The organism is Kineosporia sp. NBRC 101731 (assembly GCF_030269305.1).
Lineage (GTDB): Bacteria > Actinomycetota > Actinomycetes > Actinomycetales > Kineosporiaceae > Kineosporia.
In genome coordinates, this window is sequence record NZ_BSTC01000001.1 from 1,409,007 (window position 1) to 1,464,942 (window position 55,936).

The following is a 55,936-nucleotide window of genomic DNA, read 5'->3' on the forward strand; positions in this document are numbered from 1 at the left end:
CTGGGCCCTGGCGAACTGGGCCGGGGAAGCGCCGGGCCGGGCCAGCTCGTCCACGGCGTATCCGGCGCGGGCCAGGGCGTCGAGCAGGGCGATCCAGGCGTCCTGCACGTGCGCGTCGGGAGGGGCGATGTCGGTCACGGCTTCTCTCTCGGGTTGGCTTCTTCCGGGTTCTCGGTCTTCTGATGGAGCGCTATGGCCACGGCGACACCGCTGAGCAGTACCTGGAGCGACAGCAGTTCCGGATGGGTGGAACCGAGGATGAGCGCCACCACGATCGGCACACTGCCGATCAGTGCGACGTCCGGGCCCTTCACGACCGACGAGGCCAGGCCCGGTGGCAGGGCTCCCATCGGCGAGGTGATCGTCGGGCCGCCGAACGTCGCGTTGGGCCGGTACGCGCCCCGGACCGCGGCGGCGGCCCAGGCCGGGGCCGACAGCACGCCGAGCAGCACCCACCAGGCCGGATCGCCGAAGCGCCAGCCCAGGACCGCGGTGATGACGATGAACCAGAACTCCATTACCACGATCGGCAGTGCCATCCGGGTCAGGCGCACGTCGCGCTGGCCGATCGGGAACGCCGCGTCCAGCCCGGGACTGATCTGGGCCCGGCGGGCGCCCTCGACGGTGGCCAGCGAAGCCAGGTAGGCGCCGATCAGCAGGAGCACGATCGTGCTGGCCGGACCGGGGTCGGGCACCAGCAGCCCGAGGACGGGCAGACCCAGGGCCACGAGCACCTGCACGGGCTGGCGCGGGGTGCGCAGGAAGAGCAGCACGTCCGAGGTGATCAGGGCGGCCTGAGGCCTCCACGACCGGGGCACGCGGGTCAGCCATTTCATCGTCGAGGAGCGAGCCCGGCGGGGCGATTGCGTGCGGACCGCCAGCGCGCGCCCCAGGGCTCTGGTGTCCAGCGAGAGCACGGCGACCAGAGCCTCGTCCGTCACCGCTCCGCTGTGCCGCAGGCTCACGGCGTGCACGTCGCCGAGCCGCCGGTCCCAGCTGACGGCCAGCCCGATCGCGACGACGAGCAGCACCACGGCGACCGGCAGGGCGACCCAGGTGGTGCCCGGCGGGGCCGTGCGCGAAAGGGCCATGAGAATGCCGAACAAGGGGACGCCCGCGGTCACCAGATCCGCGGCCACCCGGATCGCGCGGTGCGCGGTGGGGCGGCTCTGCAGCTGCCCGGCCGTGATCACCAGCGTCACCGTGAGGGCGGCGAACAGTGCGGTCGTGCCGGCCATGGCGGCCGGTCCGGCCGGCAGGGCGAACGAGACGGCGGCCCCGCACACCGCGCCGACCACCAGGCCGATCCCCGGCCACCGGTAGGCGGCGGGCCGCAGCAGCGAGCGTCGGTCGACGGGAAGCGGGAGCCACCAGGTGCTCTCGGCCCCGGACAAGGACAGCGGCCCGAGCCGCGTGACCAGCCCGATGAAGGCCGCGACGGCGGCGATCGCGGGCAGCACCGCGATCCAGCCGACCGCCAGACCCGGTCCGTCCTGGGCGGCCTGGCGGAACGGGCCCTCGCCGGGGGCGAGCCGGGTGCTCAGGGAGAAGACCATCGTCGAGGCCATCGCAACGGCGAAGACTCCGATGTAGACGTCGCCCAGCAGGTCGGTGAGTTTGGCCTCGGAGTGGTAGTTGCTGGCGTCGCGGGTGACCCGGCGGACCTGGCCGCCGGTGGGAAGAGCGGGGCTCACAGTTCGTTCCGGATGATCGCGGCCCCGCGCTCGGGATCGACCACCCGGACCTCGGTGTCGGAGATCGCCACCACCTTCGTCGCCGCAACCGAGACCAGCTGGGGGTCGTGCGTGGCCATCAGAACGCCGCCACCTTCCGAGCGTTCCTCGACCAGCCAGTCGGCCAGGGCGTCGCGGATGGCGGCGTCGAGGCGCTGCTCGGGCTCGTCGAGGATCATCAGGGCGCGCGGCCGGGCGAACGTGGCTGCGAGCAGCAGACGTCGTCGCTGCCCGGAGCTCAGGGCCCCCGGCATCGCCTCGGCCCGCTCGGTGAGACCGAAAGCATCCAGCTGATAGTTGGTCACGCTGACCGGGTCGTCCACCCCGTGGCCGAAGCACGTCAGCATCAGGTGCTCGCGCACGGTCAGGCTGGGGAAGAACGCCTCGTCGCCCAGTTCGGAGGCCACCGCCGCCCGGAACGCGCTGCTGCGCTCGTCCAGACCGGACCCCAGCAGATTCATCGTCCCGCCCAGCGGCGCCAGCAGCCCGACCACCGTGCGCAGCAGGGTGGACTTGCCCGAGCCGTTGGCGCCGACCACGGCCACCACGTCGCCCGGCGACAGGGTCAGCGTGATCGGTGGGCAGACCGGAAGCCCGTACCCCACCTCGAGGTCTTTCACTTCCAGCAGAGCTGCGACCGCCCCTGACATCGTGCCTCCACGTGTGCGCCCAGCCCAAGTTCCTGCCGCATCATGCCCGTTCTGCCCGTGGCCGCGGCGCGCACCCCCGAATATGCCCTTCGTGTCCCTTCGCCGGGCGCTCCTTATGCTGGCCGGGTGAGAGCGTCGCAGCGTGCCCAGGCCGTCCAGCCCTTCTACGCGATGGAGTTCGCCAAGCGGGCTCAGGCTCTCGAGACCCAGGGCCATCACGTGGTGAAGCTGAACCTGGGGGAGCCCGACTTCGGTGCGCCCCCGGCCGTGCTGAGCGCGCTGCAGAAGGTCGCCGACGGCCGCCCCCTGCCCTACACCGGGGCCACCGGTCTTCTGGAACTGCGCGAGGCCATCGCCGGCTTCTACCGCCAGGAGCACGATGTCGAGGTCGACCCCCGCCGCATCATCGTCACCGCCGGCGCCTCGGCCGCCCTGTTGTTGGTGAGCGCCGCTCTCGTCGACGCCGGCGACAAGGTACTGATCAGCGACCCGTCCTACCCGTGCAATCGCCAGTTCGCCGAAAGCTTCGGTGCCGAGGTCATTCTGGTGCCCACCACCCCCGAGTCCCGGTTCCAGCTGGATCTGCCCGCCGTGAAGGCGCACTGGGCCGACGACACCCGCGGCATCATGATCGCCACCCCTTCGAACCCGACCGGCACCTCCATCGATACCGCCGAACTGCGAAACATCTGCGACTTCGCCCGCTCGCGCGACGCCTGGCGCATCGTCGACGAGATCTACCTGAACCTCGGCACCCGGGACGCGGCGGGACGGGCCCCGGCCAGCGTGCTGTCCGTCGACCCGGACGCCTTCGTCATCAACAGCTTCTCCAAGTACTTCGGCATGACCGGATGGCGGCTCGGCTGGTGCGTGGTGCCGGACGCATTCGTGCCGGTGATGGAACGTCTGGCGCAGAACTACTACATCTGCCCCTCCACCCCGGCCCAGTTCGCGGCCCTGGAATGCTTCACGCCGCAGTCGTTGCAGGTGGCCGAGGACCGGCGCGAGGAGTTCGAGCGCCGCCGGGCCGTGGTGCTGGCCGGCCTGGAAGCGGCAGGCCTCCCCGTGCCGGTACTGCCCGACGGCGCCTTCTATGTCTACTTCGACGTGAGTGGAACCGGCCTGAGCGCCTGGGACTTCTGCGAGCGGGCCCTGGCGGAGAAACATGTAGCTCTCACCCCCGGAAAGGATTTCGGCCCGGGCGGTGCTGACCGCTACGTGCGGCTCTCCTACTCGGCCTCGGTCGCCGAACTCCGGCAGGGCCTTTCCCGCCTGGCCGAGTTCACGGCCGATCTCCAGCCCTGAGGGCCTCTGCCGCAGCGACGGTCAGTGGCGCCCGAGCATCTCGGCGGTCAGCACAGTGCTGCCCAGGCCCCAGCCGCCGTCGGCCACCTCTTCGACGATGACGAGGGCGTTCTGCCGGGCCTGATCGCCGTAGACCTGGCCGTAGGCATCGGTGACGGCGTCGATGAGGATCTTCTTGGACTCGGGGGTGAGGGTTCCGGCGGGGACCTTCAGGTTCGCGAAAGGCATGACTCTCCTTGGGATTGTTTTTCGCAGTGAGGATTTAGATGATTCCGCCGTTGGCGCGGAGCACCTGACCGTTGACCCAGCGGCCGGTCGGCCCGGCCAGGAAGGCCACGACGTCGGCAATGTCTTCCGGGGTGCCCAGGCGCTCCAGCGGAGCCTGCTTGGCCAGGTGGTCGATCGTGGGCTGGTCTTTGCCCTCGAGGAACAGCTCGGTCGCCGTCGGGCCGGGGGCCACCGTGTTGACCGTGATGTCACGCCCCCGCAGTTCGCGGGCCAGGATCAGCGTGGCCGCCTCGACCGCACCCTTACTGGCCGCGTAGCCGCCGTAGGTCGGGAACTGTAGCCCGACCACCGAGGTCGACAGCGTGACCACGGCGCCACCCGCGCGCACCCGCCGCGCCGCTTCCCGCAGGACCACGAAGGTGCCACGGATGTTGGTGCGGTGCATGGCATCCAGGTCGTCGAGGTTGATCTCGGCGATCGTGGTCAGAGACATCCGCCCGGCCGAGTTCACCACCACGTCGACACTGCCGAACTCGGCCTCCGCCGTGTCGAACATCGCTGCGACCGCGTGCTCGTCGGCGACGTCGGCCTGGAAGGCCACGGCCCGTCCGCCCGCGGCGGTGATCTCCTGCACCACGGCGGCGGCGGCCTCGGCCCGCCCCGCGTACCCGACGACGACGGCCTGCCCCTGCGTGGCCAGGGTGAGGGCGATCTGCCGGCCGATACCCCGGCTGGCCCCGGTGACGACTGCTACGCGCTGCTGGCTCATGGCTCTCCTCCAGGAAATTACTGCCGCGACGTGTCCGTAGCGGCGATACGAAACAAAGGTAGCAGTGATGTGGATTCACTGCTACCTCTGGTGCGTATCGATGAATCGACCGCTAGGGGCGGTCGTGGAGGAACCAGGCGTTGGTGTGGGCCAGGTCCCAGGCCAGCGAGATCTGGGGTATCTGGAGACTGCCTCCCAGTGCCAGCTGCTGCCGCGCGAGGTTCCAGGCTTCCGGCCCGAAGCGCGGTCGCCGGGTGCTGACGAACTGGAGCATGGTTCCCCAGGACGCGACGAGTTCGGCACCCCAGGCCTGATGCCATTGCTGCAGGCAGGCGGCCAGAACCTGATGGTTGTCCTCGCCGAAATAGTCCAGCCAGGTCATCGGCGACCAGGCACTGGTCGTGGGGAGCAGAGCCAGGTAGACGTGATCGGGGATGTACCAGTTCAGTGCCCCGGAGGTCTCCTTCCCACCGGGGTGACTCAGCTGCGCGAGCCGCGCCGGGTCGTCCCAGATCTGATCGAGGAGGTGGCGGTTCAGGCCGTTCCAGGTGATCGAGGCCGGTATGCCGGGCAGGAGCTCACGCGCCAGGGCGTCGGGATTCCATTCCGGTCCGGTCCGCCAGAAGCCCAGGAGCTGCGAGACGGTCTCCAGATTGACGGTCTCCACGGGTTCGTCGCTCTCCCGGCCGTACATCCCGGGCCACGGGTCCAGAGAGAAGGCGGCCGTCTCGATCCGGGCCAGTGCGGCCGGCTCGACCTCGGGGAACCCGAGTTCGTAGTTGTCGGAGACCGCGACCGGGCGTCGTCCGGTCACGGCCATCACGTCCCGCGCCGCCCTCCAGCCGGTGAGCACGTCGCTGGGGTCCGGCCACTGAACCGCCAGCACATCGCAGTCCGGAACCGGATCGACGTCCATCCCGTCCAGGGCGGTTCCCCGGAACGCGGCCATGATCTCGTCAGGTTGATTCAGCACCGGACGATCCTCTCGTTACCGAGGCCCGTCGATCACCCGCCGACGGGGCGGGAGCCACCATCCGCCCGTGGGTACGCTCCGGTGCATTCGTCATCGGGAGGTAGTCATCACCGCGCTCACGCTGCTGGATCTGCTCACCCTGGAAGAGCTCGACACCGACCTCTACCGCACGAGCGCGCTCCACCCCGATCCGTACGGCCTCTTCGGTGGCCAGGTCGCCGCCCAGACCCTGCGGGCGGCAGGCCTCACCGTCACGGCCGACCGGGTGGTGCACTCACTGCACGGATACTTCCTGCGCCCCGGAGATCCGGGGCGCCCGGTGGTGTTCGAGGTTCATCGGGACCGGGACGGGCGCTCGTACTCCGCCCGCCGGGTGGTGGCGCGGCAGGGCGGCCAGGTGATTTTCAACCTGGCGGCGTCGTTCCACGTCCCGGAGGACGGCCCCGACGTGCAGGCCGAGAAGATGCCCGACGAGCCCCTCCCCGGTCCGGACGCGACCGAGCTGAGGGCGGGCACGATCGGCATCGACTTCTTCGAGGCGCCGGGTGGTCTTTCGGGTCGCCAGAACGCCGAACCCTGGTGGGAGCCCGCCCTTCCGGGGGAGCGGCGGCCGGATGCCCGCCCGTCCCGGGTCTGGGCCCGCCCGCAGATCCGGATCCCCGACGAGCCGCACCTGCACGCCTGTGTCCTGACCTACCTGTCGGACGTCCTCACCGGTCTGTCCACCCTGGCCGTCCCCTCACCCGACACCCTGCTGACCAGCCTCGACCACGCCATCTGGTTCCACCGCCCGGTCGACATGAACGGCTGGGTGCTCATGGACCTGACCGGCCACTCCCTCGCGGTGGGCCGGGGCATGTACTCCGGGCGCATCTTCTCCGCGGACGGCCGGCTGGTCGCCGGCCTGGCCCAGGAATCCCTCTTCCGCAAGAACCCGACCGGCGCCCGCAGGCCGCGACGGGTGACGCGGCCATGAAGGGTCCTGGTCATCGGACTCGTGGTCGGCAGTCGCGTCCTGATCGGCGCGGAAGGCGACGGCGGGGCTGTCCGTCGTTCGGCTCTTCGCCGGGCCGAATCCGTGCGGTAATCTATTTGAATGCTCAACAAAATCTTCCCTGACCCCGTCGTCGCGAAGGCCGGGCCGGACGGTGACGCCGGGCGTCCGCTGGTGGTTCTGCTGCACGGGCGGGGCTCGAACGAGGCGGACATCATCGGTCTGGCCGGGCATCTGCCGGAAGGGGCGCAGTACGTCGCCGTCCGGGCGCCGATCGCCGAGGGTGGGGGTTACGCCTGGTTCGCCAACCGGGGTATCGGGCGGCCGCGGGCGCAGTCGCTGCGCGAGACCATGGACTGGTTCACCGCCTGGCTCGACCCCTTCGCGGGGGAGCGGCCGGTGTACCTGGTCGGGTTCTCCGGTGGGGCGGCCTTCGCGGGTGGCCTGATCCTCGACCGGCCGCAGCGTTTCGCCGGTGCGGCGATTCTCTACGGCACGCTCCCGTTCGACGCCGGGGTTCCGGTGGACGCCGACCACCTCGCCGGGCTACCGGTTTTCGTCGGGCAGGGGCTCGATGACGTGGTCATCCCGCGCGAGCTGCTCGACCGCACCTGGCAGTACCTGACCGACGGCTCCGGCGCGCTCGTGCACGCCCTGCGCGCACCGGGCGGGCACGGCGTCTCGATGCCCGTGCTCGAGGATCTGTGCACCTGGCTGGGAGAGCGGTTCTCGGTCGGTCAATGAGGGACGTCGCGGCCGGCCGGGGTGGTGGCTGACGGGAGGTGCCCGGTCGGTGGGGGAGCCGGCCGCATCCGGCCCGGGAGCCGAGCGGTCCGCGTTGTGTACACCTGGTACATCCGGTACCGGATGTACCAGGTGTACACAACGGTCAGGGGCCTGTGCCGCCGGCGGATCGCTGAGGCGACGGGCCACTGACGGGTGACCGGCAGGGGCGAGGCGACCGGTCCGGCCCACTCCCCGTGGGCGTGAGTTCTCCGGTGGAACTCAGGTGAACAGGCCACCCAGACCGCCGCCGCCACCACCGGCCGACTGCGCCTGCTGCGCGGCAGCACTCCACTCGCTGGGCTGAACGATCACGAAACCCGGCCCGTGGAAGGCATACTGGAACGCCTCGCCGGTGCCTCCGCGGAGCATCGAGCGCATGTTCATGCTCGAGACGATGTTCGGCACCAGGTTCGCCGACCAGGCCACGGCGGCCTGTACGTCGACGTAGGTGGGCTGCTGGGAGCAGTCCAGCACGACGGGCTGGCCGACGGAGACGAGGGCGACGGTGCCCTGACCGGAGAGCACCGTGTTGAACAGGCCCCCGGCCATCATGCCGGCGCCCTGCACCCGTTTGATGTCCCAGCCCAGGCTGGCGTCGAAGGCGATGAGGTTCTGCCCGTTGACGCTGAGGGCGTCGCCGGTCAGCTCGACGAGATGCACGTAACCGGCCTCGTTGGCGAAGAAGACCTCACCCTGGCCGCTGACCCGCATGAGCGGCAGGTCTTCGTTGGTGAGCACCTTCTTGAGGAACTTACCGACGCTGCCGGACCCCTCGTGGTTGAAGGTGACCTGCCCCTGGAACGCGACCATCGCCCCCTTGGTCGCGAGCACGTCGGGACCGAGCGCGACCCGCAGCATCTGCGAGTTCTGCAGCGCGAAACGGTTCTGGCCGTTGATCTCGAGATTCGACTCGTGGAACAAGCTGCTTTGCATCAGCCCAGGGTAGAGGGGTGCAGGCGATCCGGGGTGTGATCAACGAGCGTTGCGGAACCGGGAACTTTTCGGGATGGACCGGCGGCAGTTCGACATGCAGGTCGCCGGAACCGGGTTCAAGGTCATTCTGTGACGACGCAGCAGCAGACTCCGGGGGACGGACGTGTCCTGCGGAGCAATCTCCCCGCCCGGCTCGACCGGTTGCCCTGGTCGAGCTGGCACATCACGGTGCTCATCGGTCTCGGCACGGTCTGGATCCTCGACGGACTCGAGGTCACCATCGTGGGAGCGCTCGGCGACCGGCTGACCGAGGCGGGCAGCGGTCTGGAACTCTCGGCCGGGCAGATCGGCCAGGCCGCGGCGATCTACGTGGCGGGCGCCTGTCTGGGCGCGCTCTTCTTCGGCCAGCTCACCGAGAGATGGGGCCGGCGCAAGCTGTTCATGATCACTCTCGGCCTGTACCTGGTCGCCACGGTGCTCACCGCGTTCTCGATGAACCCGCTGTTCTTCTTCGTCTGCCGGTTCTTCACCGGTGCCGGTATCGGCGGTGAGTACGCCGCGATCAACTCGGCGATCGACGAGCTGATGCCCGCCCGCCTGCGCGGCCGGATCGACCTGATGATCAACGGCTCGTACTGGCTGGGCGCCGCCGTCGGGGCGGCCCTCACCCTGGTGCTGCTGGACACCGACCTTCTTCCGGCTGACATCGGCTGGCGGCTCGCCTTCGGCCTGGGGGCCGTGCTGGGCCTGGTGATTCTTCTGGTTCGCCGCAACGTGCCCGAAAGTCCGCGCTGGATGACGATTCACGGCCAGCACGACGAGGCCGAGAAGGTTGTCGCCGACATCGAGCACACGGTCGAGCACCAGGACAAGCTCGAACTCGCACCGGTGGCCGACGACCAGAGCATCGAGATCCACGAGCGCGGCCCGGTGAAGGTCTTCGAGATCATCCGCACGATGTTCCGGTCCTACCCGCAGCGTTCTGCCCTGGGGCTGGGTCTTTTCGTCGGCCAGGCGTTCCTCTACAACGCGGTGTTCTTCACGCAGGGCCTGGTGCTGACCACGTTCTTCGACATCGGCTCGGGCACGGCAGGGCTCTACATCATCCCGCTGGCGCTGGGGAACTTCCTCGGGCCGATCCTGATGGGGCCGTTGTTCGACACGATCGGCCGCCGCACCATGATCACCCTGAGCTACGTGCTGAGCTCGGTGTTTCTGGTGGTCACCGCAATCCTTTTCCAGCAAGAGGTTTTCAGCGCCACCACCCTGACCGTCGCGTGGAGCGTGGTGTTCTTCTTCGCCTCGGCCGGGGCCAGTGCGGCCTATCTGACGGTGAGCGAGATCTTCCCGATGGAGACCCGCGCCATGGCCATCGCCTTCTTCTACGCCGTGGGCACCGGGCTCGGCGGCATCATCGGGCCGCTGCTCTTCGGCAAGCTCGTCGAGACCGAGAGTTTCGGCGCCGTGGCGGGCGGGTACTACCTGGGTGCCGGGCTGATGTTCGCCGCGGGCGTGCTGGAGTGGTTCATCGGTGTGGACGCGGAGAACCGCACACTCGAAGACATCGCCTCCCCGCTCTCGGCGGCGAAGGCACCGCAGAGCCAGTCGCAGCACCAGTAAGGCACCCTCACCCCCTCAGCAGGCTGGACGGCGGATGCGGCTCCCCGAGAGTCACTCCTCAGGCCGCATCCGTCGTTCAGCCGTACCGGTGACTCTTCTGGCTGTGGCCCTTGGCCCGGGTGCAGATGCGGCCGTTCATGCTGCGGTGCCCGCACGGCTCCTCTTCCTCGGCAGCGGGCTCGGCGACCTCGGCGGCCTCGACCGGGCGCAGGTCGATGACCTTGGCCTCGGCCGGAGGCTCTTCAGTAACCTCAGCGGTGTCCGTCACGACGGTCAGCTCGGGGGCGGCTGCCGCCTCGGCCTCGGCCGTCTGCGTGACACCGGTCTCAACCGCAGCCGGTTCGGTCGCAGCAGTCTCGGCCGCAGCCGGTTCGGCCGGTTCGACCGCAGCCGGATCGGTCACAGCCGGCTCAGCCGCGACAGCCTTCGCCGCCTTGCCCCGCCCCCGCTTCGCCGCGGTCTTCTTGGCGGGCTTGGCCGGCTCCTGCTCGAACAGCTCGATCGGCTCCGCGGACACGCTGGGCGCAGAAGCGGCCGGGCGCGCCGGCTTCGCGGTCTTCGCCTCTTCCTTCTTCTGCTGGGCGTATCGCGCGAACCGCGCCTCACGCATGGCCCGCAGGGCGTCTGCTTTGCTCATCGTTCCATCACATGACAGAGCCTATTGGTTGGCACCGACAAACTTGCCCCTCTCATCGTTGACCAGGCCAGCCTCACTCGAACCAGGCAACCACGGGCGTCCTCGAGCAGGGTCTGAACCACCTCTCGGCAACCCCCGGCGACGGCCGAACCGGTACCCTCACAGGCCTATCAGTTGCGCGCTCAACCAAACGAGGACGTCCGATGGAACTGGGCATCACCACCTTCGCCGACGCCTACCCGGTGAACGGCGTGCCGACCCCGCACGGGGTACGGCTGCGCCAGGTGGTCGAGGAGGCCGTGGCCGCCGAACAGGCCGGTCTGGACGTCTACGGCATCGGCGAGCACCACCGCGCCGACTTCGCCGCGAGTGCTCCCGCGATCGTGCTCGCGGCCGCCGCCGGGAAGACCGAGAAGATCAACCTGACCAGCGCCGTCACCGTGCTCTCCTCGGAAGACCCGGTGCGTGTCTGGCAGCAGTTCACCACGCTCGACCTGATCTCGCAGGGGCGTGCCGAGATCATTGCCGGCCGCGGTTCGTTCATCGAGTCGTTCCCGCTGTTCGGGTACGACCTGGAGGACTACGACGACCTCTTCAGCGAGAAGCTCGACCTGCTGGTCGAGCTCACCCGTGAGGAGCAGATCACCTGGCAGGGGCGGTTCCGGCCGGCGCTGCACGAACAGGGCGTGTTCCCGCGGCCCGAGCGCCGGCTGCCGATCTGGATCGGCGTGGGTGGCACCCCGCAGTCGATCGTGCGCGCCGCCTCGTACGGCCTTCCCGTCGCACTCGCGATCATCGGTGGGCAGCCGGCCCAGTTCGGCCCGCTCGCCCAGCTGCACCGGCACGCGATCAAGGAGTCCGGCTTCGAGCCGGACGATGCTCCGCTCGCCGTCCACATGCACGGATACGTGGCGCCGACGGCCGAGCAGGCCGTGGAGGAGTACTACCCCTCCTACGCCCAGGCGATGACGGTGCTGGGCCGTGAACGGGGCTGGGGCGCGATGAGCCGCAACCAGTTCAACAATCTGCGCGGCCGGGGTGGCTCCCTGGTGCTGGGCTCACCCGAGCAGGTGGCGGAGAAGATCGTCGAGGTGCACCGGGTGCTCGGCGTGCAGCGCTTAATGCTGCACATCAGCGTCGGCACCCTTCCGCACGAGCAGGTGCTGCGGGCGATCGAGCTGCTCGGCACCCAGGTCGCACCGCTGGTGCGGGCCGAGTTGGGTGCTTGAGGACGAGGTTGTCCTCCCGGTGCCCACCCGGGCACCGGGGGTCTCCCCGCAAGGGGCGGGTGCGCGTCCCTCATTTGCCAGCTGCCCACCCGCATTGCTAAATTGCCCAACATCATGGGCATCTTCTCGACTCGCGCGCTGACCTTCGTGTCGGCTGCCGTCGTCGTGCCCGTTCGCCCGGTGGTCGGCGCTCATGCCCATCATCGGCATGCCCATCACGGCGTCCATATCTCGCCGGTGGGTGCTGGCTCCCGCTGAACCAGGTCTGACGGCCTGAAACGGGTGAGTCCACACCGATCGGCGCCCTGCCCCGCTCCTGTCACTCCACTCTCGTGGCCCCAACGCGCCTTTCGCGTGCCTGAGACCGGTGTGCCCGGACGCGTCCACTCTCCCGGCCGTGAAAAGGCTTGTTGGTGGGCACATTGATGCCAGAACTGCGCAGAATCAGGAAGGTGCCCACGTGGGAACCCGGGAAGACGTTTACCAGCTGCTCGAAGAGAAGATGCTGAAGTACACCGACTACGCCGAGGTTCCGGTGATCGAGGTGGACGAGGTCGTCCTCTTCGAGGCGGTCCCGCAGCAGGGTGTGCTGCGGGTGGAGCACATCGACGCGGAGATGAGTGAACTCACCGGCCGGGTCATCTACGTGCGCCGTCCGGTGGTCGACATGCTCTACGCGGCCGGCCAGGAACTGAAGAGCCTCGACCGCTCGCTGACGCTCCGGGTGGTCTACGGATTCCGTGCCCTGGAGGTCCAGACCCGTCTGTTCGACGAGGCCAAAGAGTCTCTGCGGCAGCAATATCCGGACGAGAACGAACTGATCGAGGCGGCCCACCGGCACGTCGCGGTGCCGTCGGTGGCGGGCTATCCGACGGGCGGCGCGGTGGCCGTCGAACTGCTGCGTGACGGGGATCCGGTCGACATGGGCACCCCGGTGATGGAGGCCGACCGCGACGCCTTCACCTTCTCGCCGTTCGTCTCCCGCGAGGCCTGGGAGTACCGGCAGCTGTTGCGCCGGGCGATGATGGCGGCCGGCTTCGCGCCCTTCGACGGCGAGTGGTGGCACTTTTCGTACGGCGACAAGGAATGGGCGCGCTACTACCGCCGGCCCGGGGCGCTGTACGACCAGGTCTCGTTCGCGGACGCGCAGAAGGTCGACCCCGACGCCGACCTGGCTCTCTGATGTGCCCTCGGGTGGGCCCTGAAAGCTCCTACGGGTGCGTCGAAAGCGTGATCCGGACCGGCCGTGGGCCGTCTGGGAAGGCCGTGGTTCATACCCCGGCCGATGCTCTGCTAATCTACTCGGCGAGCCGGGATAGCTCAGTGGTAGAGCACCTGATTGTGGATCAGGAGGCGGGGGTTCGATACCCCCTCCCGGTACAAGTAGATCGTTCGTCGATCTCTTCGTGCGCCGGGCTACCTCCCCAGCTCATGAGGAAGAAGGCACAACGATGACCGGCCTGGTCCGTCCGCAGAATCTCCGTGGATTCCGTGACCTGCTGCCCGAGGAGATGCTTCTCCGCAACGAGGTCGTGGCCCGCATCACCCGGGTGTATCAGTCCTACGGTTTCGTACCGCTGGACACCCCGGTGCTGGAGAGCCTGCCCACGCTGCTCGGCAGCGGTGGCGAAGAGGCCGACAAGCAGATCTTCGTCGTTCGGGAGAACACGAAACCCGTTGTCGCCGAGGGCGAAGCCGCCTCCGTCGAGGTGGGTATGCGGTTCGACCTGACCGTGCCGTTCGCCCGCGTCATCGCCCAGTACGCGCCGCAGCAGATCAAGCTGCCGTTCCGCCGCTACCACGTGGGCCCGGTCTTCCGCGCCGACGACCCGCAGCCCGAGCAGGGCCGGTTCCGGCAGTTCACGCAGCTCGACGCCGACATCGCCGGCAGCTCCACGGTGGCCGCCGACGCCGAGATCGTCGCGGTGATGAGCGCGGCCTTCGACTCCCTGGGGCTGGAGGCGTCCACCGGCTACGTCGTGCGGGTGAACAACCGCAAATTGGTGGACGCGTTCCTCGCCGGTGTGGGCATCGAGGACTTCGAGACGGCCCGGCACGTGCTGCGCGTGCTCGACAAGGCCGACAAGATCACCCCCGAGGCGCTGCGCGCCGAACTGGGGGAGGGGCGCTTCGACGTCTCGGGCGACCGGATCCGTGGTGTCGGCCTGGCCGCCGAGGAGATCGACGCGCTGCTGGTCTTCGTGAGCGTCGGCAAGGACACCCGCGTCGAGACGCTCGACGCGCTCGAGGCCCTGCTGCCGTCCACGGACCAGGCGCAGGCCGCCGTGGCTGAGGTGCGCGAGTTCCTGTCCCACCTGGACGCGCTCGGGGTGAGCGAGGCGAGCGTGCAGCTCGACCCGAGCCTGGCCCGCGGTCTGGCCTACTACACCGGCACGGTCTACGAGGCCACGCTGGTCGGCGCGGGGGTCGGCTCGGTCGGCGGTGGTGGCCGCTACGACGGGCTGGTCAGCCGCTTCAGCGACGACCCGGTCGCCGCGGTGGGTGTCTCCATCGGCATCGACCGGCTGGTGACCGGCCTGGCCAACCTGGGTGTGGAGTTCGGCACGGCCCGCACCACGGCCGACGTGGTGGTGCTGGTGATGCCCAAGGTCGAACCGGCCGAGGCCACCCGGGTGGCGGCGGAACTGCGTGCGGCCGGTGTGAACACCGAGCTGTACGTCGGTGAGTCGGTGGGCAAGGTGGGCAAGCAGCTGGCCTACGCCAACGCCCAGGGCTTCAGGGCGGCCGTGATGATCGGTGGCAACGAGGTCAAGGACGGCACCGTCACCGTGAAGAACCTGCAGGCCGGGGCTGAGTCCCGGGCCGCCATCGCGGACAACAGCGAATACCGTGCGGCCAAGTCGGCCGGGCAGATGACCGTTCCGCGGGGCGAGCTGATCAGCGTCGTCCGGGACATCCTGGGCGACACCTCGGAGGAGAACTCATGAGCGACCGGCAGATCACCCTCGGCATCCCCAAGGGCAGCCTCCAGCAGAGCACCCTGGGCATCTTCGAGCGGGTCGGGCTGCAGTTCACCGGCGGCTCGCGCACGCTGTGGCTGAGCTCGAACGACCCGGAGATCGTGCCGGTCCTGCTGAAGCCGCAGGAGATCCCCATCTACGTGAAGTCCGGCCGCCTGGACGCCGGGCTCTCGGGCCGTGACTGGATCGTCGAGCAGGACGTGCTCCAGGACATCGCGGTGAAAGCGGAACTGCCCTTCTCCCGCCAGACCTCGCGCCCGATCCGCTGGGTGCTCGCGGTGCCGCAGTCGTCGTCCATCAAGACCGTGGAAGACCTGCGCGCCGAGTGCGACCGCCGCCGCCTGGCCGGCGACCCGTTCGTCATCTCCACCGAGCTCACCCGGATCTCCCGGATGTGGCTGGCCCGGCAGGGTGTCGACGCGCACGTGGAGTTCTCCTGGGGCGCCACCGAGGCCAAGGCTGAATACTTCGCCGACGCCATCATCGAGGGCGTGGAGACCGGTAATTCGCTGCGGGCCAACCACCTTCGTGAGGTCGCGGAGGTGTTCAGCTCGACCAACCAGTTCTTCGTCAGCCGGAAGATCTACCGTGACGACGAGTGGAAGCGGAACAAGCTCGACGCGATCTCGCACCTGATCCGCGGTGCGCTGCGGGCCAACGACGTGGTCGAGCTGCGCGTGGTGGCCGATAAGCCCCTGTCCCTGGAAGAGATCCTCGGACCCGACGCCAGAGTGGTCTCGGCGTCCGATGCCGTCAACGGACAGGGTTTCACCGCCACCGTCACGCTGCCCCGGGCCTCCGTGCCCTACGCCCTGCCCGCGGTGATCGCCGCCGGTGCGACCGACGCCTGGGTCTCACCGATGTCGATCTACTACAGCCACGAGGCCGACGCGACCTCGAAGGCGGCGGCGGAAGCCCGTAACGCCAGCGCCAGCCTCCCCCTGGCTCCCGTGTCCCCGGGCACCGGCCTGGCCTAGGCACACCCTTACCCCTCCGTGATCATGCAATGTGTCCCCGGAGTTCCAGAACGCTGGAGACACTTTGCATGATCACGAACAAGGGGTTGGGGAGGGTTTACAGGCGCGGGTCGACCGGCTCGGACTCCAGGGCCAGCACTGCGAAGACCGCCTCGTGCACGCGCCACAGCGGGTCGCCCGCGGCCACCCGTTCCAGGGATTCCAGGCCCAGCGCGTACTCCCGCAGGGCTGCTGACCGTTTACGGCCCACTGCACGGGACTTCAGCCGGCTCAGGTTCTCGTCCAGCAGGTAGTCGGGGCCGTAGATGATGCGCAGGTACTCCTTCCCGCGCACCTTCAGACCGGGCTGCACCAGGCCGCGTTTGGTCCGGGTCAGGTTGGCCAGGGGTTTGACCACCATGCCCTCACCGCCCTTCCCGGTCAGTTCCTCCCACCAGGTCACGGCCTCGGCCACGGCGTTCTCGTCCGAGGGGTCGAGCACCGTGCGGGCGGTGGTCAGGAACAGCGGGTCGGCGGCCACCAACCGGTCGGCCAGGGCCAGGTGCCAGAGGTGGTCGCGGTCGTGGAAGGTTTTTCCCTCGGCGGCGAGCACCTGGAACGGCGCGATCCGCACGCCCTCCAGGCCGTCGGTCGGCCAGACGTACCGCCGGTACGCCTGACGGAACGCCGTGGCCGCCTCCCGCCGCGCGGTGGTGTGGTTGCGCAGTTCCAGGAGCGACGGAACCCGTTGGGCCGCAGCGGTCAGTGCCTTCACGGCCAGGGGCAGCGAGGCTCCGGCAGCGGCGCCGACCGCGGCGTACTGCTGGCGGATCAGGTCGCCCGCCTTCAGCGACCAGGGCAGGATCTCGGTGTCGAGCAGCAGCCACCCGGTCTCCAGCTCGTTCCAGATCCCGGTGCTCTCCAGGGCCGAACGCACCCTTGCCAGCAGGGTTTCGGTGTCGGGATCGGAGAAGAACGGACGCCCGGTGCGGGTGTGGATCACACCGGTGCGGTCGTCGGGGAACCCGAAGCGGGCGGCGGCCACGCCGGCGTCGCGGCAGAGGAGCACCACGGCCCGCGAGCCCATGTGTTTCTCCTCGCAGATCACCTCCGGCACGCCCTCCTTGGCGTAGGCGGCGAAGGCCTCGGCGGGATGCTCCAGCAGCCCGGGCCGGTTGCTCGTCGGCGTCGGGGCCATGGTCGGCGGCAGGTGCAGCAGCCGGCGCGGGTCGATCGCGTAGCGGCTCATCACCTCCAGGGCGCCGGCCGCGTTCTCGGCCGTGACCGTCACCCGGCCGTGGTGCCGGGTCTCTACCGACCGCTTGCCGGAAACGTCGGCGAGGGTCAGAAGATCGGGGTCCCGGGTGGCGGCCGGGGCCGCCGGGGCGGCCAGGGGTCGCGCCGGTTCGTACCAGACCTGCTCGGCCGGCACGCTGACGATCTCCTTCTCCGGATAACGCAGCGCGGTCAGGCTTCCCCCGAACGCGCACCCGGTGTCCAGGCAGAGCGTGTTGTTGACCCACTCCGGTACGACGGTCGGTGTGTGCCCGTAGAGCACCATGGCCCGGCCGCGGTAGTCGTTCGCCCACGGGTACCGCACCGGCAGGCCGTAGCTGTCGGTCTCGCCGGTGGTGTCGCCGTACATCGCGAAACTCCGCACCCGGCCCGAGGCCCGGCCGTGATAGGCCTCTTTCAGCCCGGCGTGGGCCACCACCAGCCGGCCGCCGTCGAGCACGTAGTGCGCGACCAGGTGGTCGCAGAAGCTCGCGACCTTCGCCCGGAACTCCGGCGTCTGCGTCTCGAGCTGGGCCATGGTGCGCTCCAGCCCGTGCGTGAGTTTCACGTTGCGCCCGCTGAGCGCCCGCACCAGCTTGTGCTCGTGGTTACCGCTGACGCAGAGCGCGTGACCCGACTCGATCATGCCCATCACCAGGCGCAGCACGCCGGGGGAGTCGGGGCCGCGGTCGACCAGGTCACCGACGAACACGGCGGTGCGCCCGGCCGGCGGCACGGCGTCGACCGGATTGCCGTCCGGGTCGAGCACGACGCCGTAACCGAGCTTGCCCAGCAGGCTCTCCAGCTCGGAGCGGCAGCCGTGCACGTCGCCGATCACGTCGAACGGGCCGGTGCGGGTGCGCAGGTCGTTCAGCAGCGGCTCGCGCACGATCACCGCGGCGGCGGCCTTCTCCGGGGTGTCGAGCACGTGCACGCGCCGGAAACCCTCGCGGCGCAGGCCCTTGATCGAGCGCTGGAGCTGGTCGGCCTGGCGGTGGATCACCCGGTCGCCGAAGCTGCGGTCGGAACGCGCGGCGTTGCGCTCCAGGCAGACCTCCTGCGGCATGTCGAGCACGATCGCCACAGGCAGCACGTCGTGGTCGCGGGCCAGTTTCAGCAGGCTCGCCCGCGACTCCTTCTGCACGTTGGTCGCGTCGACCACGGTCAGCCGACCGGCGGCCAGGCGCTTGCCCGCGATGTGGTGCAGCACGTCGAACGCGTCGGCGGTGGCATCCTGGGAGTTCTCGTCGTTCGAGACCAGACCCCGGCAGAAGTCGCTGGAGAGCACCTCGTAGCGGCCGAACTTCGCGGCGGCGAAGGTGGACTTGCCCGAGCCGGAGACCCCGACGAGCACCACCAGGCAGGTGTCGGGGATGGTCAGGTGGTGGTCGGTCATCGGGACACCTCTGCGGCAGACGACAGGTCGAGGGTGAGAACGGCCATCTGCGTGGGTGGCCCGGCCTCGGTGGACTCCACCCCGACACCCTTGAAGCGCACCGTGTATCCGTACTGCTCGGCCACCGCGCCGGCCCAGGCCTGGAACGTCGCCCGGTCCCACTCGAAACGGTGGTCGGTGTGCCGGGTCTGGCCCTCAGACAGGCCGAAGTGCTGGTTGTGCTCGACGTTCGGGGTGGTCACCAGCACCACGCCGGGCCGGGCCGTGCCGAAGACGCTCGAGGCCAGGGCCGGTAGCCGGGACTCGTCGACGTGCTCGATCACCTCGGACAGCACCGCCGCGTCGAAGCCGGCCAGGCTCGGGTCGGCGTAGACCAGGGACGACTGGCGCAGCTCGATGCGCTCGGCGGCACGGTCGGGCAGATCGTCCAGCCGCAGCCGTCGAGAGGCGGTCCGCAGCGCTCGGTGTGACACGTCAACGCCGAGAATGCGCTGATAGCGGGGATTCTCCAGCAGGCGGCCGAGTAGCTTGCCCTCTCCGCAGCCGAGATCGGCCACGCTCTGCGCCCCGCAGGCCTCCAGCGTCTCGACCAGGGCGTCCAGACGGAGTGAGGCCAGGGAGACCCGGGCTTCCGGTGGGGCGTCGTCGTCTTCCAGGGGCTCTTCCAGGAGCTCGCCCTCGGGGGCCGGAGCGTCTTCCAGCCCGGCGAACCGCTCGGCGGCGTCGTCGATCAGCCACCGCTGGTGGCGCAGGTACCGCTGCGTGATCAGGGCCCGCTCGGGGTGGGCGGCCAGCCAGCCCTCCCCGGCGCGGACCAGCTTGTCGACCTCGTCGGCGGTGACCCAGTAGTGCTTGGCGTCGTCGAGCACCGGCAGCAGTACGTACAGCTGGCTCAGGGCCTCGGAGAGCAGCAGCTCACCGGTCAGCCGCAGGTCCACGTAGGGCGAGTCGCCCCAGCCGAGCTCCGGGTCCAGGGGCACCGGGGTCACCGTGCAGGTCCAGCCCAGTGGCTCGAACAGGTTACGGGCCAGATGGGCGTCTCCCCGGCAGGGCAGTGCCGGTACCTCGATCTCCAGGCGCAGCGGGGTGCCGGGCAGCTCCGGGCGCACGTCGCAGCGGCCCGAGATGGCGGTCTTGAACACTTTGCCCAAGGCGACGGCGAGCAGCGACGACGCGGCGTAGGGCCGGTCGTTCACGTACTGCGCGAGGGAGAAACCCTCTACCGGTCTGGAGCCGCGCCCCCGCACCAGCGCGATCGGGTCGACCTCCAGCAGTAGTGCTGCGGTGCAGGTCGTCGCATCGGCCCGGGGGTAGAACACATGCGCCGTACCGACGGGCAGGCCGAACTTCTGCGCGCGGTCGGGGTGCTTGTGCAACAGGTAGCCCAGGTCGGTGGCCGGGGCCTCGTCCCGGTCGCTGGTCGAGGTGATGGTCAGGAACACAGGCGCCAGTCTGTCAAGGCGGGGGCCTCAGTCCCATGCATTTTCGCCTCTACCGGCCTGTTCGTCGGTGATCAGGAGCTCTTGATGAGCTCTCGCAGCACGGTGGTCTGCTTCTGGACCGAGATCACCGAGTGGTGCACCTCCATCGCCTGGCTGGATGTGAGCTGGGCCGTTTCGGCGATCACGGAGATGGTGCCGGCGATGCTGGCGGTGGTGGCGGACTGCTCCTCGATGGCCGCCGCGATGGTCTCCTGCGATTCGCGGATCCGGTCGACGAGCGTGTCGATACCCGCAGTCGCCTCCGCGCTGGCGTCGGCGGCCTGCTGGATGTCCTTGATCTTGTTCTCGATGTCGCTGATGCTCGCCGTGGTGGTCTCGGCCAGCTGTTTCACCTCGTCGGCGACCACCGCGAAGCCCTTGCCCGCCTCACCGGCCCGGGCGGCCTCGATGGTGGCGTTCAGCGCGAGCATCTTGGTCTGCCCCGCGACCGTCTCGATGATGCGCAGGATGCCGCCGATCTCGTTGCTCATGGCCTGCAACCGGCGCAGCTGCTGCAGGTTCTGGGCCGTCGCGTCGACCGTGCGCTGCACCTGCTGGGAGGCCTCGGACGAGGCCCGGGCGATCTCCTGCACCGCGGCGTTCATCTGCTCGGTGGCCTCGGCCGCGTTGGTGGCCTGCTGCGAGGTGTCACCGGCGGTCTCGGCCAGGCTGCGCGACACCGCGTCGAGCCGGGCGGTCACCACCTCGTTCTCGGCGAAGGTGGCGTCGGCCTGCGCGTTCCGGTCGGAGACGTTGTCCCAGACCACGATGTACCCGAGCCGCCCCCCGTCGATGTCGGTGATCACGTTGATCATCGTGCGCAGGGTGACACCACCGAACGAGAACACCGCGGTGCGGGGGAGTGCGGACGGGTCGTGAAGAATCCGCTCGATCCGGGCCGGGTCCTGGTGGAACCGGTGGATCGACCCGTCGAGCAGGTCCTGCAGGGTGACCCCGAACGACGTCTGGATCGCCGGGGCCAGACCGACCAGGGTGTCGTGCGCGAGCCGGTTGGCCCAGACCAGGTTCAGGTCCGGATCGGCGATGAAGCAGTTCGTGTGCAGGCTGCTCAACGCGGCCAGCAGGGGGTTGGAGGTGTCGTTCAGCGCTGCCAGCAGCGTCGCGCCCTGAGCAGTTCGGCGGGCACGTGCCGTCAGCAAGCCCATGACGAAATCCCCGTTCTCGACGTTCTCCGATGACGGAAGGATTGTCGGAGGCGGGGTAGGCGATCTTGAGGAGCTACCGGCGGGTCGTGGGAAAGGGCCGTTCGGCGACGGGAGGCCGCCCAGAGGTCCCGAAACGGGACGGAAACCCTTGCGCGCCGTATGCATCGGGTGCCTTAATGATGGCACTGAGTGCATCGGCGCCCTCACGAGCGCCGACCCTCCCCTGTTGGGCACCAACACGGCGGTACGGCCCCTCCTCTGTCGGGCCGCACCGGCAGACGAGAGGAGTCGGGCCATGACCAGCACCTTGTCCCCCACCCTCGGCGGTACCAAACACGCCGACCCGCAGCTCTACGTGACCGCGACGCACAAGGTGCGGTCGACCTCCGGCAAGCCGCCGTTCGCCTGGGTGCCCTACGGGGTGCAGCACGCCTGGTCGGCCGGCTCCCGCAAGACGCTCTGCGGTGAATGGACCTCGGGCTGGACGGTGTTCTGGGAGCGCTCGTTCTCCGCCACCCCGCACGACGCCTGCCCCGCCTGCGTCGAGGCCAGCCTCCCGGAGGCCTCCCGCCGCCGCCTCGACCCGGCCCTGCGCCGCACAGCCTGAAAACCTTTTTGTTCGTGATCATGCAAATCCCCCAGCCTTCGGCCGGGAGGTGCCCCCACTCCCCGGCGTTCTAGAACTCTTGACTCGACAGTTCTAGAACGCCGGGGAGGATTTGCATGATCACGAAGGGTTTGGGGGGGTGCCCACCTGCGTCTCTGATGGTGGACGCCGGCCCGCACCTACCGGCGCTGGTGCGCCTTGGGTGCCCACCCGCGTCCTCCAGCAGGTGGTGGGTGAGCCTGCCCACGGTCTGCGCCACCACCTGTTCTTGTTCGGCGGGTATGGTCACGGGCATGTCACGGGTTCCGCTCGTCCCCGGAGAGCAGACCGCCCCGGGCAGTCATCCGGACACCGGGCGGCGGATCGCGGCGGCGGCGTTCGAGCTGTTCGAGGCTCGCGGGTACGACGGCACCACCGTCGACGCCATCGCGGAGCGCGCGGGTATCGCCCGGCGCACGTTCTTCCGGTACTTCCGCTCGAAGGACGACGTGATCTTCCCCGATCACGACTCCCTGCTCGCCATGGTCAATCAGCATCTGATCGCGCAGACCGCGCTCGACCCGATCGAGGCGATCTGCGGTGCGGTGAAACTGGTGCTGCTCAGTTACCTCGACGACCCGCAGGTCTCGGTGCAGCGCTACCGGCTCTCACGCAGTGTCCCCGCCCTGCGCGACCGTGAGCTGGCCAGTGTGCAACGGTACGAGCGCACCTTCAGCCGGTATCTGCGCGGTCGGCTCTCGGGCCGCCTGCCGGAGGCCCAGACGGTGCTGCGCGCCGACGTGATCGCGGCCGCGGTCGTTGCCGCCCACAATGCGGTGTTGCGAGAGTGGTTGCGCGCCGGGGGGAACTATGACCCGGTGACCGATCTGGACTCCTCGTGCGGCTGGGTGACGGCCACCTTCGGCGCCCGTACCGAGTCATCACCGGCCCCGGCGGGAGATCGGGACGACGTGGTGGTGGCCGTGTTCCGGGCCGGGCAGCCGATGGACGACGTGGTCGCCGAGATCTCCCGGACCCTGCGGCAGTCCTAGGGCACGCCTAGATGCGCGCGCGCCAGACGTCGTCGTCCGCGAGCAGGGCGGTGACCTCGGCGGGCAGCGTGCCGTTGCTGACGTCGGCGAGGGTTGCGCCCTCCAGCACGACGCGCATCTTGGCACGCAGTGCCACCCAGATGTCGCGCAGCGCCGTGGCGGCTCCCGAGTAGACCACGTCTTCCGGTCGCTCACCGGCGATGTTGGCCAGCGGGCCGTCGATCACCCGGATCACGTCGGCGATCTTGATCTCGGTCGAGGGCAGGGCCAGGCGGTATCCGCCCTCGGCCCCGCGCCGGCTCTGCACCAGACCGGCCGTACGCAGCTCGGCGAGGATGTTCAGCAGGAACGGCAGCGGGATGCTCTGCCGTTCGGCCACGGTCTCGGTCTTGATCCACACACCCTCCGGGGCGGCGGCCAGTTCGAGGGCCGCCCGGACTGCGTAGTCGGTCTTCGCGGAGATGCGCACCAGGCCATTGTGCCGGTAGCGGGGCGCTGGGCCGACCTGGCAGACCTGGCCGACCTGGTCAGCCTGCCGGTCACCGGGGCGCCTGGCTCTGCGAACCTGGTGAACATGAGTGCCCACTTCTTCGTCCGCGATCAGGCGATCCCCCAGCCCCTGGAGGGCCGGGAGGTGCTCCCACTTCCCCGGGGAATGTCTGCATGATCACGGACGAAGAAACAGGAAGGGTGCGGCGGCGGCGCGTCGATCCCGAACTTGTCCTCGTCGGGGCAGTGCTTCTCTGGATCGGCATGTTTCTGCTGGTCGACGCCGTGCCGGTCGCATCCCTGCCGGTCAGTGAGCTGACCCGCCAGCTGGTGCTGGGCGTGAGCACCTGGGCGATGCTCGGGTACCTGCTGAGCCGCGAGAGCGTGCTGGTGCGCTGGCAGACCCTGCTGGTGGTGCTCTTCGCCTCGATCGTCGAGTACACGTTCTCGCCGCTGCTCGAGGCCTACGTGTACCGGATCGGCACCGTGCCGCTGTTCGTCCCGCCCGGCCACGGCCTGGTCTACCTCGCCGCGCTCGCCCTCGGGCGCAGCCGCCTGATCAGGGCGCACCCGCGGTTCTTCGTCGGTGCGACCGGGCTCGTGGGCGGTGCCTGGGCGGTGCACGGTCTCTTCCTGGCGGAGCGTCAGGACATGCTCGGGGCCTTCTGGTACCTCTGCCTGCTCGGGTTCCTGATCTGGGGCCGGGCCCGGCTGCTCTACGTCGGGGCCTTCGTCGTGGTGACCTATCTGGAGTTGCTCGGCACCCGTCTGGACACCTGGGCCTGGGCGCCGTTCGATCCGGTGCTGGGCGTGATCAGCCAGGGCAACCCGCCCTCGGGCGCAGCCGGTGGGTACGGCTGGTTCGACCTGTGGGCCACGCTGCTGGCACCCAGACTTCAGGCCAGACTTCAGGCCGGGCTTGCGGCGTTGGTGAGCAGGCCCAGGGTGTCGGCGTGGAGGAGGCTGTTCGTGGCCACCGCGCTGCCGCCGAACGGGCCGTCCTTGCCCTCCACCGAGGTGAACGCGCCGCCGGCCTCGACCACGATGGGCACCAGCGCGGCCATGTCGTACAGCTCCAGCGACGGTTCGCAGGCGATGTCCACGGCGCCCTCGGCCAGCAGCATGTACGACCAGAAGTCGCCGTAGGCCCGGGTGCGCCACACCGTGCGCATCAGCTCGGCGAAGTTCTCGCCCAGCCCTCGCTCGTCCCAGCCGCCCAGCGAGGAGTAGGAGAGCGAGGCGTCATCCAGTTCGGCGACCCCCGACACCTGGATGCGCCGGGCCTTGGTCAGGCTCCGCCCGGTCCAGGCGCCCGTGCCCTGGCTCGCCCACCAGCGCCGCTGCAGGGCGGGGGCCGAGACCAGGCCGACCACCGGCGTCCCGTTGTCGACCAGTGCGATCAGGGTGGCCCACACGGGTACACCCCGCACGAAGTTCTTGGTGCCGTCGATCGGGTCGACGATCCACTGCCGGGGGCTGTTCCCGGTCACGCCGAACTCCTCGCCGAGCACCGAGTCGCGCGGACGCGTGCGCTTCAGTTGGGTGCGGATCATCTCCTCGGCCGAGCGGTCGGCGTCGCTCACCGGAGTGAGGTCGGGCTTCGTCTCCACCCGGAGGTCTGCCGCCTGGAACCGGGCCAGCGTCACCGAGTCCACCTGGTCCGCGAGCACGTGTGCAAGGCGGAGATCGTCTTCATAGCCCACAGCCGCCGACGGTACAGCCCTTTGATCACGCGGAGGTCACGGTGGTGAACGGTGCGATCGCTGGGAAAAGGCTTGGGAATTCCTGTGTCCGGGCCGAAGAAAAGGCAGGTACTAGAACCTTTGATACATCGCCGAGAATTGATTGAGGGTTTAAGCTTCCCGCCATGTTCGATCTCATCAACGGTTTGCCGGTCCACGCGCTTGTCGTCCACGCCGTCGTCGTGCTGCTACCGCTGATGTCGGTGGTCACGGTCGCGTTCGTGATCCGTCCCCGCTGGCGCCGCGAGCTGCCGTGGGCCGTGCTGGGAAATCTTCTCGCCGCCGCCGCAACCTACGCGGCCCTGGAATCCGGTGAGAAACTCCAGGCTCGCCTCAGTAATCCGGGATTCGAGCCGGTGGCCAAGGACCACGGCGACATTGCGCAGTACCTGATTTACTTCGCGATCGCGCAGTTCGTGGTCTCACTCGTCGTCTGGCTGCTACTGCGCACCCGGGACGAGGCGCCCCGCACCTCCGCCCCGAAGCTGGTCACCTCGATCGTGCTGACCCTGGCGGTCGGCGTCGCGTCCATCGCCTGGACCTACCGGGTGGGCGACAGCGGGGCCAAGGCGGTCTGGAAAGACTCGATCGCCTCGACGAATCAGACGAATCAGTAGTCGGGCGTTCCCACCCGCGCCCGCAGGAGCCGCCTGAACGACTCCAGCCGGGCCGGGCCGGACGCCCCGGCCTTTCCCTCGGCCACCCACGCGTCGAGCCCGCACTCCGGTTCGTCATGGGTGCAGCCACGGGGGCACTCGTCGGTGCCGGCCTCCAGTTCGGGGAAGGCCCCGACCAGGCGGTCGGGGTCGACATGGCCCAGGCCGAAGGAACGCACGCCGGGGGTGTCCACCACCCAGCCCCCGCCGGGCAGCCGCAGCGCGACGGCCGAGGTGGAGGTGTGCCGGCCCCGGCCGGTCACGTCGTTGACCCGGCCGATCGCCCGGTCAGACCCGGTCAGGGCGTTGACCAGGGTGGACTTGCCCACCCCGGAGTGGCCGACGAGCACGGTGACGCGCCCGGCCAGGCGTTCACGCACGGCGTCGAGTCCCTGGATGCCCTCGTCCGAGCGCTCGGAGACCAGCCAGGGCACGTCGAGTGCCGCGTACTGGGCGGTGAACTCCGCCGGGTCGGCCAGGTCGGCCTTGGTCAGCACCAGCAGCGGGTCGAGCGAGGCGTCGTAGGCCGCGACCAGGCAGCGGTCGACCATGCGCGGGCGCGGCACCGGGTCGGCCAGCGCGGTGACGATGGCCAGCTGGTCGGCGTTCGCCACGATCACCCGCTCCACCACATCGGTGTCGTCGGCGCTGCGCCGCAGCAGTGAGGTGCGGGGCTCGACCCGGACGATGCGGGCGAGTGAGCCGGCCGACCCGGTCACGTCGCCGACCAGGCCCACCCGGTCGCCGACCACCACCGCGGTGCGACCCAGCTCGCGGGCCTTCATCGCGGTGATCACCAGGTCGTCGCCCGCGTCACTGCCGAAACCGCCCAGCAGACAGCCGAACCGGCCCCGGTCGACGGTGACGACCTGGGCCGTCACCGCGTCGGCGTGCAGCGGGCGTTCCTTGGTGCGGGGACGGTTTCCCTTGGGGTTGGGCCGGAACCGGATCTGGGACTCGTCGTCCTGGCCCTGCCGCCGGGGACTCACGGGTGTCCGGCGCCGTCCGGACCGGTCAGCATCCGTTCCCAGAGCTGCGTGAATTCCGGCAGGGTCTTGGCGGTGGTGCCGATGTCCTCCACGCTGATGCCCGGCACCTTCAGGCCGATCACCGCACCCGCCGTGGCCATCCGGTGGTCGGCGTAGCTGTGGAACACCCCGCCGCGCAGCGGGGCCGGCTTGATGATCAGCCCGTCCTCGGTCTCGGTGACGTTGCCGCCGAGCCGGTTCAGCTCGGTGGCCAGGGCCTTGAGCCGGTCGGTCTCGTGGCCGCGCAGGTGTGCGATGCCACGTAGGTGCGACGGGGTACCGGCGAGGGCCGCGATCGCCGCGATCGTGGGGGTGAGCTCACCGGCCGCGCTCAGGTCGGCGTCGAGGCCGTAGACCTCGCCGGTGCCGCGCACGGTCAGCCCGTCGCGGTCGAGGGTGACGTCGGCGCCCATCTCGTCGAACAGGTCGCGCAGGTGGTCGCCCGCCTGGGTGGTGTACTGCGGCCAGCCCGGGATCGTCACCTGGCCGCCCGCGACCATGGCCGCGGCCAGGAACGGCGCGGCGTTGGAGAGGTCGGGCTCGACCATCACGTCGAGGCCGCCGACCCGGCCGGGCTCGACCCGCCACACGTCGGGCTCGGAGTCGTCGATCACCACGCCGACGTCGCGCAGGGCCTCGACGGTCATCGTGACGTGCGGCTCGCTGGGCACCTGACCACCGACGTGGCGCAGGGTCAGGCCGTCCTCGAACCGGGCGCCGGCCAGCAGCAGCGCGGAGACGAACTGGGACGACGCCGAGGAATCGATCTCCAGCGTGCCGCCCCGCACCGAGCCGGTGCCCTTCACGGTGAACGGCAGACGCCCGCCGCCGTTGTCGTCCACGTCGATCCCGAGGCCGCGCAGGGCCTGGATGATCGGGCCCATCGGCCGGACCCGGGCGTGCGGGTCGCCGTCGAAGAAGATGTCGCCGTCGGCCAGGGCCGCGATCGGGGGCACGAAACGCATCACCGTGCCGGCCAGGCCGACGTTGATCGAGGCCGGGCCGCGCAGACGCCCCGGGGTGATCAGCCAGTCGGCGCCGAACGCCCCGGTGGCGCCCGCGTCCTGCAGGTCCGTGCCCAGGCTGCGCACGGCCTCGGCCATGAGCAACGTGTCGCGGGACCGCAGGGGAGCGCGCAGCCGGGACGGCTCGTCGGCGATCGCGGCCAGCACCAGATACCGGTTGGTGAGCGACTTGGAGCCGGGCAGGAACACCGTCGCGGAGACCGGGCCTTCCACGGTCGGGGCCGGCCAGTTCTCTGTCGCCTCGTCGCTCACCGGGTTACTCATCGTTTCGCTCGCGCCACTTCCGTCATCGCCTTCACCATGCACACAGGTATCGAGCGACGAGACTATCCGCCGTGGGCGGGCGGAGGCAGCCCCCATGTCCCCGGGCCCGTGCAGCCCGGGGAATCCGCGGTGGTGCTATCCGTGCAGGCTGTTCCCGGCCTTGCGAGCGGCCTTCTGAGCCTTGGCGTACTGCTTGGCCGTCACCTTCTCGGCCTTCCGGCGGGCCCGGCGGCTGGTCCTGCCGGCGTCCTTCGCGGCCTGCTGGGCGGCCTTCTTGGCCTTCTTCGTGGCCTTGCGGCCGGAGTCGCGCACGTCGATCAGCGACTCGGACGCGTCCACGCGGGCCTCCCGGACCGCGACGGCGGCGGCCTTGCGGGCCTTGCGGCCGCGGTACGCCACGCTGGGCTTGCCCTGCGTGTCCACCGTCGCCAGCAGCGCGCCGCCGATCAGGCCGAGCGTCTTCACGAACGTGGCCTGCTTCTCGCGACGCAGCGTCGGGTCCTTCTCCTTCCAGAAGGGCTCGATGGGCTGCACCACCGGGGCAGTGGCCACGATCGCCAGCGCGGAGAGCCGCGGCAGGCGGCCGACGGCCAGCAGCGAACCCGCCACAGCGGTCACCGCACCGGCGGAACGCACGACCATCACCGGGTCGTTCGGCAGGCGCAGGGGCCCCGAGACCTGGTTCAGCACCGGCTTGGCGGCCTCGGCGTGGGAGGCGGGATGACGCGCGACCTCGACCCCGGACTGGATCAGGGGAGCGGCAAGCAGGGGGCGGGCAATACGGCGGACGATCGTCATGGTCCTTTGCTACTCCTGATCGCCCTCCGACGCGAACGGACAGGCCGGAAAAGCACCTAAATCAGCACCGGTTCACAGCCCGCCGCGACGTTTAGGCTGGATCACATGTGCGGACGGTACGCGTCGAGTCGCGGTCACGAGGAGCTCGTCGCCGAGTTCGAGGTCACGCAGGACCATCTCGACCATCTCGAGGAGGGCCGGGCGGTGGAGGCGAAGTACAACATCGCGCCCACCGACACCGTGCCCGTGGTGATCGAACGGCTGGAGAGAACGGCGGCCGACCAGACCGACGTCTTCGATGTGGATGCCCTGGTGACGGCTGCCCTGGCCGACGACGCGCAGCACGAGGCCCGCGCGGTGCGGCAGTTGCGCTCGCTGCGGTGGGGGCTGGTGCCGTCGTGGAGCAAGGACGCCTCCGGGGGCGCCCGCATGATCAACGCCCGGCTGGAGACACTGCTCGACAAGCCCGCCTTCAAGAAGGCCGCGCTGTCGCGGCGCTGCCTGGTGCCGGCCGACGGCTGGTACGAGTGGCAGGTCAGCCCGACCGAGAAGGACGCCAAGGGCAAGCCCCGCAAGCAGCCGTTCTTCATGCGCCCCGCCGACGGTTCGCCCGGCCTGGCCCTGGCCGGGATCTACGAGTTCTGGCGCGAGCGGGCCGCGGACCCGGACGACCCGGCCGCCTGGCTGGTCACCTTCGCCGTCATCACCACCGCCGCCGAGCCCGGTCTGGACACGATTCACGACCGGATGCCGCTGGTGCTGCCGAAAGACCGCTGGGCCGACTGGCTGGACCCGGAGGTGAAGGCCGCCGACGACGTCCGTGATCTGACGATCGGCCTTCCGGCGGGCCGGTTCTCGGCGCTGCCGATCACCACCCGGGTGAACTCCGTGCGCAACGACGGGCCGGCCCTGCTCGAGCCCGCCCCCGCCGACAGCCTGATCGGCGTGGTCGACCCGGCCACCGGGGAGTTGCTCGGCGGTCCCGTCGAGGATTCCCTGTTCTGATGACGAGCAGAGTGCTTGAGGACGAGGCGGAGCGTCCGGTGGGGGAGCTCGGGTCGGTCGTGGTCGAGATCCCGACGGAGCTGGGCCCGGCCCGCGCCCATCTCTGGACGCCGAAGGCGGTACCGGTGGGCCGGATCGTGCTCGGCCACGGAGCCGGGGGCGGAATCGGCGCGGCCGACCTGGTCGCGGTGCGCGATCGGGCCGTGGCCGCCGGCTGGCAGGCCGTGCTGGTCGAGCAGCCCTGGCGGGTGGCCGGCAAGAAGGTCGCCTCGCCGCCGCCCCGGCTCGACATCGGCTGGAACGCCGTGATGGAGGGCCTGCCCGCTCTGCCGTCCCTGACCGGGGTGCCCCTCGTGGTCGGAGGACGGAGCGCGGGGGCCCGGGTGGCCTGCCGCACCGCCGCCGCCCACGGCGCCCGGGCGGTGCTGTGCCTGGCCTTCCCCCTTCATCCGCCGGGCCGCCCGGAAAAATCGCGGGCGCACGAACTGGCCCGGCCGGCCGAGGCCGGTATCGATGTGCTGGTGGTGCAGGGGCATCGCGACGCGTTCGGCTCGGGGCCCGACATCGCGGCGCTGGAACTGCCCGGCGTCGAGGTCGCCGGGGTCGATGGTGATCACTCTCTGAAGAAGTACGGGCCCGTCGCGGACGCCGTCGCTGCCCGTCTACCCGAATGGGCCAGAGCGTTGCCAACCGCGGTCGACGGAGCGGAATGACCTCCCGGCTTCGTGCGTTGTGACCACTGCGCAAGTAATCATCGGCCCGCGTGCCCGGGCGTGTCGGAGAATCCAGGCAGGTGGGTTCGTGACCTTCGGTGACCGCTACGTACATCCCTCATGACAGCCACCGTGATCGTGATGGCGGGGTTGTTCATGGGCGTCCGCGAAGAGTGAGGAGTGCGCCGTTGCTACTCGTGACGACGGTGGAAGAACGGTCTTCCGGGACCAATCAGTCGTCCGGCCAGTCCACAGGGCGAACCTGGGCGGGAAAAGCCGCTCCGGTGCAGCTAGGCTCGTCGGTGATGGATGCCCAAGCGGGTCGCGCACCGGCGACTGAGAACCCCGAGGAGCGGTCTGCCCGCTTCGAGCGGGATGCCCTGCAGTACCTGGACCAGCTCTACTCGGCGGCCCTCCGGATGACGCGTAACCCCGCGGACGCCGAGGATCTCGTCCAGGAGACCTTCACCAAGGCGTTCGCGTCCTTCCACCAGTACCAGCCAGGTACGAACCTCAAGGCCTGGCTGTACCGGATCCTGACGAATGCGTACATCAACACGTACCGCAAGAAGCAGCGCGAACCCCAGCAGGCCCAGACCGACGAGATCGAGGACTGGCAGATCGCGCGGGCCGGGTCGCACACCTCGTCCGGGCTGCGTTCCGCCGAGGCCGAGGCACTCGACCGGCTGCCCGACTCGGACGTGAAAGAGGCCCTTCAGCGCATCCCCGAGGAGTTCCGCATCGCGGTCTACCTCGCCGATGTCGAGGGCTTCGCCTACCGGGAGATCGCCGAGATCATGGGCACCCCGATCGGCACGGTCATGTCGCGGCTGCACCGCGGCCGGCGGCAGCTGCGTGACCTGCTCGAGGAGTACGCTGCGGAACGCGGCTTCGTCGCCGCGCGGTCAGAGGATGGTGCGGCATGAGCAGCTGCAATGAACCCGACTGTTCCAAGGTGCTCGACCAGGTCTACGAATACCTGGACGGTGAGCTCGGCGAGGCGGATCTGGACCAGATCCGCCAGCACCTCGACGACTGCTCGCCCTGCCTGCAGCAGTACGACCTCGACGTAGCGCTCAAGGCCCTGGTGCGTCGTTGCTGCCGGGAGACGGCCCCCGCCGACCTGCGCGACCGCATCATGATCAAGATCACCGAGGCCCGGATCGAGCTGAACGGCTAGCACCCGGTCCACACGACAGCCCGTACGACAGGCTTACAGCAGAAGGCGTTGCTCCCGTGAGGGGGCAACGCCTTCTGTGTGTTTCGCTGATGCGCGTTGGCTCAGGCGTTGGGACGGCGACCGTGGTTGGCCGCGCTGCCCTTGCGCGAGCGGCGCTTGCGTCCGCGCTTGCTCATGGCACTTCTCCTTCACTCGACTACCCGCCATCATTTCATGCCCGGGCCGGTGCTCCGGCCAGGCCGGGATCAGGCCGTGATCGTGCCGGGATCAGGCCAGGATTCTCAAGAGTTGCTCAGGGCGGCCGATCGAAGTACCCGTGAACCGCCCTCCTGTCTCCGTGGTGCCCTTCCTGCGGGCCCTGTCCGAGTTGTACGGCTCGGACCTGCACTGCAAGGTCGGTTCGCCGCCACGCATCCGTATCGACGGCAAGCTGCGCCGCCTGGACGTGCCCGATCTCTCCCCGGCCGACACCGAGGCGATGGTGGCCGAGGTGCTGCGCGACGACCTGCGGGCGGCGTTCCAGAGCACCAACGAGGCCGACTTCGCCTACTCCCTCAGCGGCGTCGGCCGGTTCCGGGTGAATGCCTTCCGGCAGCGCGGGTCGGCCGGTCTGGTGTTCCGCCGCGTCAACGTCGGCGCGATCCCGCTCGAGAAACTCGGCGTGCCCGACGTGATCGGCCGCCTCGCCCTGGAGCCCAGGGGTCTGGTGCTGGTCACCGGCCCCACCGGTTCGGGCAAGACCACCACGCTCGCCGGCATGGTCGACAAGATCAACACCGAGAGGGAGGTCCACCTCGTCACCGTGGAGGACCCGATCGAGGTCCTGCACGAGGACAAGCTGGCGATGGTCAACCAGCGGGAGGTCCGGGTGGACACCGAGAACTTCTCGGTGGCGCTGCGCGCCGCGATGCGGCAGGACCCCGACGTCATCCTGATCGGTGAGATGCGTGATCAGGAGACGGTGCACTCGGCACTGTCCGCGGCCGAGACCGGTCACTTCGTGATGTCCACCCTGCACACGCAGGACGCGAAGGAGACCATCTCCCGCATCATCGACTTCTTCCCGCCTCATGAGCAGAAGCAGGTCCGGCTCTCACTGGCCGGGTCGCTGCGCGGGATCATCTGCCAGCGCCTGGTGCCGCGGGCCGACGGTTCGGGCCGGGCGCTCGCGATGGAAGTGTGCGTGAACACCGGGCGCATCGCCGACGCCATCTCCGACCCGGACAAGACCAGCACCATCACCGACCTGATCAAGGAGGGCGCCTTCTACGGGATGCAGTCGTTCGACATGCACCTGGTCGAGCTGATCCGCGACGGCGTGGTGAGCCTGCACGACGGGATGGAAGTGGCCAGTAACCCGCACGACCTCACCGTGGAACTTCGGCGGCTGGGCCTGGTGGCCTGAGGTCTGGCTGGGGCTGGACGGCCACGAGGGCCTCTGGCGGGCCACCAGGGCCTCTGATGGGCATCTGCCGGGCCTCGACGGGTCCGTAGGAGATGGACGGCGGGGTCCCGTTCCGCCCCCCATCTCCTACGGGCTCACCCGGTCTCGTCGTCGTGACCAGGGAGCTGGGACGTTGAGACTGCCCTCGCAACGCCCGATTGGTCCATTATCAAGTTGTTACATTTAAAGCGCGACTCGTAAACACTGTGGCGTGGGTCACTATGGCCAGAATTCATCCCACGTTTCCGAAAACGACAGCGCCCGGTGGGTCCGATCGGACCCACCGGGCGCTGTTCGTACCGGGAAAAGACTCAGGCGGCAGCCTTGGTCTCCCAGAAGATCGTGCTGATCTCGTCGATCTTGGCCAGCAGCTGGTCGGCCACGGCCTCGTCGGTGCTGCCCTTCGTGCCACCCGCACCGGCGAGCTTGGTGGCCTCGTTGAACAGGCCGTGCAGCTGCGGGTACTTCTCGAAGTGAGGGGGCTTGAAGTAGTCGGTCCACAGCACCCAGAGGTGATGCTTCACCAGGTCGCTGCGCTCCTCCTTGATCGAGATCGCGCGCTCCTTGAACACCGAGTCGTCCGAGGCGTTGAACTTCGCGATGCAGGCCTTGACCGACTGGGCCTCGATCTTGGCCTGGGCCGGGTCGTAGACGCCGCAGGGGAGGTCGCAGTGGGCGCTGACCTCGACCGCGGTGAAGGCGTTGAGGAACCGCGAGAGCATGGGTACTCCTTGTCGCGAGGCTAGAGGCTGAGGACTCGTAACCTACTCCGCACCCTGTTGATCTGCGCGTCGCGGGCCCGTGATCCTGCCCGGGTCGGGCCAGATCCGGACCAGGACCACGGCCAGCACGTCTTCCTCCGGCACCGCGCCCACCTGCCAGGAATCGACGCCCTCGGCCGGGTTGTCCCGTTCCACCCACCAGCCGCCGTCCTCGCGGAACGAGAGCCGTTTCACCGAGAGCGGCCGGTCGCCGGGCAGGCGCACCACCGCCACCCGGCCCACCTGGGGCCGACCTCCCCAGTGCACCAGGAGCCGGTCGCCGTCCCGCAGGGACGGTTCCATCGAACGGCCACGCACGATCACCTGACCGATCGGCAGCAGTGGCCGGTACACCGCAGGCGAGCTCATCCGCGTCCTCAATCCTTGATCTTTTTCTTGATCACGAAAGGTGGGGTCGGTTACACCGTACGTGCTCGTAGGAGCGCATCGCTGTGCCACCATGGGCGCCACGGGTCACCCCCGTTCACCTGGGCCGGTGGCGCCACCACGCCGCCCGCGCATCTCCCGCCCTCACCTGCGTGCGTATCGCCGCACCCGGGCGGTCTTTTCGTCGTTCCGCCAACCTGTCCCGAGGTGTTCGCGTGACCATTGACATGCCCATCGGCCCCATCGGCACTGATTCCGACCTCCCCACCGTGACCGCCCTGGCACCGGTGTTCGCCCTGCACCGGGGCGGCAAGATCGAGACGGCACTGCGGGTGCCGCTGCGGACCCGTGACGACCTGTCGCTCGCCTACACGCCGGGGGTGGCCGAGATCTGCCTGGCCATCGCCGCCGACCCGGACCTGCTCGACGTCTACACCGGCCGCGGTAATACGGTCGCCGTGGTCTCCGACGGCACGGCCGTGCTCGGTCTCGGGAACATCGGCCCCGGCGCCGCGATGCCGGTGATGGAGGGTAAGGCGATGCTGTTCAAGCACTTCGCCGGCATCAACGCCGTGCCGATCTGCCTGGACACCACCGATCCGGACGAGATCGTCGACACCGTCGCCCGGCTGGCCCCGACCTTCGGCGGTATCAATCTGGAGGACATCGCCGCGCCGCGCTGCTTCGAGATCGAGGCCCGGTTGCGTGAGCGGCTCGACCTGCCGGTGTTCCACGACGACCAGCACGGCACCGCGGTGGTCGTGCTCGCGGCCCTGACCAACGCCGCCCGGGTGACCGGGCGGGACCTGGAGGCGCTGCGGGTCGTCGTGGCCGGGGCGGGGGCCGCCGGTGTGGCCATCGCCGGCATCCTGGCGGGTGCCGGGATCGAGGACATCGTGGTGTGCGACAGCCGGGGGGTGCTGGTGCGGGGCCGGGCGCATCTGGCCGGGTACAAGGAAGGTCTCGCGGAACGCTCCAACCCGCGCCGGCTGAGCGGTGACCTGGCCGTGGCGATGGCCGGGGCCGACGTCTACATCGGGGTCAGCGGAGGCCAGGTGCCCGAGCCGGTGGTGGCCTCGATGGCCCCCGGGTCGATCGTGTTCGCACTGGCCAATCCCACCCCCGAGGTGCATCCGGACCTGGCCCACCGCTACGCCGCGGTGGTCGGTACCGGGCGCAGCGACTTCCCCAACCAGATCAACAACGTGCTCGCCTTCCCGGGCATCTTCCGCGGCGCGCTCGACGTGCGGGCCACGGCCGTCACCGAGGGCATGAAGCTGGCCGCGGCCCAGGCGATCGCCCACTGCGTGGACCACCCCACCGCGGGTGAGGTGGTGCCCAGCGTCTTCGACGAACGCGTGGCCCCGGCGGTGGCCAGGGCGGTCGGGCAGGCCGCGCGGGACGAAGGGGTGGCCCGGAGCTGACCCTGTGTGACGCAAACTCGGACCTGAACGGCATTTGTTGGGCAACCAGTTGCATAAGGTTGCCCGTGCGCGGAAGAGTTCGCATCACACTTCGGCTCCCACCCCTGTGAAGGCTCATGGACGAGAATCGACCGGTCATATCCGGGGCACCTCGGGAAGATTCCTTCGACATCGCTGTGCGAGGTTTCAATCGGCAGCAGGTCATGGAGTACATGACCCGCACGCACGAGTTACTCAGCACCCTCGAGCGGCAGCTCGCGGTGGCGCGGGCCGAGGGTCAGCGCGCCCGCGCCGGGGCCGAGGCGGCCGTGGCGGAGACCCAGAGACTGCAGGCCCAGGTCGAGGAACTCCGTAACGCGCCCAAGCCCCAGCCGGTGCACGCCGAGCTCAGCGACCGGATGTCACAGATCCTGCGGCTGGCCAACGAGGAGGCCGAGCAGGAGCGTGCGCGCGCCAGCGACGACATCATCCGGCTCCGGCAGGAGACCCAGGTCGAGGCCGAGCGCATTGTCACCCAGGCCCGGGCCGAGGCCAAGCAAGACCTGGAACAGGCCCGCGCCAGCGCTGTGCAGGAGCTGACGATCGCCCGCGAGACGGCCACCCGGGAGGTGAACGAGGCCCGGCAGGCCGCCGAGAACGAGCTGAACCGCGCCCGCACCGAGGCCGAGATCACCATCACCTCGGCCCGCACCGAGGCCGATCAGCTGCGGCTCGACTCCGTGCGTCACGCCGAGCACCTGATCGACGACGCACAGCGCCGCTCCGGTGCCGTCAACGGTCTGGCCGCCCAGCGCCTCGACGCGCTCACCGGCACGCACAGTGAGGCCCTGAACCGGCTCGCCCAGATCCGTGACGTGCTCAGCCAGCTGCTCAGCGCCGATGCCGCGGCCGGTTCCCTGTCCGCCGCCGTCGAGGCCGCCATGAACAACCGCGAGGAACAGCGGCCCGAGGGTGAGCCGGTCGAGGGCGAGATCTACGACGACGCCCTGCCGCCCGACCTGCACGAGGTCATCGACGTGCGGGACGACTACTCCTCCGCGCACGGGCACACCGGCGGCCACCCGGGCATCGACGACGACCTGAACATCGATCCCCGCGATCCGCTCGGAACCGGCCAGATCGACCTGCGCGGTGTGAGAGTGGTCACCGGGCCGGCCTAGAGGTCGCGGGGGTGGCCGGACTAGCGTCGTCCTCATGCTGGCTGCCTTCGTCACCAGAACCGATGCCGACGACCCGATCTCCGCACTGCAGGTCGGAGAGCGCCCCGCCCCGGACGTGCCCGAGGGCTGGGCCCGGGTCCGGCTGAAGGCCGCCGGCCTGAACCATCACGACCTGTGGAGCCTGCGCGGCGTCGGCCTGCCCGACGAACGTCTGCCGATGATCCTCGGCTGCGACGGTGCCGGGCTCGACGACGACGGCAACGAGGTCATCGTGCACGCTGTCATCAGCGGCGACCCGGTCGGCCTGATCCCGACGGGAGACGAGACCCTCGACCCGCGCCGCAGCCTGCTCTCCGAGGTGCACCAGGGCACACTCGCCGACGAGGTGATCGTGCCGAAGGCCAACCTGGTACCCAAGCCGGCCGGGCTGAGCTGGGAAGAAGCCGCCTGCCTGCCCACGGCCTGGCTCACCGCCTACCGCATGCTCTTCACCCAGGGGCAGGTGCGGCCGGGCCAGACGATCCTCGTGCAGGGTGCGGGCGGTGGCGTCGCGACCGCGCTGATCGCGCTGGGCCGGGCCGCGGGGGTGCGGGTCTGGGTGACCAGCCGGGACGAGGGCAAACGGACGCGGGCGGTCCAGCTGGGTGCCGACCGGGCCTTCGAGAGCGGGGCCCGGCTGCCCGAGCGGGTGGACGCGGTGATGGAGACCGTGGGCGCGGCCACCTGGAGCCACTCGGTGAAGTCGCTGAAGCCCGGCGGGGCGATCGTGATCTGCGGTGCCACCAGCGGCGCCGCCCCGAAGAACGCCGAGCTCAACCGCATCTTCTTCCTGCAACTACGGGTGCTCGGGTCGACCATGGGCACCCGCGAGGAACTCGGCCGCCTGGCGAACTTCCTGCTCACCAGCGGGGTGCGCCCGCAGATCGACACGGTGCTGCCCCTGGAACGCGCTCGCGAGGGCTTCGAGAAACTCGCGTCGGGAGACGTGGTGGGCAAGGTCGTGTTCACGCGCTGAAAGATGGAGGACGCATACCTGCTCGGCTCCCAGAGCCGAGCAGGTATGCGTCCTCCATTCATTTCTTTCTAGGGCCGTGGCACGCCGAGCCACTCGTACCAGCCGTTGTGCAGCACCAGCCAGGCGATCAGGCCGTAACCGGCCTGACGGGGGTGCTCACCGTCGCCGGCGGCCAGGTCGGTGAGCCAGTCCTCGTGCGCGTAGAGCGGGTCGAAGCAATCCACGTAGGGCACGCTGCGACGGCGGCAGACGTCGCCGAAAGTGGCTGACAGCTCTTCGATCCGGAGGTTCAGTGCGTGGTCGGCGGCCGGGGGCGGGCCGACCACGAAGGCGGGTAGCCGGCGGGCGTGCGCATCGTCGAGCATGTTGGCGAGGTTCAGCCGTGAGCGGGGGATGCTCAGGCCGGCCTCGATGTCGGCCCGGCCCAGGCCGATCACCACGCGGTGCTCGCCCTGGTGGTCGCCGAAACGGCGCCCTGCCTCCGACCACCAGCGGGTGCCCAGATCGGCCGTATTCTCCCCAGGGACGCCGAGAGTATAGACAGACAGGGCCATCTCGTCCTGAGGGGTGCGGGCCGCGACCCGGCCCACCCAGCCCAGCGCCTTGGGGTCGCCCACCCCGGAGACCAGTGCGTCACCGACGACGCAGATCCTGACCTCCGGCGCACCGGCGGGGGTGCTGGAGGCGAGGCGCAGTCGGCTCACTGGACCTCGTCGTCATCGTCGTCGAGCCGGGCCAGCCAGGTGGCCAGTCGCTCGACCGGGGTCTCGAAATCCGGGTTGAGGTCGACGAAATGCTTCAGCTGCTCGGCCAGCCAGGCGAACGACACTTCTTCGTCCCCGCGGCGCTGCTCGAGCTCCTCGATCCCTCGGTCGGTGAAGTACATGGTCGTATTCTGTCCGACTTCATCCGCAAGATCTCGTAGGTGGCTCGTTCGGTTACTGCTATTTCATGGAAACGGCTCCGCATCCGGGTGGATGCGGAGCCGTTTCGTGGTGCCCTGCCTAGCGGTTGAACGCCTGCGCGATCAGGGCCGCCTGCTCGGCCTGGTGCTTCTTGGCCGAACCGGTGGCCGGGGAGGCCGCCGCGGGACGGGAGATGCGCAGCAGCGGGCGCCCGCCCAGGTCCTGCGGGAGGCTCAGGGCGATCGACGGCCAGGGACCCTGGTTCGCCGGCTCGTCCTGCACCCAGACCAGCTGGGCGTCGCGGTACGGCTGGATGGCCGCCTTCACGCCCTCGGCGTCGAGCGGGTAGAGCTGCTCGAGCCGCACGATCGCCGTGCTGGTGTCACCGCGCTTGGTCCGCTCCGCCACCAGGTCGTGGTAGATCTTCCCGCTGCACAGCAGCACCCGGCCGACCTGCCCCAGCTTGGCGTGGTCGGGGATGACCGGGAGGAACTCACCTCCGGTGAACTCCTCGATCGGCGACACCGCCGCCTTCAGGCGCAGCATCGACTTCGGCGTGAACACCACCAGCGGCTTGCGCGGCTTGGCGTAGGCCTGGCGGCGCAGCAGGTGGAAGTAGCTGGCCGGGGTCGATGGCTGGGCGACGAACATGTTGTTCTCGGCGCACAGCTGCAGGTAGCGCTCGATGCGGGCGCTGGAGTGGTCCGGCCCCTGGCCCTCGTAGCCGTGGGGGAGCAGCAGCGTCACCGACGACCGCTGGCCCCACTTCTGCTCGGACGAGGAGATGAACTCGTCGACGATGGTCTGGGCGCCGTTGGCGAAGTCACCGAACTGCGCCTCCCAGAGCACCAGGGCGTCGGGCCGCTCGACCGAGTAGCCGTACTCGAAGCCCATGGCCGCGAACTCGGACAGCAGCGAGTCGTAGATCCAGAACTTGCCCTGGTCGTCGCTGAGGTTGAGCAGCGGCGTCCACTCCTCGGCGGTGATCTTGTCGGTCAGCACCGCGTGCCGCTGGGTGAAGGTGCCCCGGCGGGTGTCCTGCCCGGTGAACCGGACGTTGGTGCCGTCCATCAGGATCGAGCCCAGCGCCAGCATCTCGCCGAACGCCCAGTCCACGCCGCCGTCGGAGGCCATCGTGGCCCGGCGCTCGAGCAGCGTCTGCAGCTTCGGGTGTACCGAGAAGCCTTCCGGCGGCGAGACGTAGGCGTCGCCGATCCGTTTCAGCACCTCGGCGGGAACCGCGCTGGTGTGACCGTCGGAGGCGGCGTTGTCCTGCTGCTGAGCCTTCGGCAGGTCGAGACCGGCCGTGACGTCGCGGTTGACCGTGGGCGGGTGGTTGACCGTGTCGCGGGTCTCGGCGAACACGCGCTCCAGCTGCTGCTGGTAGTCGCGCAGCGCCTGCTCCGCCTCCTCCACGGTGATGTCACCACGCCCGATCAGGCCCTCGGTGTAGAGCTTGCGCACGCTCCGCTTGGCCTCGATCAGGTTGTACATCAGCGGCTGCGTCATCGAGGGGTCGTCACCCTCGTTGTGACCGCGGCGGCGGTAGCAGACCAGGTCGATGACGACGTCCTTGTCGAACGCCATCCGGAACTCGAAGGCCAGCTGGGCCACCCGGACACAGGCCTCCGGGTCGTCGCCGTTCACGTGGAAGATCGGTGCCTGGATCATCCGGGCGGCGTCGGTGCAGTACACCGACGAGCGCGAGGACGAGGGGGCGGTGGTGAAGCCGACCTGGTTGTTGATGACGACGTGCACGGTGCCGCCGGTGCGGTAGCCCCGCAGCTGTGACAGGTTCAGCGTTTCGGTCACGACGCCCTGGCCGGCGAAGGCCGCGTCGCCGTGCATCAGCACCGGCAGCACCGAGAAGATCTCGCCCTGCCGGTTCAGCCGGTCCTGCTTGGCCCGGGCCACACCCTCGAGCACCGGGTTGACCGCCTCCAGGTGGGAGGGGTTCGCGGCCAGGTAGACCTTGGTCTTCTCACCGGTCTCGGCGGTGTAGTGCCCCTCGGTGCCGAGGTGGTACTTCACGTCGCCGGAACCCTGCACGCTGCGCGGGTCCTGCTGGCCCTCGAACTCGCGGAAGATCTGGCCGTAGCTCTTGCCCGCGATGTTGGCCAGCACGTTCAGCCGGCCGCGGTGCGGCATGCCGATGCAGACCTCGTCCAGCTTCTCCCGGGCGGCGTTGGACAGCAGCTCGTCGAGCAGCGCGATGACCGACTCGCCGCCCTCGAGGCTGAACCGCTTCTGGCCGACGAACTTCGTCTGCAGGAAGGTCTCGAACGCCTCGGCCGCATTGAGCCGGCCGAGGATGCGCAGCTGCTCCTCGCGGGTCGGCTTGGCGTAGGGCCGCTCCAGCCGGGCCTGCAGCCAGCGCCGCTGCTCCGGGTCCTGGATATGCATGTACTCGATACCGACCGTGCGGCAGTAGGTGTCACGCAACACCCCGAGGATGTGCCGCAGTTTGGCCACCGGCTTGCCGCCGAAACCGCCCGTCGGCACCTCGCGTTCGAGGTCCCAGAGGGTCAGGCCGTGGGTGGTGATGTCGAGGTCGGGGTGACGGCGCTGCTTGTACTCCAGCGGGTCGGTGTCGGCCATCAGGTGGCCACGGACCCGGTAGGAGTGGATCAGCTCCTGCACCCGTGCGGTCTTGTTGATCTGGTCGTCGTGCGAGACCGAGATGTCGCGCACCCAGCGGACCGGCTCGTACGGCAGACGCAGCGAGCGGAAGACCCGATCGTAGAAACCGTCTTCGCCCAGCAGCTTGCTGTGCACGACGCGCAGGAACTCGCCGGACCCGGCGCCCTGGATGATGCGGTGGTCGTAGGTGGAGGTCAGCGTCATCATCTTGCTGACCGCCAGCCGGGCGATGGTCTCTTCCGACGCGCCCTGGTACTCGGCCGGGTAGTCCATCGCGCCGACACCGATGATGCAGCCCTGGCCCTTCATCAGCCGCGGCACGGAGTGCACGGTGCCGATGGTGCCGGGGTTGGTCAGGCTCAGCGTGGTGCCGGCGAAGTCGTCGGCACCGAGCTTGCCGTTGCGGGCCCGGCGCACCACATCCTCGTAGGCCGCCCAGAACTCGGCGAAATCCATGCCGTCGCAGTGCCGCACGTTCGGCACCAGCAGCTGACGCGTGCCGTCCGGCTTGGGCATGTCGATCGCGATACCGAGATTGATGTGGGCCGGCTGCACGATCGCCGGCTTGCCGTCCTCCTCGGCGTACGAGGTGTTCATCGACGGCATCAGTTCCAGCGCCTCGACGAGGGCGAAACCGATCAGGTGGGTGAAGGACACCTTGCCGCCGCGGGAGCGGGCCAGGTGGTTGTTGAGCACGATCCGGTTGTCGATCAGGAGCTTCGCCGGGACGGCCCGCACGCTGGTGGCGGTGGGCACCTCCAGGCTGGCTTCCATGTTCGTCACGACCCGGGCGGCCGGGCCCTTGAGCCGGGTGACCTGCGGGGCGTCCCGGTTGGTCTTCGCCGGTGCGGCGGCCGCCGGTTCCCGGGGGGTGCGGGCGGCCGGCAGGGTCGCCGGCTGCTGCGCGGGCTTCTTGGCCGGGCTGCTCGGGCTGCTCGGGGCGTTCGGGGGGGTCGTGGCACTGGCCGCGGGGGAAGGCTGCGCCGGTGTCGCCTCGTTCGGCCTGGTCTCGCTCCGGTCGGCCGGGGTGGCCGGGCCGGTAGCAGGTGGGGCCGCAGACTTCGGTGGCTGCAGCGCGGCGGTCGCGACCGGACGGCCGTCGGCCGCCCCGTTCGGGCCCGTCGCAGGAATGGTGTCCGAGGGATCCGAGGTGGTCTCGTCAGACGGCCGCGAGCTCGCCCGCAGGTGCGGGGTCTCGCTCGGCTGGTAGTCCGCGAAGAATTCCCACCAGGCGGGATCCACCGAGGACTTGTCTGACAGGTACTGCTGGTACAGCTCGTCGACCAGCCACTCGTTCGGTCCGAACTCGGTCACCACAGGCTCGGAGGACACGGCGAGAATCGCCTTCTTTCAGTGCGGGGCTGAAGGGTGTGTCAACCCTAACCCGATCGAGTGGGAGCGCGAGGGATTAGCACTTCCACTCGGCGCCGCCGCGGGGTGGGCTGCGCCACGACCTGCCGTAAGATGGAATTACCATGCCTTCACGAAGGGGCCGGCCTGTGGCCGGCTTACCCCAGTCCCGTCCGCGCCAGCGTCGCGCGGCACCCACCCGTGGCTCGCGCCGAGCGTCGTCCGGAACGGCCCGCTCGGGCCCGCTTCCGGCTGCTCGGCCGTCTGCCCCCGAGTTCGGCCCGAACGGGCACTGCCGGTTCCGGAACGTCTCGTTCCGCTGCGGCGTCACAGTCCTATGACCGAATGGATCCTCCTCGGCCTCGGCGTACTGCTCACGCTCGGCACGGCGATCTTCGTCGCGGCCGAGTTCTCCCTGGTCGCCCTCGACCGTTCCACCGTCGAGCGGGCGATCGAGTCCGGCGACAAGCGCGCCGTCGGCGTTCTGGCCGCCATCCGTACCCTTTCGACCCAATTGTCCGGGGCCCAGGTCGGCATCACGATCACCACGCTGGTGGTCGGTTACCTGGTGCGGCCGTCGCTGGCGTCGCTGCTCGAGGGCCCGGCCGAGGCGGTCGGCCTGGAGGGCGCGGCCGTCGGGTCGGTGAGTGTCGCGATCGCCCTGATCGTGGCCACCGGCTTCTCCATGGTCGTCGGTGAGCTGATCCCGAAGAACCTGGCAATCTCGGTGCCGCTGCCCACGGCCCGGGTGGTCGCGGGTCCGCAGCGGGCGTTCTCCACGGTGATGAAGCCGCTGATCACCGTGCTCAACGGTTCGGCGAACCGGCTGCTGCGCCTGGTCGGCGTGGAACCGCAGGAAGAGCTGTCCGCGGGCCGTTCGCCCGAGGAACTGGCCGCTCTGGTGCGGCACTCGGCCGCGGCCGGCACGCTCGACCAGCAGACGGCCACGCTACTCACCCGGTCGCTGGGCTTTTCCAGCCGCTCGGCGGCCGATGTGATGACCCCCCGGGTGCGCATGCTGGTGCTGCAGAAAGAAGATGCGGCCTCGGCCGTCATCACCATGGCGCGCCGCACCGGGCACTCCCGCTTCCCGGTGGTCGACGGCGATCTCGACGACGTCGTCGGTGTCGTGCACCTGAAGAGTGCGGTGGCTGTTCCGATGGAGCGCCGCGACGAGGTGCCGGTCGCCGCGATCATGTCCGAGGCGCTGCGGGTGCCGGAGACCATGCGGCTCGACCCGTTGCTCGTCGAGCTGCGGGCCCTGGGCCTGCAGCTGGCCGTGGTGGTGGACGAGTACGGCGGCACCGCGGGCGTCGTGACCCTGGAGGACGTGGTCGAGGAGCTCGTCGGCGACGTGTCCGACGAACACGACCGCAGCCGACCGGGCATCGTCCGCCGTCGCGACGGAGCCTGGCTGGTGCCGGGCCTGATGCGGCCCGACGAGGTGCGCGAACGTACCGGGGTGGGTGTGCCGGACGGGCACGCCTACGAAACTCTCGGCGGGTTCGTCATGGCCGGGCTCGGGCGGATCCCGGTGGTCGGTGACGAGGTGCTCCTGGACGACGCGCGGGTGCGGGTCGAGCGGATGGACGGGCGCCGGGTGGACCGGGTCCGGCTGGAGCCGGCCGAGGGGGCGACCCCGGTGCGTGGTCTCCAGGGGGACACCGTCGCCGGTCCGGAGTCTCCGAAGTCTCCGACGTCGGAGACCACCCGTTCGGTCCTCACTTCGTCGGGACGGGAGCTCTCATGACCAACCTGCTCATCGCCCTGCTGCTACTGGCCCTCAACGCGTTCTTCGTCGGTGCCGAGTTCGCCGTCATCTCGGCCCGGCGCAGCCAGGTCGAGCCGCTGGCCGATGCCGGCAGCCGGGCGGCGAAGACCGCGATGGTCGCCATGGAACAGGTCTCGCTGATGCTCGCCTGCTGCCAGCTGGGCATCACGATCGCCTCGCTCGGCCTCGGTCTGGTGGCTGAGCCGGCGATCGCGCACCTGATCGAGGCCCCTGCCGAGGCGGCGCACCTTCCTGAGGGCCTGATCCATCCGATGGCCTTCGCCATCGCCCTGGCCGTCGTCAGTTACCTGCACGTGGTGCTGGGCGAGATGGTGCCGAAGAACCTGGCCCTGGCCGGTCCGGACCGCGCCGTGCTGCTCCTGGCCCCGCCGCTGATGGCGGTGGCCCGGGCCACGTCGCCCGTGATCCGGCTGCTGAACTGGTTCGCCAATCACGCGGTGCGGCTGCTGCGGGTCGAGCCGAAGGACGAGGTGGCTTCCACCTTCACCGCCGACGAGGTGGCCTCCATCGTCAACGAGTCGACCCGCGAGGGGCTCCTCGACGACCACGGACTGCTCACCGGTGCCCTGGAGTTCAGCGAGCTCTCCGCCGGTGACCTGATGATCCCGGTGGGCCGGCTGGTCACCGTGCCGGTCGGCAGCACGCCGGCCGAGGTCGAGCGGCTGGTCACCCGGACCGGGTTCAGCCGTTTCCCGGTGGTGCGGTCGGTGACCGGCGAACTCGAGGTACTCGGCTACCTGCACCTGAAAGACCTGCTCTACGCCGACGACGAGCGCCACGCCCTGCCGATCCCGGAGAAGCGGGTGCGGTCGCTGGTGTCCGTCAGCAGTGAGGACGAGGTCGAGGAGGCCCTGGCGACGATGCAGCGCGCGGGCAGTCACCTCGCCCGGGTCGTCGACCACGAGGGCCGCACGCTGGGCGTGCTCTTCCTGGAAGACGTGCTCGAGGAGCTCGTCGGTGAGGTCCGCGACGCGACCCGTCGTGATCAGGGACGAGCGCCGGCCCGGGCCTGAGATCCGGTCGTGCCGTCAAGAGGCTCACTTCCCTGGCAGCCGGGGGAGTGAGCCTCTTCACAGGAGGCCGGGGTATCGACTGAATAGAACGGAGCAATAAAAGTCCGGACGCGCCGTCGTCCCGCAGGTTTCAGCCGCTTCGGTCGAAGTTTCCGACTGCGAATGGCACTTCGGCGTGTCACTGAGGTGCGCGTCACAGTGACGGTTTCACAGCGAGTTACTGCTCAGATTCGATCCGTGCTCAGTGTCACGGAAGTGATAACACTGGGTTGAGGATTTCATACCCCAAGTGCGGGATATTGGACGTCGTACGAACGGGTTAAGTCCCGCAGTGCGTCTCGACTTGATTTACCCCACCCCGTGGCCTTTATAGTTCCGTGACTCATCACCCAGAGTGCGGTTGGTAGGAACCCCCTCCACCTCCCTTCAGCCTCCAGGAGGATCACCAGTGCCGTCGCATCGCGCCGACACAGCTGCCCCTGCGTTACGTCCCAGGAACAACAAGGGATCGCGGTCCACCGGACCGCAGCGTCGTTCAGGTTCCAGCTCTGCCCGTCGACCCATCGGTAAGTCCCGCTCATCGCTGAGTGCCCCCCAGGTCGGCATCGCCGGCGCGCTGGGCATCGCCACGATCGCCGCGCCCATCAGTGGTGCGATGGCCGACCCGATGCCGCAGGCGAAGGTCAACCAGATCAGCAGCACGGTCGCCAGTGTCAGCACGGTGGCCTTCCCGACCCGGGCCGATGCCGCGGGTGTGGGGGTCGCGACCCTCAAGGTCGTCATGACCGACTCGGTCTCGGCCGAGACGCCCGACCTGCTCGCCGCACCCAAGACGATCATCGTCGACCGGGCCTCACGCTCGGGCGAGCGCTCCGTGCTGCCCGGGTGCAGCGGTGTGCCGACCACGAGCACCGCGAGCAACGGTCAGCTCCCCGACAGCTCGCTCTGCACGCTGTGGGACACGAACCACCGTTTGCGCGCCGATGCCGCAGTCGCCCTGGCGAAGCTCAACATCGCGTACAAGCAGCAGTTCGGCGACGACATGTGTCTGACCGACTCGTACCGCTCGCTCAGCCAGCAGTACTCGGTGAAGGCCCGCAAACCCACACTCGCGGCAGTTCCCGGTACCAGCGAGCACGGCTGGGGCCTGGCTGTCGACATGTGTGACGGCGTCGAGACCGGTAGCGGTGCGCGCTTCCAGTGGCTCGTCGACAATGCGGCGTCGTACGGCTGGGACAACCCCGACTGGGCGAAGTCCGGTGGCGGCGGCCCTTACGAGCCGTGGCACTGGGAGTACACCGCCGGAGAATGACCCGGCGCTGCGCTCGTCTCGATCCTCTGTGGTGTGAATTTCTCTGAGGTGAACCCGCAGCCAGTGTTTCGGCGACTCCAGCAGCGGCCCGGCTCGCGCGTTCCGTCAGTTCTCCCCTGACCATGGGGGAGAGGTCCATGGACAGGCTGTTGGTTCGCTGCGGATGACCGTCCCCGGGGCGGCCGCATCACTGGCCGCGGGTGGTTCCTGTTCAAGGTGTGAGGAGAGGTGGCCCGCTTCAGGGGCGGGCGCACCTCTTCTGGTGGCTCCACCGGTCCGGCGACCTAGATCGCGGGCCCAGGAGCTCGTCCCATATTTTCTTAACTATCTGGTCGGTGCCGCACGACTCCCGTGCTGGCCCCTGGTCGGGAGAACACCGGCTCGGGTCGAGTGGCCCTCATCGTGTTCCCTCAGGCATTTCGTGCCGCTCTGGTTTTTGCCCGTGGAGTGCGCCGCCTTCAGGACGCCTGCCGTGGGGGTGTTGCTGCCCTGCGATGGTGCTGGCCGTTCACGTGACCCTGGTGCGGCCCCGAACGGGCTCGACTCGGCTGTCAGGTTCTGGCACTTCTGGGTACTGGTTACTGCTCAGCGGGACGTGCTGGTGTCAGCTGGCTGCGCGCAGCTGAGCTTCCTTGCGGGCTTCACGACGCTCTTTGCGCTCGGCCGTGTAGATGCTCTCGCGGTCTTCCTCGGTGAGGCCGCCCCACACGCCATACGGTTCGCGCACCGACAGGCCGTGCTCACGGCACTGCTGCATGACCGGGCAGCCGGCGCACACGGCGACCGCTGCTGCGTCACGTTTGTGACGGGCCGGGCCACGCTCACCCTCGGGGTGGAAGAAGAGCTGGGGGTCGGCCTCGCGGCACGAACCCTGGTACTGCCACTCCCACACGTCGGCGACGGGGACGGGGAGACGAGAAAGCTCAGCCATGGGAAACCTCCGCTGTACTGCAGTGACCAGCCCCTCGGCCGATCGAGTGGTTAGACCTTACTAACCGAGTCAGCAATTGTTCAAGCCCTTCGCTCCGAAACTTGTTCAGAGGTGCTTCAGGGGTGAGTGACCCGAGGTGAAACGGTTTGCCTCGGATGGCGGCCACGAGGTGGTTCGCGGCCTTGGCGGGAGTCTCTCGATGGGGCTCTGACCTGCACTCATGTCGTCCCTGGCGGCAGGGCGATCACCGTCCGACGGCTGCTGTTCACCGGTCTGAACGGGTTGTTCATCGGGACGTTGTGGGTGCATCGCTTCGCGCAGATCGCTGCACGAAACGGTCAACGGCGAAGCGATTCACCGGCTTGTCACGCTCGTGCAACGATTCACAAGCCTCTTCGGACGCTTGCTGAAACGATTCGCGTGAAGCGGTTCGGGGGTTGCGGAGCGGTTCGGGGGCACCGGAGCGATTCAGGCCGGCGCGAGGAAGTCCGTCACCGTCCCCAGCGTGCGCGGTTCCCTCAGGATCGTGCCGTGTGTGGCGCCGTCCACCACGAGAAGTCGTGCACCTGGCAGCACTTCGTGCACATGGCGCGCAGCCGTTACGCGTTCGAGGTCCAGGGAACCGACGATCATCTGCGTCGGTACGGCGAAGCGTTGCAGCGTCTCGTCGTTCACACCCGGATCTTCTTCCGCACGGGACATGTAGGCAGCGAGTGCCACGGGATCGTTCGCGGAGAAGGCGTGGCGGGTGGCGGCGTCGAGCGGTGCACCGGTGTGGGACTGCCAGCCCCGGAGGAAACCGTCCATCCCCTCTTTCTCCAGGGCCGCGATGCAGCCGGGGAAGAAGACCTGGTCGAACGTGCCCCGGGCCGTGCTCGCGGCGCCGGCGATGCTGACGAATCGATGCAGCCGGGCCGGGTGGGTGGCGGCCAGGGAGAACCCGACGCGCCCCCCGAGGGAGTAACCGACGTAGTCCGCCGTTGCGGTCCCGGTCTGGTCCAGCACCGCGACCAGGTCCGTGACGAACGAATCCATGCCGTAGGCCGTCGCCTGGTGCGGGCCCTCGCTCCGCCCGTGGCCCCGGAGGTCCACCGTGATCACCCGATGCGTGCGGGTGAGGGCGCGGACGTAGCCGAAGCCCCGCCAGATGGCCTGGGACAACGCGGTGCCGTGGGACATCAGCACGGTCGGAGCAGTCTCGTCACCTGAGTCGCACGGAAAGGTGCGGTAGACGATGCGCGTGCCGTCGACGGGGCTGACTACGGATTCCACGGGTACGACGGTACTGGGCCGCGCCAGCATCCCTCGGCGCTCACCATCCGTTCGTGATCATGCAAAACCTCCTCGGTTGCCACCGGGAGGAGACAGCCGGGGAGGGCGGCAGGAAGCCGCTGACGCAGTTCATCGGGTGCGGCGCCTCATCAGGAGCGGCGCCGGATGTCACCCGCACTCCACCTCAGCCGGGACCCACCGCATCGCCATAGCGCCTCGCAGTCGGGCGGGATGCCCGGCTGCTGAATCGTCGAAAGTGCTCAGCGGCGTGGAATTTCGGGGGAGGCGGAATCGAGGGGCACGGCGTGGGCCCGGACCAGGCCCAGTTCGGCGGATTCCCGGGGAAGCACGGAATTGAGGGCCCACTCGGTGGCGGTGCGGACGCGGTTACCCGGCATCGAGAGCAGGTGGTAGCCACGGGTCACGGCCTTGGCGGGGAGGCCGGACAGGGGGATCCGCAACGGGTTCGCAGCTGCCTGCGTGCCGCCGAGGTCAACGACGAAGCCCAGGTCGTGGTGCTTGTAGGCCTTGCGCTCGCCGTGCCCGAAGGAGGCCGCGACGTTGGCCGCGGCGCGTTTGCCCTGACGGGTGGCGTGCTGGGCAGTCATGGCCGTGGCCTCGCCGGGCCGGGTCAGGTCGGGGACGGCGGCAATGTCGCCGCACGCAAAGATCTCGGGATGCCCCGGAACGTTGAGGTATTCGTCAACCACGAGGCGTCCTTTATCGGCCGGCAGACCGAGGTCGGATACCAGTGGGTCGGGCTGCACACCGACGCACCAGATCAGACTGCGGGTGCGCACGAAGTCTCCGTTGGTGAGCAGAACCCCCTCGGGTGTGGCCTCTTTCACCGACTCGCCCATCATCACCTCGACACCGCGGCGGCGCAGCACCCGGTCTGAAGACTTCGACAGTCGCTGATCGAGCGAGGGGAGTACCCGCTCCGCGGTGTCGAGCAGCAGCCATCGCACCTTCTGACCCGCCAGCCGGGGCCGGTCGGCCAGTAGGACATCCGTGATCAGAGGGCCCTGCGCCGCTACCTCTGTGCCCGTGTACCCGGCACCGGCCACGACGAAGGTGCATCGCTGGTCACGCTCCGCCTGATCGTCGGTGGTGTCGGCGAGCGCGATCTGCCGGACGATGTGGTCGCGCAGGTAGACCGCCTCGGGGATGCCCCGGAAACCGTGGGCGTATTCGTCCACACCCGGCACGGGCAGCAACTTGTTCACGCTGCCCGCGGCGATCACGAGCCGGTCGTAGCCCAGCGTGCCCTTCTGATCCTCGGCATCGACATAGGTCACCGCCCGGGCCTTGAGGTCGATGCCCTCCACCGATCCGAGCACGAGCCGCACCTTCGGCAGCGTCTGTGACAGGGACACCGTAATCCGGCGGGGATCCAGCACCCCGGCCGCCACCTCGGGCAAGAGCGGCAGGTAGAGGAAGTAGTTGGTCGGGTTGATCAGGACGATCTCGACGGCCTCACCTGCGGTTCGGCTCAGCCCACGGGCAGCCTCGAACCCGGCGAAGCCCGCCCCCACAACAACGATTCTCGCGCGCCGACGATGGGCGAAGGCAGCATCCGTCATCATGATGCGACCCTAGATCGGACCCCGGCCGCCTGCCTCTTCTCCTGTCACCTAGGGCGTTGTGCCAGACGATTCCAGCTGCAGCAGCGTCTGCTTGGCAGCCGGCCCGCCGACGTACTGACCCATCGTGCCGTCGCTGCGCACCACCCGGTGGCACGGGACCACGACCGGCAGGGGATTCCGGGCGCAGGCCGTGCCCACGGCTCGCACGGCCTTGGGGCTGCCCGCGGCCACCGCGACCGCGGCGTAACTGGCTGTGCTGCCGTACGCGAGAGTCTGCAGGTGGGTGAGCACGCTGTGCCGAAAGCTGCCGGAGGCCAAGCGAAGATCGAGCATGAGGTCGAAGTGCTGCCGCCCCCCGTGCAGGTACTCGTCGATCTGGTGAGCGGCCAGGTCGAGCTGCGCCGGAGCATGAAGAACCCGCGGCCCGACACGATCGGCCAGGTCGGTCAGCACCTTCTCATGACCCTCCACCGCGAATGCCACCCGGACCAGCCCTTGCGGCGTCGCCGCCAGCAGCAACGGGCCCAGCTCCGTATCGATCGTGCGGTAGGCGACATCGAGCAGGTCGTGCTCACCGGCCGCACGGGCGAGCCGCGCTCGCAACACGGCCTGCTGATCCGCAGGAGCGGCGCCGGGCCCGAAGCCCTTCCCATGCTCGGTGAGTCCACGGTCGAGCAGGTCGGTCAGTGCATGCTCGACGGCACTCATCTCCACCGCGTCGAGCTCGGATGTCTTTTCAGGGAACGTCTCGTCGGTGGTGGGCAGCATGGCGGCCTCCTTGCGGGTCGAAAGCTCGGCGCGATGGTGAAAAACGTTCAGGACGTGGTGGTTGGTCACGACGGCTCCGATGTCACGGCAGGCGGCTGGGGCTGAAAGATGTTTCGCAGCGTGGCGATACCGTCAGCAGCGGCCCGGCGGGCGGCGGCCACCGAACAATCGAGGATGGCGGCGACCTCGGCATAGGGAAGCCCTGCCACATGGTGATATGCGACGGCCTGGCGTTGTCGTAGGGGCAGGGCCAGCACGGCCGGCCACGGATCGAGCATGTGATCGGCGTTCGGTACGGCGCCGACCACCTCAACCCCGTTCAGCTCGGTCCCGCGTCCCTGAGCGATGGTGTGGCCCAGCACGATCTCGTCGATGTCGGGTGGATCGTCGGGAGGATCAGTCCCGGCCGGGAGCTCGGGCACCGGCATGGGGTGGCGCGAGGCCAACCGGATCTGATCGATGGCCTTGCGATGGGCGATGGTGACCAGCCAGGCCTCGACGTCGCTGTCGGGAGCCAGCCGGGGATAGGCCCTCAGCGCGGCGAGAAAGGTCTCTGACCAGGCATCGTCGGCAGCGATCGGGCCGACGACCGCACGACAGACCCGCAGGACGGTGGGCCCGTGGCGCTCGACCACGCGCTCGAAAGGTTCTCGCTTCACAATAGGTAAACGCACCCCAAGACCCGAACGTGAGGTCTCGTCCCCGACAATTTCCTGGCACTCACCCCCGGAACCGTCATGAGGATAGATGCCCCAGGAACCCGTCGTCGTGCGTCCGCGTGCCGAAACCGATGTGAGGGCCACGGCCGTACAGCTCCGCCGGGTGCACGAGCGGGACGGCTATCCCTTGCTCTGGCCGGACGACCCCCAGAAATGGCTGAGCCCGCCGGGAACCGTCACGGCCTGGGTGGCGGTGGAAACAGACGGCCTCGTCCTGGGGCACCTCTGTGTCGTGACGGGTGTCGACGATCCCGCGGTGACGGACCTGGCACGGTCCACCGGCCGGACCGAGTCGGAACTCGCGGGCGTCTCCCGACTGTTCGTCGCCCCGGCCGCCCGGGGAAGGGGACTGCGCCTGGGCGAACGGTTGCTGGAGGAGGCTCGCGCGTGGGCCCGTGACCACGACCGGCTGCTGATGCTCGACGTGGTGGAGGACGGCGGGTCGGCCGTGGCCCTGTACGAGCGCCTCGGCTGGCAGCAGGCAGACCGGAGGGTCGCGGACTGGGCCACCCCGGACGGTCGGTACCTGCCGATGCGGATCTACCTCGCCCCGCCATACCCCCGGACCTGACCGGCCTGACCGGCCTGACCGGCGAGGAGCGCCGCGGTTGTCGTGCACCCCGGTCCACGCACCCCGCACGCACCCCGCACAAATCCCGGAACCAGGGCCGGCTCCCGGGAAACCCCTGGCCGGGAGCCCGGCCTCCCGACATCGCCAGGGCGGTGCGGGACGGGACACGCCCTCGAACCGCCCCGGCACCCGAGGACACGACGGCCAGGACATGTGCACCAAGTGTCCCGACATGATTCGATGCCGAAGTGAACTCCATCAGTCGGGGCTGGCTGTTCATCATCCTGTTCGCCGGCGCCGCCCTGCTGTTCCTCGTGGCGCGTGGATACGGCGGCAGCGGCGACATCAGGGGTTCGGTCGAGAGCGAGACGACCAACCCCGGGATCCCCTATGCCGGAACGGCCACCGCGCCGGGCGGATCGACGGAGGAACCCGACGAACGACCGGCCGATCCCGGGCCCACCCGGAACAGCCGTCAGCCGGTCGGCAGCATCTACTCGACCGGTGAGCAGATCCTGCCGCTCGCGGGCGACACGAAAGACCTGGACACCTACGTCGGCGACCGCGCCACCGCCCGCGCGGTGCCGGTGCAGTCGGTGGACGCGGACGAGGGGTTCTGGGTCGGTACCGAGGGCGACCGCGTCTGGGTGCAACTGGTCGGTCCTCCACCGGAGTCCCCGTACCAGGTGCGGGCCGGCGACTCCGTCAGCTTCACCGGCACGGTGGTGGAGCACGACGCCGGCTTCGCGGCGACCGTGGGCGTGAACCGGGCCGACGGGTCGCGCTCGCTGACGTCGCAGGGAGCTCACATCGAGGTCCGGAAGAGCACTCTCACCCTCGCGCCCTGACCACCCGTTCGGGGCAGCGCGAACTTGAAGCGTTGACTACCTGGATCACCCGAACGGATCAGGGATGCTCTGCGCGTGAGGGCTCAGGCCGGGGCCCGACGTGTCGATAACCGGTGCGTGCCTCTCGCATCGACGGTTCTCGGAACCACGCTCTCGCCCGAGAAGATCGATCCCCGGCCCCGCGCGGCCCGGCCCGAGTTCCGGCCGGACATCGAGGGGCTGCGGGCGATCGCGATCATCCTGGTGGTGCTCTACCACTGCGGCGTCAGCTCGTTCAGTGGCGGCTACGTGGGCGTCGACGTCTTCTTCGTCATCTCCGGATTCCTCATCACCGGCCACCTGGCCCGCGAGGTGGAGGCCACGGGACGTCTGCACATCGGCCGCTTCTACGCCCGCCGTGCGATGCGGCTGCTGCCCGCGGCCACGCTGACGACCGTTGCCACGCTGCTCGCAGCCTGGTGGTGGCTGCCCTCGGTGCGGCTGAAAGACATCGCCACCGACGGCCTGGCGGCCACCGGCTACGTGCTGAACTACCGCCTGGCCGCGACCGGCACGCAGTACCGCGGCGAGGGCGATCTCCCCTCCCCGCTGCAGCACTTCTGGTCGCTCGGCGTGGAGGAGCAGTTCTACCTGGTCATCCCGCTGCTGCTGTTGATCACGGCAGTGCTGGTGAAACGCCGGTGGGCCTTCGTCGCGGTGATCACGCTGATCACCGCAGCCTCGTTCGCCTGGTCGGTGATCTCCACCGGCCAGCTCGCCAACTGGGCCTACTTCGGTGCGCCGACCCGGGCCTGGGAACTCGGGGCCGGTGCCCTGCTCGCGCTCGCCCTGCCGCACACGCCCCGGCTGCCCGATCCGCTGGCCACGATGCTGCGGCTGGTCGGCCTGATCATGATCGTGGCCGCCGCCGTGAACTTCGACGACCGCACCCCGTTCCCGGGCTATCACGCCGGGCTGCCGGTGATGGGCGCGTTCCTGGTGATCGCCGCGGGCCGGGCCGCGAGCGGACGCCTGCTCAGCCACGGTGCGATGCGGGCCGTCGGGGCCCGCTCCTACTCCTGGTATCTCTGGCACTGGCCGGTGCTGCTCATCGGCCCGTACGCACTGGACGAGGACTTCGGCACCGGAAAGAAGCTCGTCGCCGCCGGCTGCGCCTACCTGATGGCCGTGATCAGCTTCGCGATGGTGGAGCGGCCCATGCACGAGGTCGGTCGCGAACGCTCCGGCTGGGGCCGCAATGCCATCACCGGGCTGTGTCTGATGGCCGTCGCCGCGGTGCTGGCCCTCCTGCTCCCGGTGCTTCCCGACCGCACCCCGCACGGCACGGTGAACGCCGGCCGGGTGGAGCTGACCGGCAGTACGACGGCCCGGGAGAGACAGCTGGAACGCCGGCTCACCGCGGCCGTGAAGAACGATGCGCTCCCGAAGAACCTCACGCCGAGCCTGGAGGGTGCGGCGCGCGACCTGCCGCCGGTCTATTTCGACGGCTGCCACCGCGAGCTCGAGGGGGTGACCGCCCCTCGCTCGTGCGAGAACTTCGGCGACGCCTCCTCGAAGAGAGAGGTGGTGCTGTTCGGTGACTCGCACGCCGCGCAGTGGTGGCCGGCGATGAATCAGATCTCGAAGCAGAAGAAGTGGCGCCTGGCGAGCTTCACCAAGAGTGCCTGCACCGCGGCCGACGTCACGATCTACCTGGAGCTGGTGAAGCGCAACTACACCGAGTGCATCCAGTGGCGGAAGAACACCATCGCCCGGATCAACCAGATGAAGCCGGCCCTGGTGGTGATGTCGGCGAACGCGGACGGCGGCGAGGCCCTGAACGGTGACGGATCACAGGACGAGCGCTGGGTGGACGGCTGGCGCCGCAACGCCGAGGCGATCCAGGCCTCGGGCGCCAAGGTGGTCTACCTGGACGACAGCGCCTGGCCGAAGGTGAACGTGCCGGAGTGCCTCTCGACCAAGCCCACCCAGATATCGGAGTGCGCCGCCAGCGAACGCCAGGCCACCACGGCCCCCGACCGGCGCAAGCTGCTCAGGGAGATGTTCGAGGACATCGGTGGCACGGTCGTCGATCCGATGCCCTGGTTCTGTGCCCGGAAGGGCTGCCCCACCGTCGTCGGCGACATGCTCGTCTACCAGGACGACAGCCACGTCACCCAGGTCTACGCCAAGTTCCTGGCGCCCATCCTCGGTGAGAAGCTCCGGCTGAAATAGCTCTACTCGCCCACCCAGCCGTGTCGCCGGGCCATCGTGACCACCGCGCGGCGCAGCTGGATGATCTGCTCACCGGTCAGGCTGGGCACCGACTCCAGACACAGCTCCACCACCTCGACGCCGAGCGCATCGGGCGTGAGCGGTAGATGGGCGGGGGAGGCACCGTTGACCGGA

Annotated in this window: 54 protein-coding genes and 1 tRNA gene (2 of these 55 only partly in view); 27 read left to right on the forward strand and 28 right to left on the reverse strand. The window is 69.4% G+C overall.

What is annotated here, in order from left to right:
* The 3 genes in view from QSK05_RS06240 to QSK05_RS06250 are tightly spaced (each overlapping or abutting the next) and all read right to left on the reverse strand, a layout consistent with a single transcriptional unit that may run on beyond the window.
* Positions 1–138, reverse strand: the start of a protein-coding gene (locus tag QSK05_RS06240; protein WP_285594794.1) for an SMI1/KNR4 family protein. It extends 543 nt beyond the left edge of the window; only the first 138 of its 681 coding nucleotides appear in the window; the start codon lies at positions 136–138; its stop codon lies off the left edge, out of view.
* On the reverse strand, positions 135–1,694 hold the full coding sequence (locus QSK05_RS06245; protein ID WP_285594796.1) for a DUF6297 family protein: 1,560 nt from the start codon (positions 1,692–1,694) through the stop codon (positions 135–137). The genes QSK05_RS06240 and QSK05_RS06245 overlap by 4 nt, the downstream gene beginning before the upstream one ends.
* Positions 1,691–2,383, reverse strand: coding sequence for an ABC transporter ATP-binding protein (locus tag QSK05_RS06250; RefSeq protein WP_285594798.1), 693 nt, complete (start codon positions 2,381–2,383; stop codon positions 1,691–1,693). The genes QSK05_RS06245 and QSK05_RS06250 overlap by 4 nt, the downstream gene beginning before the upstream one ends.
* A 126-nt stretch (positions 2,384–2,509) precedes the next feature.
* Here QSK05_RS06250 and QSK05_RS06255 point away from each other — a divergent pair, with 126 nt between their 5' ends.
* Entirely contained in the window at positions 2,510–3,688 is a 1,179-nt protein-coding gene (locus tag QSK05_RS06255; RefSeq protein ID WP_285594800.1) for an aminotransferase class I/II-fold pyridoxal phosphate-dependent enzyme, read from the forward strand.
* Between the two features lie 21 nt (positions 3,689–3,709).
* On the opposite strand, the gene QSK05_RS06260 is transcribed toward QSK05_RS06255, so the two are convergent.
* From QSK05_RS06260 to QSK05_RS06270, 3 genes are all read right to left on the reverse strand, one after another.
* Positions 3,710–3,916: a tautomerase family protein gene (locus QSK05_RS06260; protein WP_285594802.1), complete on the reverse strand. Its 207-nt coding sequence runs from the start codon at positions 3,914–3,916 to the stop codon at positions 3,710–3,712.
* Between the two features lie 34 nt (positions 3,917–3,950).
* The gene (locus tag QSK05_RS06265; RefSeq protein ID WP_285594807.1) at positions 3,951–4,685 is read right to left on the reverse strand and encodes an SDR family oxidoreductase; all 735 of its coding nucleotides are present in this window, start codon (positions 4,683–4,685) and stop codon (positions 3,951–3,953) included.
* Between the two features lie 112 nt (positions 4,686–4,797).
* Positions 4,798–5,658 (reverse strand): DUF4253 domain-containing protein, encoded by an 861-nt coding sequence (locus QSK05_RS06270; protein ID WP_285594809.1) that lies wholly within the window; start codon positions 5,656–5,658, stop codon positions 4,798–4,800.
* Between the two features lie 67 nt (positions 5,659–5,725).
* On the opposite strand from QSK05_RS06270, the gene QSK05_RS06275 reads away from it, so the two are divergent.
* Together QSK05_RS06275 and QSK05_RS06280 are read left to right on the forward strand one after the other, a co-directional pair.
* A complete protein-coding gene (locus QSK05_RS06275; protein WP_285594811.1) occupies positions 5,726–6,634 on the forward strand; it encodes an acyl-CoA thioesterase in 909 nt (302 codons plus the stop codon).
* 120 nt (positions 6,635–6,754) lie between these two features.
* The gene (locus QSK05_RS06280; RefSeq protein ID WP_285594813.1) at positions 6,755–7,396 is read left to right on the forward strand and encodes an alpha/beta hydrolase; all 642 of its coding nucleotides are present in this window, start codon (positions 6,755–6,757) and stop codon (positions 7,394–7,396) included.
* A 261-nt stretch (positions 7,397–7,657) separates the two neighbouring features.
* Here QSK05_RS06280 and QSK05_RS06285 read toward each other — a convergent pair whose 3' ends face one another.
* Entirely contained in the window at positions 7,658–8,371 is a 714-nt protein-coding gene (locus QSK05_RS06285) for an AIM24 family protein (protein ID WP_285594815.1), read from the reverse strand.
* Positions 8,372–8,500: 129 nt separating this feature from the next.
* Here QSK05_RS06285 and QSK05_RS06290 point away from each other — a divergent pair, with 129 nt between their 5' ends.
* On the forward strand, positions 8,501–9,991 hold the full coding sequence (locus QSK05_RS06290; RefSeq protein WP_285594817.1) for an MFS transporter: 1,491 nt from the start codon (positions 8,501–8,503) through the stop codon (positions 9,989–9,991).
* Positions 9,992–10,067: 76 nt separating this feature from the next.
* On the opposite strand, the gene QSK05_RS06295 is transcribed toward QSK05_RS06290, so the two are convergent.
* A complete protein-coding gene (locus QSK05_RS06295; RefSeq protein ID WP_285594819.1) occupies positions 10,068–10,628 on the reverse strand; it encodes a hypothetical protein in 561 nt (186 codons plus the stop codon).
* A 203-nt stretch (positions 10,629–10,831) separates the two neighbouring features.
* On the opposite strand from QSK05_RS06295, the gene QSK05_RS06300 reads away from it, so the two are divergent.
* The 5 genes from QSK05_RS06300 to hisG all read left to right on the forward strand — a co-directional run bounded on the left by QSK05_RS06300 (position 10,832) and on the right by hisG (position 15,815).
* Positions 10,832–11,857, forward strand: a complete 1,026-nt coding sequence (locus QSK05_RS06300; RefSeq protein WP_285594821.1) for an LLM class flavin-dependent oxidoreductase — start codon at positions 10,832–10,834, stop codon at positions 11,855–11,857.
* A 460-nt stretch (positions 11,858–12,317) separates the two neighbouring features.
* A complete protein-coding gene (locus QSK05_RS06305; protein ID WP_285594823.1) occupies positions 12,318–13,040 on the forward strand; it encodes a M15 family metallopeptidase in 723 nt (240 codons plus the stop codon).
* Between the two features lie 126 nt (positions 13,041–13,166).
* Positions 13,167–13,237, forward strand: a tRNA-His gene (locus QSK05_RS06310).
* Between the two features lie 71 nt (positions 13,238–13,308).
* Entirely contained in the window at positions 13,309–14,805 is a 1,497-nt protein-coding gene (gene hisS / locus QSK05_RS06315) for a histidine--tRNA ligase (RefSeq protein ID WP_285594825.1), read from the forward strand.
* Complete coding sequence (gene hisG / locus QSK05_RS06320) at positions 14,802–15,815, forward strand: ATP phosphoribosyltransferase (protein ID WP_285594827.1); 1,014 nt, start codon at positions 14,802–14,804, stop codon at positions 15,813–15,815. The genes hisS and hisG overlap by 4 nt, the downstream gene beginning before the upstream one ends.
* 97 nt (positions 15,816–15,912) lie before the next feature.
* Here the strand turns inward: hisG and QSK05_RS06325 are convergent, their stop codons facing one another.
* From QSK05_RS06325 to QSK05_RS06335, 3 genes are all read right to left on the reverse strand, one after another.
* Positions 15,913–18,465 carry a polynucleotide kinase-phosphatase gene (locus QSK05_RS06325; RefSeq protein WP_285594830.1) on the reverse strand — a complete coding sequence of 851 codons (2,553 nt, stop codon included), beginning with the start codon at positions 18,463–18,465 and terminating at the stop codon, positions 15,913–15,915.
* Positions 18,462–19,907 carry a 3' terminal RNA ribose 2'-O-methyltransferase Hen1 gene (locus QSK05_RS06330; RefSeq protein WP_285594832.1) on the reverse strand — a complete coding sequence of 482 codons (1,446 nt, stop codon included), beginning with the start codon at positions 19,905–19,907 and terminating at the stop codon, positions 18,462–18,464. The genes QSK05_RS06325 and QSK05_RS06330 overlap by 4 nt, the downstream gene beginning before the upstream one ends.
* Positions 19,908–19,978: 71 nt before the next feature.
* Positions 19,979–21,112 carry a methyl-accepting chemotaxis protein gene (locus tag QSK05_RS06335; RefSeq protein ID WP_285594835.1) on the reverse strand — a complete coding sequence of 378 codons (1,134 nt, stop codon included), beginning with the start codon at positions 21,110–21,112 and terminating at the stop codon, positions 19,979–19,981.
* A 295-nt stretch (positions 21,113–21,407) separates the two neighbouring features.
* On the opposite strand from QSK05_RS06335, the gene QSK05_RS06340 reads away from it, so the two are divergent.
* Positions 21,408–21,719: a hypothetical protein gene (locus tag QSK05_RS06340; protein ID WP_285594837.1), complete on the forward strand. Its 312-nt coding sequence runs from the start codon at positions 21,408–21,410 to the stop codon at positions 21,717–21,719.
* Between the two features lie 293 nt (positions 21,720–22,012).
* Positions 22,013–22,750 carry a TetR family transcriptional regulator gene (locus tag QSK05_RS06345; protein ID WP_285594839.1) on the forward strand — a complete coding sequence of 246 codons (738 nt, stop codon included), beginning with the start codon at positions 22,013–22,015 and terminating at the stop codon, positions 22,748–22,750.
* 7 nt (positions 22,751–22,757) lie between these two features.
* Here QSK05_RS06345 and QSK05_RS06350 read toward each other — a convergent pair whose 3' ends face one another.
* A complete protein-coding gene (locus tag QSK05_RS06350) occupies positions 22,758–23,219 on the reverse strand; it encodes an RrF2 family transcriptional regulator (RefSeq protein WP_285594841.1) in 462 nt (153 codons plus the stop codon).
* A gap of 9 nt (positions 23,220–23,228) precedes the next feature.
* Here QSK05_RS06350 and QSK05_RS06355 point away from each other — a divergent pair, with 9 nt between their 5' ends.
* The gene (locus QSK05_RS06355; RefSeq protein WP_285594843.1) at positions 23,229–23,417 is read left to right on the forward strand and encodes a hypothetical protein; all 189 of its coding nucleotides are present in this window, start codon (positions 23,229–23,231) and stop codon (positions 23,415–23,417) included.
* Positions 23,418–24,147: 730 nt separating this feature from the next.
* Here the strand turns inward: QSK05_RS06355 and hisN are convergent.
* Entirely contained in the window at positions 24,148–24,942 is a 795-nt protein-coding gene (hisN, locus tag QSK05_RS06360) for a histidinol-phosphatase (protein WP_285594846.1), read from the reverse strand.
* A 164-nt stretch (positions 24,943–25,106) separates the two neighbouring features.
* Here hisN and QSK05_RS06365 point away from each other — a divergent pair, with 164 nt between their 5' ends.
* A complete protein-coding gene (locus QSK05_RS06365; protein WP_285594848.1) occupies positions 25,107–25,598 on the forward strand; it encodes a DUF2231 domain-containing protein in 492 nt (163 codons plus the stop codon).
* Here the strand turns inward: QSK05_RS06365 and rsgA are convergent.
* The 3 genes from rsgA to QSK05_RS06380 form a co-directional block, all read right to left on the reverse strand.
* Positions 25,592–26,626, reverse strand: coding sequence for a ribosome small subunit-dependent GTPase A (rsgA, locus tag QSK05_RS06370; RefSeq protein WP_285594850.1), 1,035 nt, complete (start codon positions 26,624–26,626; stop codon positions 25,592–25,594). The two genes, QSK05_RS06365 and rsgA, sit on opposite strands and share 7 nt — an antisense overlap.
* Positions 26,623–27,954 (reverse strand): 3-phosphoshikimate 1-carboxyvinyltransferase, encoded by a 1,332-nt coding sequence (gene aroA / locus QSK05_RS06375; RefSeq protein ID WP_502879719.1) that lies wholly within the window; start codon positions 27,952–27,954, stop codon positions 26,623–26,625. The genes rsgA and aroA overlap by 4 nt, the downstream gene beginning before the upstream one ends.
* A gap of 135 nt (positions 27,955–28,089) precedes the next feature.
* Positions 28,090–28,752: a DoxX family protein gene (locus tag QSK05_RS06380; RefSeq protein ID WP_285594855.1), complete on the reverse strand. Its 663-nt coding sequence runs from the start codon at positions 28,750–28,752 to the stop codon at positions 28,090–28,092.
* 105 nt (positions 28,753–28,857) lie between these two features.
* On the opposite strand from QSK05_RS06380, the gene QSK05_RS06385 reads away from it, so the two are divergent.
* The 4 genes from QSK05_RS06385 to rsrA all read left to right on the forward strand — a co-directional run bounded on the left by QSK05_RS06385 (position 28,858) and on the right by rsrA (position 31,650).
* A complete protein-coding gene (locus QSK05_RS06385; RefSeq protein WP_285594856.1) occupies positions 28,858–29,757 on the forward strand; it encodes an SOS response-associated peptidase in 900 nt (299 codons plus the stop codon).
* Positions 29,757–30,470, forward strand: coding sequence for an alpha/beta hydrolase family protein (locus tag QSK05_RS06390; protein ID WP_285594859.1), 714 nt, complete (start codon positions 29,757–29,759; stop codon positions 30,468–30,470). The genes QSK05_RS06385 and QSK05_RS06390 overlap by 1 nt, the downstream gene beginning before the upstream one ends.
* A gap of 188 nt (positions 30,471–30,658) precedes the next feature.
* On the forward strand, positions 30,659–31,396 hold the full coding sequence (locus QSK05_RS06395; RefSeq protein WP_502879720.1) for a sigma-70 family RNA polymerase sigma factor: 738 nt from the start codon (positions 30,659–30,661) through the stop codon (positions 31,394–31,396).
* Positions 31,393–31,650 carry a mycothiol system anti-sigma-R factor gene (gene rsrA, locus QSK05_RS06400; protein ID WP_231480771.1) on the forward strand — a complete coding sequence of 86 codons (258 nt, stop codon included), beginning with the start codon at positions 31,393–31,395 and terminating at the stop codon, positions 31,648–31,650. The genes QSK05_RS06395 and rsrA overlap by 4 nt, the downstream gene beginning before the upstream one ends.
* A gap of 101 nt (positions 31,651–31,751) precedes the next feature.
* On the opposite strand, the gene QSK05_RS36605 is transcribed toward rsrA, so the two are convergent.
* Entirely contained in the window at positions 31,752–31,826 is a 75-nt protein-coding gene (locus QSK05_RS36605) for a 50S ribosomal protein bL37 (protein WP_370449906.1), read from the reverse strand.
* 140 nt (positions 31,827–31,966) lie between these two features.
* Between QSK05_RS36605 and QSK05_RS06405 the strand changes: the two genes are divergently transcribed.
* Entirely contained in the window at positions 31,967–33,055 is a 1,089-nt protein-coding gene (locus tag QSK05_RS06405; RefSeq protein ID WP_285594866.1) for a type IV pilus twitching motility protein PilT, read from the forward strand.
* 350 nt (positions 33,056–33,405) lie between these two features.
* Here the strand turns inward: QSK05_RS06405 and sodN are convergent, their stop codons facing one another.
* Together sodN and QSK05_RS06415 are read right to left on the reverse strand one after the other, a co-directional pair.
* Complete coding sequence (sodN, locus tag QSK05_RS06410; protein ID WP_231480773.1) at positions 33,406–33,816, reverse strand: superoxide dismutase, Ni; 411 nt, start codon at positions 33,814–33,816, stop codon at positions 33,406–33,408.
* A gap of 42 nt (positions 33,817–33,858) precedes the next feature.
* Positions 33,859–34,224 (reverse strand): S24 family peptidase, encoded by a 366-nt coding sequence (locus QSK05_RS06415; protein WP_285594868.1) that lies wholly within the window; start codon positions 34,222–34,224, stop codon positions 33,859–33,861.
* A 245-nt stretch (positions 34,225–34,469) separates the two neighbouring features.
* Between QSK05_RS06415 and QSK05_RS06420 the strand changes: the two genes are divergently transcribed.
* From QSK05_RS06420 to QSK05_RS06430, 3 genes are all read left to right on the forward strand, one after another.
* On the forward strand, positions 34,470–35,666 hold the full coding sequence (locus QSK05_RS06420; RefSeq protein ID WP_352300317.1) for an NAD(P)-dependent malic enzyme: 1,197 nt from the start codon (positions 34,470–34,472) through the stop codon (positions 35,664–35,666).
* Between the two features lie 203 nt (positions 35,667–35,869).
* On the forward strand, positions 35,870–36,826 hold the full coding sequence (locus QSK05_RS06425) for a coiled-coil domain-containing protein (protein ID WP_285594872.1): 957 nt from the start codon (positions 35,870–35,872) through the stop codon (positions 36,824–36,826).
* 34 nt (positions 36,827–36,860) lie between these two features.
* Positions 36,861–37,841, forward strand: coding sequence for a zinc-binding dehydrogenase (locus tag QSK05_RS06430; protein WP_285594875.1), 981 nt, complete (start codon positions 36,861–36,863; stop codon positions 37,839–37,841).
* 68 nt (positions 37,842–37,909) lie between these two features.
* Here QSK05_RS06430 and QSK05_RS06435 read toward each other — a convergent pair whose 3' ends face one another.
* From QSK05_RS06435 to QSK05_RS06445, 3 genes are all read right to left on the reverse strand, one after another.
* Complete coding sequence (locus QSK05_RS06435; protein WP_285594877.1) at positions 37,910–38,545, reverse strand: GDSL-type esterase/lipase family protein; 636 nt, start codon at positions 38,543–38,545, stop codon at positions 37,910–37,912.
* Positions 38,542–38,727, reverse strand: coding sequence for a DUF6104 family protein (locus QSK05_RS06440; protein ID WP_231480779.1), 186 nt, complete (start codon positions 38,725–38,727; stop codon positions 38,542–38,544). The genes QSK05_RS06435 and QSK05_RS06440 overlap by 4 nt, the downstream gene beginning before the upstream one ends.
* A 118-nt stretch (positions 38,728–38,845) precedes the next feature.
* A complete protein-coding gene (locus QSK05_RS06445) occupies positions 38,846–42,718 on the reverse strand; it encodes a multifunctional oxoglutarate decarboxylase/oxoglutarate dehydrogenase thiamine pyrophosphate-binding subunit/dihydrolipoyllysine-residue succinyltransferase subunit (RefSeq protein WP_285594878.1) in 3,873 nt (1,290 codons plus the stop codon).
* 355 nt (positions 42,719–43,073) lie between these two features.
* Between QSK05_RS06445 and QSK05_RS06450 the strand changes: the two genes are divergently transcribed.
* The 3 genes from QSK05_RS06450 (at position 43,074) to QSK05_RS06460 (ending at position 46,853) form a co-directional block, all read left to right on the forward strand.
* Complete coding sequence (locus tag QSK05_RS06450) at positions 43,074–44,486, forward strand: hemolysin family protein (RefSeq protein WP_285594880.1); 1,413 nt, start codon at positions 43,074–43,076, stop codon at positions 44,484–44,486.
* On the forward strand, positions 44,483–45,541 hold the full coding sequence (locus QSK05_RS06455; RefSeq protein ID WP_285594883.1) for a hemolysin family protein: 1,059 nt from the start codon (positions 44,483–44,485) through the stop codon (positions 45,539–45,541). The genes QSK05_RS06450 and QSK05_RS06455 overlap by 4 nt, the downstream gene beginning before the upstream one ends.
* Before the next feature lie 448 nt (positions 45,542–45,989).
* Positions 45,990–46,853, forward strand: a complete 864-nt coding sequence (locus tag QSK05_RS06460) for a M15 family metallopeptidase (protein WP_285594884.1) — start codon at positions 45,990–45,992, stop codon at positions 46,851–46,853.
* Between the two features lie 604 nt (positions 46,854–47,457).
* On the opposite strand, the gene QSK05_RS06465 is transcribed toward QSK05_RS06460, so the two are convergent.
* From QSK05_RS06465 to QSK05_RS06485, 5 genes are all read right to left on the reverse strand, one after another.
* Positions 47,458–47,784, reverse strand: coding sequence for a WhiB family transcriptional regulator (locus tag QSK05_RS06465; protein ID WP_285594886.1), 327 nt, complete (start codon positions 47,782–47,784; stop codon positions 47,458–47,460).
* A 468-nt stretch (positions 47,785–48,252) separates the two neighbouring features.
* The gene (locus QSK05_RS06470; protein WP_285594887.1) at positions 48,253–49,056 is read right to left on the reverse strand and encodes an alpha/beta fold hydrolase; all 804 of its coding nucleotides are present in this window, start codon (positions 49,054–49,056) and stop codon (positions 48,253–48,255) included.
* Between the two features lie 260 nt (positions 49,057–49,316).
* A complete protein-coding gene (locus QSK05_RS06475; protein ID WP_285594888.1) occupies positions 49,317–50,642 on the reverse strand; it encodes an NAD(P)/FAD-dependent oxidoreductase in 1,326 nt (441 codons plus the stop codon).
* Between the two features lie 48 nt (positions 50,643–50,690).
* Positions 50,691–51,350 carry a methylated-DNA--[protein]-cysteine S-methyltransferase gene (locus QSK05_RS06480; protein WP_502879736.1) on the reverse strand — a complete coding sequence of 220 codons (660 nt, stop codon included), beginning with the start codon at positions 51,348–51,350 and terminating at the stop codon, positions 50,691–50,693.
* A 125-nt stretch (positions 51,351–51,475) separates the two neighbouring features.
* Positions 51,476–52,069, reverse strand: coding sequence for an RNA polymerase sigma factor (locus QSK05_RS06485; RefSeq protein ID WP_285594892.1), 594 nt, complete (start codon positions 52,067–52,069; stop codon positions 51,476–51,478).
* An 88-nt stretch (positions 52,070–52,157) separates the two neighbouring features.
* Between QSK05_RS06485 and QSK05_RS06490 the strand changes: the two genes are divergently transcribed.
* The 3 genes from QSK05_RS06490 to QSK05_RS06500 all read left to right on the forward strand — a co-directional run bounded on the left by QSK05_RS06490 (position 52,158) and on the right by QSK05_RS06500 (position 55,762).
* Entirely contained in the window at positions 52,158–52,700 is a 543-nt protein-coding gene (locus QSK05_RS06490; protein WP_285594894.1) for a GNAT family N-acetyltransferase, read from the forward strand.
* Positions 52,701–52,948: 248 nt separating this feature from the next.
* On the forward strand, positions 52,949–53,548 hold the full coding sequence (locus QSK05_RS06495) for a hypothetical protein (protein ID WP_285594896.1): 600 nt from the start codon (positions 52,949–52,951) through the stop codon (positions 53,546–53,548).
* Between the two features lie 117 nt (positions 53,549–53,665).
* Positions 53,666–55,762 carry an acyltransferase family protein gene (locus QSK05_RS06500; protein ID WP_285594898.1) on the forward strand — a complete coding sequence of 699 codons (2,097 nt, stop codon included), beginning with the start codon at positions 53,666–53,668 and terminating at the stop codon, positions 55,760–55,762.
* 2 nt (positions 55,763–55,764) lie between these two features.
* Here the strand turns inward: QSK05_RS06500 and QSK05_RS36610 are convergent, their stop codons facing one another.
* On the reverse strand, positions 55,765–55,936 hold the end of the coding sequence (locus QSK05_RS36610; protein ID WP_285594900.1) for a cold-shock protein. It continues 542 nt past the right edge of the window; 172 of the gene's 714 nt are visible here — the last part of the coding sequence; its start codon lies off the right edge, out of view; the stop codon is at positions 55,765–55,767.

What these genes read in the sequence shown, in the direction of transcription:
- QSK05_RS06480 (WP_502879736.1), bottom strand. Translation starts at nt 51,350, where the DNA reads ATGAGTGCCGTCGAGCATGCACTGACCGACCTGCTCGACCGTGGACTC.
- QSK05_RS06490 (WP_285594894.1), top strand. Translation starts at nt 52,158, where the DNA reads ATGCCCCAGGAACCCGTCGTCGTGCGTCCGCGTGCCGAAACCGATGTG.
- QSK05_RS06265 (WP_285594807.1), bottom strand. Translation starts at nt 4,685, where the DNA reads ATGAGCCAGCAGCGCGTAGCAGTCGTCACCGGGGCCAGCCGGGGTATC.
- QSK05_RS06465 (WP_285594886.1), bottom strand. Translation starts at nt 47,784, where the DNA reads ATGGCTGAGCTTTCTCGTCTCCCCGTCCCCGTCGCCGACGTGTGGGAG.
- QSK05_RS06390 (WP_285594859.1), top strand. Translation starts at nt 29,757, where the DNA reads ATGACGAGCAGAGTGCTTGAGGACGAGGCGGAGCGTCCGGTGGGGGAG.
- QSK05_RS06425 (WP_285594872.1), top strand. Translation starts at nt 35,870, where the DNA reads ATGGAGTACATGACCCGCACGCACGAGTTACTCAGCACCCTCGAGCGG.
- QSK05_RS06340 (WP_285594837.1), top strand. Translation starts at nt 21,408, where the DNA reads ATGACCAGCACCTTGTCCCCCACCCTCGGCGGTACCAAACACGCCGAC.
- QSK05_RS06325 (WP_285594830.1), bottom strand. Translation starts at nt 18,465, where the DNA reads ATGACCGACCACCACCTGACCATCCCCGACACCTGCCTGGTGGTGCTC.
- hisS (WP_285594825.1), top strand. Translation starts at nt 13,309, where the DNA reads ATGACCGGCCTGGTCCGTCCGCAGAATCTCCGTGGATTCCGTGACCTG.
- QSK05_RS06385 (WP_285594856.1), top strand. Translation starts at nt 28,858, where the DNA reads ATGTGCGGACGGTACGCGTCGAGTCGCGGTCACGAGGAGCTCGTCGCC.
- QSK05_RS06285 (WP_285594815.1), bottom strand. Translation starts at nt 8,371, where the DNA reads ATGCAAAGCAGCTTGTTCCACGAGTCGAATCTCGAGATCAACGGCCAG.
- aroA (WP_502879719.1), bottom strand. Translation starts at nt 27,954, where the DNA reads ATGAGTAACCCGGTGAGCGACGAGGCGACAGAGAACTGGCCGGCCCCG.
- QSK05_RS06280 (WP_285594813.1), top strand. Translation starts at nt 6,755, where the DNA reads ATGCTCAACAAAATCTTCCCTGACCCCGTCGTCGCGAAGGCCGGGCCG.
- QSK05_RS06415 (WP_285594868.1), bottom strand. Translation starts at nt 34,224, where the DNA reads ATGAGCTCGCCTGCGGTGTACCGGCCACTGCTGCCGATCGGTCAGGTG.
- sodN (WP_231480773.1), bottom strand. Translation starts at nt 33,816, where the DNA reads ATGCTCTCGCGGTTCCTCAACGCCTTCACCGCGGTCGAGGTCAGCGCC.
- QSK05_RS06300 (WP_285594821.1), top strand. Translation starts at nt 10,832, where the DNA reads ATGGAACTGGGCATCACCACCTTCGCCGACGCCTACCCGGTGAACGGC.
- rsrA (WP_231480771.1), top strand. Translation starts at nt 31,393, where the DNA reads ATGAGCAGCTGCAATGAACCCGACTGTTCCAAGGTGCTCGACCAGGTC.
- QSK05_RS06335 (WP_285594835.1), bottom strand. Translation starts at nt 21,112, where the DNA reads ATGGGCTTGCTGACGGCACGTGCCCGCCGAACTGCTCAGGGCGCGACG.
- QSK05_RS06250 (WP_285594798.1), bottom strand. Translation starts at nt 2,383, where the DNA reads ATGTCAGGGGCGGTCGCAGCTCTGCTGGAAGTGAAAGACCTCGAGGTG.
- QSK05_RS06365 (WP_285594848.1), top strand. Translation starts at nt 25,107, where the DNA reads ATGTTCGATCTCATCAACGGTTTGCCGGTCCACGCGCTTGTCGTCCAC.
- QSK05_RS06475 (WP_285594888.1), bottom strand. Translation starts at nt 50,642, where the DNA reads ATGATGACGGATGCTGCCTTCGCCCATCGTCGGCGCGCGAGAATCGTT.
- QSK05_RS06295 (WP_285594819.1), bottom strand. Translation starts at nt 10,628, where the DNA reads ATGAGCAAAGCAGACGCCCTGCGGGCCATGCGTGAGGCGCGGTTCGCG.
- QSK05_RS06430 (WP_285594875.1), top strand. Translation starts at nt 36,861, where the DNA reads ATGCTGGCTGCCTTCGTCACCAGAACCGATGCCGACGACCCGATCTCC.
- QSK05_RS06455 (WP_285594883.1), top strand. Translation starts at nt 44,483, where the DNA reads ATGACCAACCTGCTCATCGCCCTGCTGCTACTGGCCCTCAACGCGTTC.
- QSK05_RS06260 (WP_285594802.1), bottom strand. Translation starts at nt 3,916, where the DNA reads ATGCCTTTCGCGAACCTGAAGGTCCCCGCCGGAACCCTCACCCCCGAG.
- QSK05_RS06420 (WP_352300317.1), top strand. Translation starts at nt 34,470, where the DNA reads ATGCCCATCGGCCCCATCGGCACTGATTCCGACCTCCCCACCGTGACC.
- QSK05_RS06345 (WP_285594839.1), top strand. Translation starts at nt 22,013, where the DNA reads ATGTCACGGGTTCCGCTCGTCCCCGGAGAGCAGACCGCCCCGGGCAGT.
- QSK05_RS06380 (WP_285594855.1), bottom strand. Translation starts at nt 28,752, where the DNA reads ATGACGATCGTCCGCCGTATTGCCCGCCCCCTGCTTGCCGCTCCCCTG.
- hisG (WP_285594827.1), top strand. Translation starts at nt 14,802, where the DNA reads ATGAGCGACCGGCAGATCACCCTCGGCATCCCCAAGGGCAGCCTCCAG.
- QSK05_RS06450 (WP_285594880.1), top strand. Translation starts at nt 43,074, where the DNA reads ATGACCGAATGGATCCTCCTCGGCCTCGGCGTACTGCTCACGCTCGGC.
- QSK05_RS06440 (WP_231480779.1), bottom strand. Translation starts at nt 38,727, where the DNA reads ATGTACTTCACCGACCGAGGGATCGAGGAGCTCGAGCAGCGCCGCGGG.